This is a genomic window from Mycobacterium sp. 852002-51163_SCH5372311 (assembly GCF_001667115.1).
GTDB lineage: Bacteria > Actinomycetota > Actinomycetes > Mycobacteriales > Mycobacteriaceae > Mycobacterium.
Window position 1 is genome coordinate 57,403 of record NZ_LZIJ01000078.1, and the last position, 57,671, is coordinate 115,073.

The 57,671-nt window shown below is 64.3% G+C and carries 51 protein-coding genes, 1 tRNA gene, 3 rRNA genes and 1 pseudogene (2 of these 56 only partly in view); 20 read left to right on the forward strand and 36 right to left on the reverse strand.

The window, feature by feature from the left end; all coding sequences use genetic code 11:
• The 4 genes from A5791_RS09430 to A5791_RS25925 form a co-directional block, all read left to right on the forward strand.
• A protein-coding gene (locus A5791_RS09430) for a class I adenylate-forming enzyme family protein (RefSeq protein ID WP_067234420.1) crosses the window boundary here: on the forward strand, positions 1–1,490 show its 3' portion. The gene continues 76 nt to the left of window position 1, outside the view; the window shows 1,490 of its 1,566 coding nt (coding positions 77–1,566); its start codon lies beyond the left edge, outside the window; it ends in the stop codon at positions 1,488–1,490.
• Complete coding sequence (locus A5791_RS09435; RefSeq protein WP_067234424.1) at positions 1,483–3,000, forward strand: class I adenylate-forming enzyme family protein; 1,518 nt, start codon at positions 1,483–1,485, stop codon at positions 2,998–3,000. Before A5791_RS09430 ends, A5791_RS09435 begins: the two co-directional genes overlap by 8 nt.
• A 112-nt stretch (positions 3,001–3,112) precedes the next feature.
• Complete coding sequence (locus A5791_RS09440) at positions 3,113–3,397, forward strand: type II toxin-antitoxin system Phd/YefM family antitoxin (protein ID WP_067234427.1); 285 nt, start codon at positions 3,113–3,115, stop codon at positions 3,395–3,397.
• On the forward strand, positions 3,394–3,840 hold the full coding sequence (locus A5791_RS25925) for a type II toxin-antitoxin system VapC family toxin (RefSeq protein WP_082966839.1): 447 nt from the start codon (positions 3,394–3,396) through the stop codon (positions 3,838–3,840). Before A5791_RS09440 ends, A5791_RS25925 begins: the two co-directional genes overlap by 4 nt.
• A gap of 4 nt (positions 3,841–3,844) precedes the next feature.
• Here the strand turns inward: A5791_RS25925 and A5791_RS09450 are convergent, their stop codons facing one another.
• From A5791_RS09450 to fabG, 5 genes are all read right to left on the reverse strand, one after another.
• Positions 3,845–4,558: a GntR family transcriptional regulator gene (locus A5791_RS09450; RefSeq protein WP_067234431.1), complete on the reverse strand. Its 714-nt coding sequence runs from the start codon at positions 4,556–4,558 to the stop codon at positions 3,845–3,847.
• Positions 4,559–4,562: 4 nt separating this feature from the next.
• Positions 4,563–5,756, reverse strand: a complete 1,194-nt coding sequence (locus A5791_RS09455) for an acyl-CoA dehydrogenase family protein (RefSeq protein ID WP_067234435.1) — start codon at positions 5,754–5,756, stop codon at positions 4,563–4,565.
• Positions 5,757–5,774: 18 nt separating this feature from the next.
• Positions 5,775–6,965 (reverse strand): CoA transferase, encoded by a 1,191-nt coding sequence (locus A5791_RS09460; protein WP_067234439.1) that lies wholly within the window; start codon positions 6,963–6,965, stop codon positions 5,775–5,777.
• A 2-nt stretch (positions 6,966–6,967) separates the two neighbouring features.
• A complete protein-coding gene (locus A5791_RS09465; RefSeq protein WP_067234443.1) occupies positions 6,968–8,179 on the reverse strand; it encodes an acetyl-CoA C-acetyltransferase in 1,212 nt (403 codons plus the stop codon).
• Between the two features lie 80 nt (positions 8,180–8,259).
• Positions 8,260–9,009, reverse strand: a complete 750-nt coding sequence (gene fabG / locus A5791_RS09470; RefSeq protein ID WP_067234761.1) for a 3-oxoacyl-ACP reductase FabG — start codon at positions 9,007–9,009, stop codon at positions 8,260–8,262.
• A gap of 102 nt (positions 9,010–9,111) precedes the next feature.
• Here fabG and A5791_RS09475 point away from each other — a divergent pair, with 102 nt between their 5' ends.
• Positions 9,112–10,287 (forward strand): acyl-CoA dehydrogenase family protein, encoded by a 1,176-nt coding sequence (locus A5791_RS09475; RefSeq protein ID WP_067234447.1) that lies wholly within the window; start codon positions 9,112–9,114, stop codon positions 10,285–10,287.
• Positions 10,288–10,331: 44 nt separating this feature from the next.
• A complete protein-coding gene (locus tag A5791_RS09480; protein ID WP_197504641.1) occupies positions 10,332–13,652 on the forward strand; it encodes a LuxR C-terminal-related transcriptional regulator in 3,321 nt (1,106 codons plus the stop codon).
• 2 nt (positions 13,653–13,654) lie between these two features.
• On the opposite strand, the gene A5791_RS09485 is transcribed toward A5791_RS09480, so the two are convergent.
• Complete coding sequence (locus A5791_RS09485; RefSeq protein ID WP_067234452.1) at positions 13,655–14,704, reverse strand: phosphotransferase family protein; 1,050 nt, start codon at positions 14,702–14,704, stop codon at positions 13,655–13,657.
• Positions 14,705–14,791: 87 nt separating this feature from the next.
• The gene (locus tag A5791_RS09490; protein WP_067234455.1) at positions 14,792–15,133 is read right to left on the reverse strand and encodes a hypothetical protein; all 342 of its coding nucleotides are present in this window, start codon (positions 15,131–15,133) and stop codon (positions 14,792–14,794) included.
• 736 nt (positions 15,134–15,869) lie between these two features.
• On the opposite strand from A5791_RS09490, the gene A5791_RS09495 reads away from it, so the two are divergent.
• Complete coding sequence (locus A5791_RS09495) at positions 15,870–16,226, forward strand: helix-turn-helix domain-containing protein (RefSeq protein ID WP_067234459.1); 357 nt, start codon at positions 15,870–15,872, stop codon at positions 16,224–16,226.
• 34 nt (positions 16,227–16,260) lie between these two features.
• Here A5791_RS09495 and A5791_RS09500 read toward each other — a convergent pair.
• Positions 16,261–16,344: transfer RNA gene (locus A5791_RS09500), tRNA-Leu, on the reverse strand.
• Positions 16,345–16,407: 63 nt separating this feature from the next.
• Between A5791_RS09500 and A5791_RS09505 the strand changes: the two genes are divergently transcribed.
• Together A5791_RS09505 and A5791_RS09510 are read left to right on the forward strand one after the other, a co-directional pair.
• On the forward strand, positions 16,408–16,800 hold the full coding sequence (locus tag A5791_RS09505; RefSeq protein ID WP_067234463.1) for a hypothetical protein: 393 nt from the start codon (positions 16,408–16,410) through the stop codon (positions 16,798–16,800).
• Entirely contained in the window at positions 16,797–17,147 is a 351-nt protein-coding gene (locus A5791_RS09510) for a DUF3817 domain-containing protein (protein WP_067234467.1), read from the forward strand. The genes A5791_RS09505 and A5791_RS09510 overlap by 4 nt, the downstream gene beginning before the upstream one ends.
• Before the next feature lie 145 nt (positions 17,148–17,292).
• Here the strand turns inward: A5791_RS09510 and rdgB are convergent, their stop codons facing one another.
• From rdgB to clpS, 13 genes are all read right to left on the reverse strand, one after another.
• The gene (rdgB, locus tag A5791_RS09515; protein WP_067234470.1) at positions 17,293–17,907 is read right to left on the reverse strand and encodes an RdgB/HAM1 family non-canonical purine NTP pyrophosphatase; all 615 of its coding nucleotides are present in this window, start codon (positions 17,905–17,907) and stop codon (positions 17,293–17,295) included.
• Entirely contained in the window at positions 17,904–18,683 is a 780-nt protein-coding gene (gene rph, locus A5791_RS09520) for a ribonuclease PH (RefSeq protein ID WP_067234474.1), read from the reverse strand. Before rph ends, rdgB begins: the two co-directional genes overlap by 4 nt.
• Before the next feature lie 64 nt (positions 18,684–18,747).
• Entirely contained in the window at positions 18,748–19,158 is a 411-nt protein-coding gene (locus A5791_RS09525) for a VOC family protein (protein WP_067234479.1), read from the reverse strand.
• 4 nt (positions 19,159–19,162) lie between these two features.
• Positions 19,163–19,612, reverse strand: coding sequence for a helix-turn-helix transcriptional regulator (locus A5791_RS09530; RefSeq protein ID WP_067234483.1), 450 nt, complete (start codon positions 19,610–19,612; stop codon positions 19,163–19,165).
• A 47-nt stretch (positions 19,613–19,659) separates the two neighbouring features.
• Positions 19,660–20,436, reverse strand: coding sequence for a cyclic nucleotide-degrading phosphodiesterase (locus A5791_RS09535; protein WP_067234486.1), 777 nt, complete (start codon positions 20,434–20,436; stop codon positions 19,660–19,662).
• Positions 20,437–20,508: 72 nt separating this feature from the next.
• A complete protein-coding gene (gene murI, locus A5791_RS09540; protein ID WP_067234490.1) occupies positions 20,509–21,324 on the reverse strand; it encodes a glutamate racemase in 816 nt (271 codons plus the stop codon).
• A complete protein-coding gene (locus tag A5791_RS09545) occupies positions 21,321–21,983 on the reverse strand; it encodes a rhomboid family intramembrane serine protease (RefSeq protein WP_067234494.1) in 663 nt (220 codons plus the stop codon). The genes murI and A5791_RS09545 overlap by 4 nt, the downstream gene beginning before the upstream one ends.
• Complete coding sequence (locus A5791_RS09550) at positions 21,974–22,936, reverse strand: PLP-dependent cysteine synthase family protein (protein ID WP_067234498.1); 963 nt, start codon at positions 22,934–22,936, stop codon at positions 21,974–21,976. The genes A5791_RS09545 and A5791_RS09550 overlap by 10 nt, the downstream gene beginning before the upstream one ends.
• Positions 22,937–22,944: 8 nt before the next feature.
• Entirely contained in the window at positions 22,945–23,217 is a 273-nt protein-coding gene (locus tag A5791_RS09555; protein ID WP_067234502.1) for a MoaD/ThiS family protein, read from the reverse strand.
• Positions 23,218–23,227: 10 nt separating this feature from the next.
• Positions 23,228–23,641 carry a Mov34/MPN/PAD-1 family protein gene (locus tag A5791_RS09560; RefSeq protein ID WP_082966840.1) on the reverse strand — a complete coding sequence of 138 codons (414 nt, stop codon included), beginning with the start codon at positions 23,639–23,641 and terminating at the stop codon, positions 23,228–23,230.
• 24 nt (positions 23,642–23,665) lie between these two features.
• Positions 23,666–24,706, reverse strand: a complete 1,041-nt coding sequence (locus A5791_RS09565; protein WP_067234506.1) for a P1 family peptidase — start codon at positions 24,704–24,706, stop codon at positions 23,666–23,668.
• On the reverse strand, positions 24,703–25,293 hold the full coding sequence (locus tag A5791_RS09570) for a DUF2017 domain-containing protein (RefSeq protein WP_067234510.1): 591 nt from the start codon (positions 25,291–25,293) through the stop codon (positions 24,703–24,705). The genes A5791_RS09565 and A5791_RS09570 overlap by 4 nt, the downstream gene beginning before the upstream one ends.
• 25 nt (positions 25,294–25,318) lie before the next feature.
• On the reverse strand, positions 25,319–25,624 hold the full coding sequence (gene clpS, locus A5791_RS09575; protein WP_067234513.1) for an ATP-dependent Clp protease adapter ClpS: 306 nt from the start codon (positions 25,622–25,624) through the stop codon (positions 25,319–25,321).
• Positions 25,625–25,680: 56 nt separating this feature from the next.
• On the opposite strand from clpS, the gene A5791_RS09580 reads away from it, so the two are divergent.
• Complete coding sequence (locus tag A5791_RS09580; RefSeq protein ID WP_067234516.1) at positions 25,681–26,979, forward strand: nicotinate phosphoribosyltransferase; 1,299 nt, start codon at positions 25,681–25,683, stop codon at positions 26,977–26,979.
• 101 nt (positions 26,980–27,080) lie between these two features.
• Complete coding sequence (locus A5791_RS09585) at positions 27,081–29,090, forward strand: ATP-dependent DNA helicase (protein ID WP_369828039.1); 2,010 nt, start codon at positions 27,081–27,083, stop codon at positions 29,088–29,090.
• A 56-nt stretch (positions 29,091–29,146) separates the two neighbouring features.
• On the opposite strand, the gene glgP is transcribed toward A5791_RS09585, so the two are convergent.
• Positions 29,147–31,750: an alpha-glucan family phosphorylase gene (glgP, locus tag A5791_RS09590; RefSeq protein ID WP_067234522.1), complete on the reverse strand. Its 2,604-nt coding sequence runs from the start codon at positions 31,748–31,750 to the stop codon at positions 29,147–29,149.
• Positions 31,751–31,941: 191 nt separating this feature from the next.
• Between glgP and A5791_RS09595 the strand changes: the two genes are divergently transcribed.
• Together A5791_RS09595 and glgB are read left to right on the forward strand one after the other, a co-directional pair.
• Entirely contained in the window at positions 31,942–34,029 is a 2,088-nt protein-coding gene (locus tag A5791_RS09595) for an alpha-1,4-glucan--maltose-1-phosphate maltosyltransferase (protein WP_067234526.1), read from the forward strand.
• A 7-nt stretch (positions 34,030–34,036) separates the two neighbouring features.
• On the forward strand, positions 34,037–36,232 hold the full coding sequence (gene glgB / locus A5791_RS09600) for a 1,4-alpha-glucan branching protein GlgB (protein WP_067234529.1): 2,196 nt from the start codon (positions 34,037–34,039) through the stop codon (positions 36,230–36,232).
• A gap of 32 nt (positions 36,233–36,264) precedes the next feature.
• Here glgB and A5791_RS09605 read toward each other — a convergent pair whose 3' ends face one another.
• Complete coding sequence (locus A5791_RS09605; protein ID WP_197504645.1) at positions 36,265–36,894, reverse strand: TetR/AcrR family transcriptional regulator; 630 nt, start codon at positions 36,892–36,894, stop codon at positions 36,265–36,267.
• A 189-nt stretch (positions 36,895–37,083) separates the two neighbouring features.
• On the opposite strand from A5791_RS09605, the gene A5791_RS09610 reads away from it, so the two are divergent.
• Positions 37,084–37,638, forward strand: a complete 555-nt coding sequence (locus A5791_RS09610) for a pyridoxamine 5'-phosphate oxidase family protein (RefSeq protein WP_067234534.1) — start codon at positions 37,084–37,086, stop codon at positions 37,636–37,638.
• Positions 37,639–37,650: 12 nt separating this feature from the next.
• A complete protein-coding gene (locus tag A5791_RS09615) occupies positions 37,651–38,973 on the forward strand; it encodes an amidohydrolase family protein (protein WP_067234537.1) in 1,323 nt (440 codons plus the stop codon).
• Positions 38,974–39,036: 63 nt separating this feature from the next.
• Here the strand turns inward: A5791_RS09615 and A5791_RS09620 are convergent, their stop codons facing one another.
• Positions 39,037–39,951, reverse strand: a complete 915-nt coding sequence (locus A5791_RS09620; protein ID WP_067234767.1) for a co-chaperone YbbN — start codon at positions 39,949–39,951, stop codon at positions 39,037–39,039.
• Positions 39,952–40,133: 182 nt separating this feature from the next.
• A complete protein-coding gene (locus tag A5791_RS09625) occupies positions 40,134–41,315 on the reverse strand; it encodes an acetyl-CoA C-acetyltransferase (protein ID WP_067234541.1) in 1,182 nt (393 codons plus the stop codon).
• A gap of 89 nt (positions 41,316–41,404) precedes the next feature.
• Here A5791_RS09625 and mce point away from each other — a divergent pair, with 89 nt between their 5' ends.
• Positions 41,405–41,863, forward strand: coding sequence for a methylmalonyl-CoA epimerase (mce, locus tag A5791_RS09630; protein WP_082966841.1), 459 nt, complete (start codon positions 41,405–41,407; stop codon positions 41,861–41,863).
• Here the strand turns inward: mce and A5791_RS09635 are convergent.
• Together A5791_RS09635 and nucS are read right to left on the reverse strand one after the other, a co-directional pair.
• Positions 41,860–42,150: a hypothetical protein gene (locus A5791_RS09635; RefSeq protein ID WP_067234548.1), complete on the reverse strand. Its 291-nt coding sequence runs from the start codon at positions 42,148–42,150 to the stop codon at positions 41,860–41,862. The two genes, mce and A5791_RS09635, sit on opposite strands and share 4 nt — an antisense overlap.
• A gap of 23 nt (positions 42,151–42,173) precedes the next feature.
• Positions 42,174–42,845, reverse strand: coding sequence for an endonuclease NucS (nucS, locus tag A5791_RS09640; RefSeq protein WP_067234552.1), 672 nt, complete (start codon positions 42,843–42,845; stop codon positions 42,174–42,176).
• Positions 42,846–42,890: 45 nt separating this feature from the next.
• On the opposite strand from nucS, the gene A5791_RS09645 reads away from it, so the two are divergent.
• The 3 genes from A5791_RS09645 (at position 42,891) to A5791_RS09655 (ending at position 46,743) form a co-directional block, all read left to right on the forward strand.
• A complete protein-coding gene (locus tag A5791_RS09645; RefSeq protein ID WP_067234555.1) occupies positions 42,891–44,513 on the forward strand; it encodes an adenylate/guanylate cyclase domain-containing protein in 1,623 nt (540 codons plus the stop codon).
• Between the two features lie 245 nt (positions 44,514–44,758).
• Positions 44,759–46,249: a DNA-3-methyladenine glycosylase 2 family protein gene (locus A5791_RS09650; RefSeq protein WP_067234560.1), complete on the forward strand. Its 1,491-nt coding sequence runs from the start codon at positions 44,759–44,761 to the stop codon at positions 46,247–46,249.
• On the forward strand, positions 46,246–46,743 hold the full coding sequence (locus A5791_RS09655) for a methylated-DNA--[protein]-cysteine S-methyltransferase (protein ID WP_067234563.1): 498 nt from the start codon (positions 46,246–46,248) through the stop codon (positions 46,741–46,743). The genes A5791_RS09650 and A5791_RS09655 overlap by 4 nt, the downstream gene beginning before the upstream one ends.
• Positions 46,744–46,802: 59 nt before the next feature.
• Here the strand turns inward: A5791_RS09655 and rrf are convergent.
• The 4 genes from rrf to murA all read right to left on the reverse strand — a co-directional run bounded on the left by rrf (position 46,803) and on the right by murA (position 53,477).
• Positions 46,803–46,916 (reverse strand): 5S ribosomal RNA (rrf, locus tag A5791_RS09660).
• A 98-nt stretch (positions 46,917–47,014) separates the two neighbouring features.
• A 23S ribosomal RNA gene (locus tag A5791_RS09665) occupies positions 47,015–50,127 on the reverse strand.
• A gap of 274 nt (positions 50,128–50,401) precedes the next feature.
• Positions 50,402–51,920, reverse strand: a 16S ribosomal RNA gene (locus A5791_RS09670).
• The 16S, 23S and 5S rRNA genes sit together here, the layout of an rRNA operon.
• Before the next feature lie 303 nt (positions 51,921–52,223).
• Positions 52,224–53,477 carry a UDP-N-acetylglucosamine 1-carboxyvinyltransferase gene (gene murA / locus A5791_RS09675; protein ID WP_067234565.1) on the reverse strand — a complete coding sequence of 418 codons (1,254 nt, stop codon included), beginning with the start codon at positions 53,475–53,477 and terminating at the stop codon, positions 52,224–52,226.
• 71 nt (positions 53,478–53,548) lie between these two features.
• Here murA and A5791_RS09680 point away from each other — a divergent pair, with 71 nt between their 5' ends.
• Positions 53,549–54,127: a cob(I)yrinic acid a,c-diamide adenosyltransferase gene (locus A5791_RS09680; RefSeq protein WP_067234569.1), complete on the forward strand. Its 579-nt coding sequence runs from the start codon at positions 53,549–53,551 to the stop codon at positions 54,125–54,127.
• 21 nt (positions 54,128–54,148) lie between these two features.
• Here A5791_RS09680 and A5791_RS09685 read toward each other — a convergent pair whose 3' ends face one another.
• From A5791_RS09685 to atpA, 5 genes and pseudogenes are all read right to left on the reverse strand, one after another.
• Positions 54,149–54,592, reverse strand: coding sequence for a DUF2550 domain-containing protein (locus A5791_RS09685; protein WP_067234574.1), 444 nt, complete (start codon positions 54,590–54,592; stop codon positions 54,149–54,151).
• Positions 54,593–54,598: 6 nt separating this feature from the next.
• Positions 54,599–54,964 carry a F0F1 ATP synthase subunit epsilon gene (locus A5791_RS09690; RefSeq protein ID WP_067234577.1) on the reverse strand — a complete coding sequence of 122 codons (366 nt, stop codon included), beginning with the start codon at positions 54,962–54,964 and terminating at the stop codon, positions 54,599–54,601.
• Positions 54,965–54,994: 30 nt separating this feature from the next.
• The gene (gene atpD / locus A5791_RS09695; RefSeq protein ID WP_067234580.1) at positions 54,995–56,455 is read right to left on the reverse strand and encodes a F0F1 ATP synthase subunit beta; all 1,461 of its coding nucleotides are present in this window, start codon (positions 56,453–56,455) and stop codon (positions 54,995–54,997) included.
• A gap of 25 nt (positions 56,456–56,480) precedes the next feature.
• Positions 56,481–57,410, reverse strand: coding sequence for a F0F1 ATP synthase subunit gamma (locus tag A5791_RS09700; protein ID WP_067234584.1), 930 nt, complete (start codon positions 57,408–57,410; stop codon positions 56,481–56,483).
• A 120-nt stretch (positions 57,411–57,530) separates the two neighbouring features.
• Positions 57,531–57,671: pseudogene (gene atpA, locus A5791_RS09705) on the reverse strand (F0F1 ATP synthase subunit alpha) (its annotated part continues 1,506 nt past the right edge of the window); the annotation flags it as partial.

Below are 57,671 nucleotides of genomic sequence, written 5' to 3' on the forward strand. Positions count from 1 at the left end.
TTTGCGACGACGAGCGCATCACCTACGGCCAGGCCGAGCACCGGTCGGCGCAACTGGCCCGCGGGCTGATCGCCCTCGGTGCCGGTAAGGGCACGCATGTCGGATTGCTGTACCCGAACGGTGCGGACTTCGTAGTCGGGATGCTGGCGGCGGCGCGAATCGGCGCGGTGGTGGTCCCGTTCTCCACCTTCGCCACGGCGCGCGAGCTGAAAGAACAACTGGTCGACAGCGATGTCGGGATCCTGTTGAGCGCGGCGTCGTTCCGCTCGCACGATTACGTGCAACGACTGAAAGAGGTACTGTCGGACCCCGGCTTCGATTCTGAGCAGCCGTTGTTTACAACCGCCGCACCGCAATTGCGTCACGTCGCAAACATCGAACGTGTCTGTCGGCTAGTCGAAGCCGTCGACCCCGCGCTCGTGTCCGCGACGGAAGACGACGTCCACGGCTCTGACCAGTTGTGCATCATCTACACGTCCGGCTCTACCAGTACGCCCAAGGGAGTAGTGCACACGCACGCTGCCCTGTTGGATCACCAAAAGAACCTCAACGAGATCCGAGATTTGACGGCAGGCGACAAACTGTTCTGCAATTCGCCGTTCTTCTGGATCGGTGGATTCGCGTTCGGTTTGCTCGCCACATTGGTAGCCGGGTCGACGCTGGTGTGCTCCAACGCAGTCGACCCCGCTGCGACTCTCGACTTGCTCGAATACGAAAAACCCACCATCACAAATGGATTCGCTGCAGCAGTTGCCCAGCTGGCCGCCCATCCCAGCTTCCCCGCGCGAGACCTTTCGTCCCTGCGACGAGGCAACCTCTATCCGATCATGGCGCCCGATGCCAGGCCGGCCGATCCGGAGTTGCGGCACAGCATGCTGGGGATGACCGAAGGCGGCAGCGTCGTACTGATCTGCGGCGACGAATCCGACCAACCCGAAGAGCGGCGAGGTTCGTTCGGCAAACCCGCGCCCGGATTTGACACCATGGTCGTCGAGCCCGGCACTGGCCGGGTGTGCGCTGTCGGTGAGGTCGGCGAACTGTGCATCCGTGGACCCTACGTGATGCAGGGCTATTACAAACGCAGTCGCGAAGAAAGCTTCGACGCCGACGGCTGGTTCCACACCGGCGATTTGGTGCGCGCCGATGCCGACGGGTTCATGTATTTCGCCGGCCGGCTCAGCTCAATGATCAAAACGGCCGGCGCCAACGTTTCTGCGGCCGAGGTCGAGCAGGCGATCGCCAAATTCGGGCTGGTGGCACATGTCGTGGGAATTCCCGACTCCCGACGAGGGGAGGTCGTGGCGGCCGTCGTCGTCTTGCCCGATGCGGTCGACACGTTCGACGAAGGGGCGTTACATGCGCAACTCAAGGCGGAACTGTCGGCCTACAAGCTCCCACGACGCTACCTCGGCCTGCCGCGCGCGGAGGTACCCCTGATGTCCAGCGGCAAGGTGGATACTCGGCAGTTGAAGAAGCTGTTCGATGCCTGAGACCATCGACCGGTTGGTGCGACGGCAGGCCGACCGTCACGGCTCCAAGCCGATGGTGATCGATTCCGAGAGCCGGATCACCTATGCCGAACTGGACTCAACCACAGCCGATCTGGCGGCAGGATTCATCGAAGCCGGCGTGAGCAAAGGCACCCGGGTCGGACTGATCATGCCCAACAACGCTCGCTGGGTCCAGATCGCGATCGCGCTGACGCGTATCGGCGCCGTGCTCGTTCCGTTGAGCACCCTGCTGCGGGCCGGTGAACTGGTCGCGCAGCTACGCACGGCCGCCGTTCAATTCCTGGTGAGCGTCGAGGAATTCCGCGGGCATCATTACCTGGACGACCTTGCGCCGGTCGGGAAAACCGAACTGCCTGCCTTACGCCAAGTTTGGTCGCTCGGCCAGGTCGCGCGCCTCGGCGCCGACGGGCGCGCACGCGGGATTATTGACGCCATGACCCGGACGGTGACGCCCGCCGACCCGCTGGTCATCATGTTCACCTCGGGAAGTAGCGGGGCACCCAAAGGAGTGCTGCACTCGCACGGAAACGCTTTGGGCGCAGTGCAATCGGGCCTCGCAGCACGCTGCATCACACCGGATACCCGTCTCTACCTACCGATGCCGTTCTTCTGGGTGGGCGGCTTCGGCAGCGGGATACTGTCGACGCTGCTGGCCGGGGCCACCCTGGTGACTGAGGAGACGCCGCGACCCGAAACGACCTTGCGGCTGCTGGAAACCGAGCGGGTCACCCTCTTTCGCGGCTGGCCGGACCAGGCGGAGGCGCTCGCGCAGCATGCCGATGGTGTCGATCTGTCGGCACTGCGGCCGGGCAGTCTGGAAGCCCTGCTCCCGCCCGAGCTGCGCTCGCAACCCGGTGCGCGGGCCAAACTGTTCGGCATGACCGAGGCGTTCGGGCCGTACTGCGGCTATCCGGCCGACACGGACATGCCGCGCGCAGCGTGGGGTAGCTGCGGCAAACCGTTCCCGGGCATGGAAGTTCGCATCGTCGGCGCCGACAATGAACCCACGCCGACGGGAAGCGTTGGCATGATAAAGATTCGGGGGCCCCACACGTTGCGCGGCATCTGCCGACGCAGCCGGGAAGAGGTCTTCACCTCCGACGGCTTCTACCCCACCGGCGACCTCGGTCATCTCGACGAGCATGGGTTCCTGTTCTACCACGGCAGATCCGACGACATGTTCAAAGTCAGCGGTGCCACCGTCTATCCCGGCGAGGTCGAACGCGCGTTACGTGCCATCGACGGCGTCGACAACGCCTTCGTCACCAACGTACCGGGGGCCAAGGGCGAGCAGGTGGGCGCGGCTGTGGTGTGCAGCGGCGAGCTCACCGCCGCGCAGCTGCGAAGTTCTGTCCGAAAGCTGCTGAGCGCCTTCAAAGTTCCGACGATTTGGCTATTGCTAAAATCCGCCGATGACGTTCCGCGTGGCGCCACGGGCAAGGTCGACACCCAGCGGCTGCGTGACATGCTGACCAAGGCGGCTACCTGAGATCAGCGAAGGCGTTCCCGCACGGGCACTCTCCGCCGACGGATAAGGACTGGGTCATGCCGAAAGGCAATACCCGCCGGTCCTAATTGTGGCTATAATGTGCGTAAACTAAATGGCCACTTTGAGGGTAAGGCAGGTTCGCGTGGAGGTCGGCGTTCGGGAGCTGCGTGACCAGTTGAGTCGGCACTTGGCGGAGGTTCGCGAAGGGCGGACCGTGACTGTGACGGATCACGGGCGTCCGATCGCGCGCATCGTGCCGGTACAACGGCTGACGAAGCTCGAACAGCTTCGTCAGGATGGCCGCATCCAGCGTGCTCGAACCCGTAAACAACCCGCTCCGGCCCCGCTAACCGCCGGTGGCACGGTCAGCGATCTGGTCAGCGAGCAGCGTAGGTGATCGGCTATCTGGACACCTCGGCGTTCGTGCCGTTACTGATCGAGGAGCCTGCCAGCGAGGCGTGCCGGCGGTTCTGGGACGACGCCGATGCGATCGTATCGTCGAGGCTGCTTTATGTCGAAACTGCCGCAGCGCTGGCACAGGCGCGGCGGATGGGGCGCCTCACCAAAGACAAGCATCTCCAGAGCCGTCGTCGCCTTGACCAGATGTGGTCTGAAATGGACGTCATTGAGGTGGACGAGCAGATCGTGACACGTGCGGCTGACCTCGCGCATCGTCTTTCCTTGCGTGGGTACGACGCTGTGCATTGCGCATCGGCCCAGCAGCTCGACGACGACGATGTCGTAGCCGCGTCCGGAGACGAGCGGCTGTTGGCCGCGTGGTTAAAGCTCGGTATGGCAACCTACGACACCAACCGGAAGGCGACCGTGGGGCAGGAGTAACGGGTCATTTCCGCGAACCTGCGCGTCGGTGTGAATTCGGGTGGCGCGGTTCGTCGACCACGCCACGCTCAATAAGGTGGTCGATCAACGGCGCCGCGCCCGCCGCCAAATGCTCCGACATGGTTTTTCGGGCCAGCTTCTCGTCGTGTTTTTCCAGCGCTGACAACACCCGCCGATGGTCCTTGATCGACTGGTCCGGCCAGCCCTCGATCGCGGGGAACACCGATTCGGGTGCGTAGCGGGTGATTTGGGACATCAGCTGGGCAAGTTTGGGTGAACCCGCGGCAACGTTGATGGCTCGGTGAAACTCGTGGTTGAGCCGGACAGTGCGCTCGTCGTCGCCACCGGCATAGGCCTCTTCCAGTTGCGCCTGAATCTGTTTGAGTTCGAGCAGCTGTTCGTCGGTGATGTTGGCGGCGGCCCGCGCGGCGAGCTCACCGCCGACATGAGCCTGCACGTTGGCGACATCGGCGAGATCTTGCTCGGTGACCGGCAACACCACGAAACCCCGGTGCGGCTGCTGGGCGATCAAACCTTCGGCACGCAGCGCGAACAACGCTTCGCGTACCGGTGTGACGCTGATGCCAAGTTCCGCGGCCAGCTGGTCCAACCGGATGTACTGTCCGGAAGCGTAAGTGCCGTCGAAAATCCTGTTGCGGACAAAGCGCGCCACGTCCTCGGAAAGTTGAGGCCGCGCAGCGAAATCCGGAGCAGTCATCGCGTCACACCCGGTACTCGGCGAGCAGCCGCTTGCTGATGATGGACTTCTGGATCTCGCTGGTTCCTTCGCCGATAAGCAGGAACGGCGCGTCGCGCATCAGCCGCTCGATCTCGTACTCCTTGGAATAGCCATAACCCCCGTGAATCCGGAAGCTCTGCTGGGTGACCTCCGAACAGTACTCACTGGCAAGGTATTTGGCCATGCCGGCGGCCAGATCGTTGCGCTGCCCGGAGTCCTTCAAACGTGCCGCGTTGACCATCATCAGATGCGCCGCTTCGACTTTGGTGGCCATCTCGGCCAACTGGAACGCGATGGCCTGGTGCTCGGCGATCGGCTTGCCGAAAGTGTGACGCTGTTGGGCATAGCGCACCGCGAGCTCGAAAGCGCGAATGCCGATACCACAAGCCCTGGCCGACACGTTGACCCGCCCGACCTCGATGCCATCCATCATCTGAAAGAAGCCCTGACCCGGAGCGCCGCCCAGGATGTCGTCGGCGCTTGCCCGGAAGCCGTCGAAGATGAGTTCGGTGGTGTCGATGCCCTTGTAGCCCAGCTTGTCTATCTTGCCGGGGATCAGCAATCCCGGCGCCACCTCGCCGAACCCCGTCGGCTTCTCGATGAGGAACGCGGTGAGGTTGCGGTGCGGTTTGTCTGCGCCTTCGTCGGTGCGTACCAGGACGGCCACCAACGTCGAACTGCCGCCGTTGGTCAGCCACATCTTCTGGCCGTTGATGGTGTACGTGTCGTCGGAGTTGCGCTGTGCGCGGGTGCGGATCGCGGCGACGTCGGAACCCAGCTCCGGCTCCGACATCGAAAACGCCCCGCGACATTCGCCGGTCGCCATTCGCGGCAGCAACCGCTGCTTCTGGTCATCGGTGCCATGCTGGCGCACCATGTACGCCACGATGAAATGGGTATTGATCACTCCGGAGATGCTCATCCAGCCGCGGGCCAACTCTTCGACACATAGCGCGTAGGTCAGCAGCGACTCACCCAGCCCCCCGTACTCCTGCGGGATCATCAGTCCAAAAAGGCCCATGTCCCGCATCTGGTCCACGATGTCCTGCGGGTAGGTGTCGTGCCGTTCGAGTTCCGGGGCGTTGGGAATGATCTCCTTGTCGACGAATTGCCTTACCGTCGTGATGATCTCGGTCTGGAAGTCGGTCAGGCCGAGCGTCTGGGCAAGTCTGGTCATGTCCTGTCCTTTTCCGGCTCAACAGGCGATCGTTTTCGCGCTCGTCAAGCGCGCGATATCGGTATCCGTCAATCCCAGGCGTTCGGTGAGCACGTCGGCCGTGTCTTGGCCCAGGGCCGGTGCGGGCGTGCCGGCGGGGTGAACACCGTCGAAGGCGGTCGGCATACCGGGCGCCAGATACTCGCCGATGCCCGGTTGGTTCAGCCGGGAGAAGAGTGGATTCTCGGTTACCCGCGGGTCTTCCACGACCTGAGCGAAGGTGCGGTACCGCTCGAAGAGCACGGTGGTCTTTGCCAATGTCGCGCTGATCTCTTGCGCCGTGTGCTCGGCGAACCAGGTCGCGAACAACGCGGAGAGCACGTCGCGGTACCGGTAGCGGTCGCCTTCGGCGCCGAAGTCTACGCCCAGCGCCTCGGCGAGCGCCGCTACCGCTTCCCCGGTTCCGGTCGCGTCGACCAGGTCCCGAAAGTGCCTGCCGGTCAACGTGACGACCATAAATGCGATCCCGTCGCGACTGGTGAAGTCCTGGCCATACTGGCCGTAGATGGAGTTTCCCAGCCGTTCGCGTTGCGTGCCGTTTACTTGCGGCTCGGTCAACAGGCCCAGGTTTCCCGCCGTGGCAAGTGCGACGTCCTCGAGGGCCAGGCTGACGCGCGCACCTACCCCAGTCTGATCGCGGCGGCGGACCGCGGCGAGTAGGGCCAGCGCCGCATACAGGCCGCAACACACGTCCCACGCCGGGAGGACGTGGTTGATCGGACCGGCATGCGTCGCCGGTCCGGTGACCAAGGGGTATCCGATGCCCGCGTTGACGGTGTAATCGACACCGGTAGAACCGTCGCCGCGGCCCAGCAGCTGGACGTGGATGACGTCGGAACGCTTGACGGCCAGTGACTCATGGCTCAGCCACGACAGTCCGGCGGTGTTGGTGACGACGATTCCGTCGCCCTCGAGGATCAGCCGCTGCACCAGCTCCTGACCCTCGGGCGAGCGCAGATTGATGGTGGCCGAACGCTTTCCCTTGTTCAGGCCGGTCCAGTAGATCGATGTGCCGGTTGCCGACAGCGGCCATCGCTCTACATCGGAGGCACCCCCGATCGGGTCGATGCGGATCACGTGCGCGCCGAGTTGGCTGAGCGTCATTCCGCACAGTGGTGCGGCGACGAAGCTGGATACCTCGACAACGGTGATGCCGGCCAGCGGTTTCATTGCTATGCGACCCGTTCGAAAACCGCGGCGAGACCTTGCCCGCCGCCGATGCACATCGTTTCCAACCCGTACCGCGCCTGGCGGCGATCGAGTTCGCGGGCCAACGTCGCCAGCATTCTGCCGCCCGTCGCGCCCACCGGATGACCCAGCGATATCCCCGAGCCGTGGACGTTGGTCCGGTCGTGGTCGGCAGCGCCGAATTTCCATTCCCGCATCACCGCAAGCGCTTGAGCGGCAAAGGCTTCGTTGAGTTCGATGAGGTCGATGTCGCTCAGTTGCAGTCCGGCCTTGGCAAGCGCAACCTCGGTGGCGGGCACCGGGCCGATGCCCATGATGTCGGGTGCCACGCCCGCCGATCCCCAGGACACCAGCCGGACCAGCGGCGTCAACCCGTATTCGTCGGCCTTCTCCGGTGTGGTCACCACGCACATCGACGCCGCGTCGTTCTGCCCGCTGGCGTTGCCGGCGGTCACTGTCGCTTCCGGATCCTGTTCCAGCAGAACTGGTTTGAGCTTGCTTAGCGACTCCACTGACGTGTCTGCGCGTGGATGCTCGTCGGTGTCGACGAGTTCCTCACCATGCTTGGTACGCACCGCCACCGGAACAATCTCCTGTGCCAGGATGCCGTCCTTTTGGGCGGCCACCGCACGCTGGTGCGAGCGGACTGCGAGCTCGTCTTGCTCCTGTCGTGAAATGCCGTACTGGCGGCGCAAGTTCTCGGCCGTCTCCAGCATGCCGCCCGGCACCGGGTAATTGCGACCGCCGGCCGTGGTCCGTCCCCGCGCCAGCCCGTCGTGTATGCGGACGCCGGAACGAGCACCGCCCCAACGCATGTCGGTCGAGTAGAACGCGACATTGCTCATGCTTTCGCAACCGCCGGCGATCACCAGGTGGTTGTCGCCGTTGCCCACCTGCAGACACGCTTGGATCACCGACTGCAGACCCGATCCGCAGCGGCGGTCCACCTGCATACCGGGTACCGTCACCGGCAGACCTGCATCCAGCGCGACCACGCGTCCGATCGCCGGTGCCTCACTGCTCGGATAGCAGTGCCCGAGAATCACGTCCTGCACCGCATCCGGTGCCAGGCCGGTCCGTTCCAGGAGGCCACGCAGAGCGGCGACACCGAGGTCGACGGCGCTCTGCGACTTGAGCATTCCGCCGTACCGGCCGATCGGTGTGCGCACGGGTTCACATATCACGGCTTCACGCATAGGGGCTCCTGTTTATGGGCGAGCAGACGCAAAAGCACCCCAATTCGGGCGGAATTGGGTGCTTTTGCGTCTGCTCGCGCTTATATGTGACGACCACCGGTGACATCCATGACGGTGCCGGTCATGTAAGAAGACAGGTCCGACGCCAAAAATAAAGCGACACTGGCCACCTCGCTGGGCTCACCCGCCCGGCCCATCGGCACCTCGGCCACTTTGGAGTCCCAAATGCGTTGCGGCATGGCTTCTGTCATCGCAGAACGGATCAGACCGGGCGCAATCGCATTAACCCGCACACCCAGGTAGGCAAGCTCCTTGGCGGCGGCTTTTGTCATGCCGACAATTCCAGCTTTGGCCGCCGAATAGTTGGTCTGACCGACCATGCCGACCTTGCCCGACACCGAAGACATGTTCACGATCGCGCCGCGCTTCTGTTCTCGCATGATCGCGGCGGCCAGCCGGGTGCCGTTCCACGTCCCCTTCAGGTGCACGTCGATGACCTGGTCGAACTGCTCTTCGGTCATCTTGCGCATCGTCGCGTCGCGGGTGATCCCGGCGTTGTTGACCATGATGTCCAGGCCGCCGAAACGCTCGATCGCAGTCTTGATCAGAGCATCGACCTCGTCGGCTTTGGTGACATCGCAACGCACAGCGACCGCGACTTCGGCACCGCCCAATTGCTTGGCGGCGATCTCGGTCGCCTCGAGATTCACGTCTCCGAGCACCACGCGCGCGCCTTCGGCAATAAACCGTTCTGCGATGGCATAGCCCAGTCCTTGCGCCCCACCGGTGACCACCGCAGTCTGACCGCTCAACAGTGATTTCTGGGACATCTGGATACGTACCCTTCCTCGCGACAGCACCGTCAAATCGAAGATCATATTTCATATAGGATCCGTGGCGGCAACCGCCTGCCGAAGAGGAAGCTCCGCAAAATGACCACTGCCGAAACAGGCCCCGAAATCACTGATGAAGACTTCCAGCAGATCCTCGCCCAAACCCGTCACTTCGTCCGAGACGTCGTAGTCCCGCGCGAGCAGGAGATTCTGGCCGACGACCAGGTGCCCGACGACCTGCGCGACCACGCCAAGCAGATGGGCTTGTTCGGCTACGCAATTCCACAGCAGTGGGGCGGCCTCGGCCTGAACCTCATGCAGGACGTCGAGCTCGCGATGGAGCTGGGTTACACCTCGCTGGCGCTGCGATCGATGTTCGGCACCAACAACGGCATCGCCGGTCAGGTTCTCGTCGGGTTCGGCACCGACGAGCAGAAGGGTCGGTGGCTGGAACGCATCGCATCCGGCGACGTCGTCGCGTCCTTCGCGCTGACCGAGCCCGGCGCCGGGTCGAACCCAGCCGGCTTGCGCACCAAAGCCATTCGCGACGACCATGATTGGCTTATCTCCGGGCAGAAGCGCTTTATCACCAACGCGCCCGTCGCCGGCTTGTTCGTGGTCTTCGCCCGCACCCGGCCCGCCGACGACAAAGGCCCCGGCATCGCGGTCTTCCTGGTGCCTGCGGACGCCGCGGGCGTCGCGGTAGCCGCCAAGGACGCCAAGATGGGCCAGGAGGGCGCCTGGACCGCCGACGTCAGCTTCGACGACGTCCGGGTGGGCGACGACGCGCTCGTCGGAGGCAGCGAAGACATCGGTTACCGAGCGGCGATGACGGCGTTGGCGCGCGGCCGGATCCACATCGCCGCGATCGCGGTGGGCGCCGCCCAGCGCGCGCTCGACGAGTCGGTGTCCTATGCCGCCACCGCGACCCAGGGCGGAGCGCCGATCGGGAGCTTCCAGCTGGTGCAGGCCATGCTCGCTGACCAGCAAACCGGCGTATTGGCCGGGCGCGCGCTGGTCCGCGACGTCGCGCGGAAGTGGGTCAGCGGCGAAGATCGCCGAATCGCGCCGTCGGCGGCCAAGCTGTTCTGCACCGAGATGGCCGGCAAGGTGGCAGACCTCGCGGTGCAGATCCACGGCGGAAGCGGATACATGCGCGGGGTTCCCGTCGAGCGCATCTATCGCGACGTTCGCCTGCTGCGGCTGTACGAGGGCACCAGCGAGATACAGCGTCTGATCATCGGCTCGAACCTGATCAAAGCGGCGCAAAGGTGAGATATACGCGCAAGCGCCGATGTTTTGCGGCGTGTAAGCGCCGCATGCTGGCTAACATGAACGAAGTCGACCGACGGGCCTTGGACTGGAGCGACGCGGCGATGAACGAGCCCCTGCCAACCGGGACCGTGACGTTGCTGTTGGCCGACGTTCAAGGTTCGACGCAGCTGTGGAACTCGCAGCCCGCGGAGATGACCGCGGCGATCGCGACCCTGGATCGATCGTTGGTGGAGTTGGTCAGCGCGCACCATGGCGTCCGGCCGGTCGAGCAGGGTGAAGGCGACAGCTTCGTCATCGCGTTCAGCCGGGCCTCCGACGCGGTGGCGTGTGCTCTTGCGTTGCAGCGAGCGCCGTTGGCGCCGTTGCGCTTGCGGATTGGGCTGCACACCGGTGAAGTTCAGTTGCGCGATGAAAACAACTACATTGGACCGGCGATCAATCGAACCGCACGCCTACGCGAGCTCGCCCACGGCAGCCAGACGGTTCTTTCCGGCACTACCAGCGATCTGGTCGCGGACACGCTGCCCGATGAAGCATGGCTGACCGACCTCGGCACCCATCGCCTGCGGGATCTGCCCCGCCCGGAACGCGTTGTGCAGCTGTGCCATTCGGATCTGTGCAACGATTTCCCGCCCCTGCGGCTGCACGTAAACCCGGAAGCGTCTGCCGCCCAACATCTTCCGGCGCAGCTCACCAGCTTCGTGGGCCGCGACGCGGAGAAGGCGGAGGTGCGCGATCTGCTAGCTGACCACCGGCTGGTGACGCTGACCGGAGCGGGCGGCGTGGGCAAGACCCGCCTGGCGGTGCAGGTCGCGGCAGCGGTCGCCGAAAAGTACTCGGACGGAGCGTGGTACGTCGATCTGGCTCCGATCGTCGATCCCGAGCTGGTCGCGGTGACCATGGCCCGGTCGCTCGGTCTGCCGGATCAGCCGGGACGCTCTCCCGAGAAGGCCTTGCTGCAATTCGTCGGCGCGCGGCAGATGCTGGTGGTGCTGGACAACTGCGAGCATCTGCTGGACGCCAGCGCCGAGATGACCGCAGCGCTGTTGGGCGGCTGTCCCCGGTTGACGCTGCTGGCGACCAGCCGCGAACCGATTGGAGTGGCGGGCGAGGTTACATGGCGGGTGCCGTCGCTGTCGCTGGCCGGCGACGCGGTGCGTCTGTTCGGAGACCGTGCCGGTCACGCCCGGCCCGGCTTCACCATCGACGATGACAACGCGGCCGCGGTAGACGAGATCTGCCGGCGTCTCGACGGGATGCCGCTGGCCATCGAGCTGGCGGCGGCGCGGGTGCGGGCGTTGTCGCCGCAGGAGATTCTCGCGGGCCTGCAGGACCGGTTCCGATTGTTGACCGGTGGGTCACGGACCGCGGTGCGCCGTCAGCAGACACTGCAAGCTTCGGTGGACTGGTCGCATGCGTTGCTGACGGAACCCGAGCGTGTGCTGTTTCGGCGACTTGCCGTGTTCGCCGGCGGATTCGATCTGAAAGCCTGCCAAACGGTGGTCTGCGACGAGGACTTAGCGCGCCACCAGGTGCTGGACCTACTTGCCCTGCTCGTCGACAAATCGTTGGTCGTAGCTGAAACAACCGGCGGCTCAACACGATACCGTCTGCTGGAGACGATTCGACAGTATGCGCAGGAGAAACTCGGTGAGTCACCTGAGGCCGCGGCCCTGCGGAACCGGCACCGTGACTACTACACCGCGATGGCAGCAGCACTGGAAACGCCGGCGACCCGCGACATGGAGCGTCTGCTCGATCAGGCAGAGACCGAAATCGACAATCTGCGTGCTGCCTTTGCGTGGAGCCGAGAAAACCACGACACCGACAATGCATTGCGGCTCGCCGCTTCGCTGCGGCTGTGGCTGACGCGAGGCCTCCTCAAGGAAGGATCGGACTGGCTCGACCTCGCTCTGGCCGACGCCGAAAGCGGAGGCGCGTATGTGACGCCGGCAGCGCTGGCGCAGGCATTGGCCGACAAGGCATTCGTGGACAATATGCGCTCACCGGAAAGCTTGCCGCGAGCGCAACGTTCGTTGGCCATTGCCCGCGAACTGGACGATCCCGCACTGCTGGCGCGGACTCTCACTGCCTGCGGCCGGGCCGCCGCCTGGAACGCCGAACTGGCCCGACCCTACCTATCGGAAGCAGCCGACTTGGCCCGGTTGTCAGGCGACCGGTGGCGGCTGAGCCAGGTTCTCTACTGCCAGGCATACTCAGCCACGGTCGCCGCCGGCGACTTCGACACCACAGTGGCGGCTGGAACGCAGGGCCGCGACCTCGCCGAGCAGATCGGTGACCGGTTGTTCGAGTGGGGATGTCGGTGGTGTCTGAATCTAGTGCAGTGGGTATTCGGGGACCTCGCCAGAGCCGAGACCCTGCATCGTGAATTGATGACTGAAGTGGACGCCGCTCATTCTCTGATCTGGCACGTGAGCACACGAAACACCCTGTGCCTGGTGCTGGCCCACAGCGGGCAGGCAGACGCGGGACGCATGCTTGCCCTCGAGGCGCTCGGCGGTGCCGCTGAAATCGGCCAATACATGGAAGGCACGGTGTATGCGGCGTTGGCTTTCGCGGAGCTGGCAGGTGGCGACGTCGACGCGGCCTTCAATGCCAGCGAGACGGTGCGCGAACGGTTGGCCGACATCGGGCGCATGCTGTCCACCACCTCGACCAAGCCCGCGGCGCAAGTCGCCCTCGCCCGTGGTGATCTGACGTCAGCACGTCGCCTCGCGGATGAGGACGTGGCCGCCGCGACGGGCTGGTTCACGGTCCAGGCTCAGCTGACCCGGTCGCGAGTGGCTCTGGCGCAGAACGAGATCGGGCAAGCAGAACGCGACGCGCATGAAGCGCTGACACGCGCTGCCGAGATCGGGGCGCACCTCTTTGTCCCGGACCTACTGGAGATTCTCGGCGGTCTGGCCGGTGACGCAGGGAACCACTTGGAGGCGGCACGGTTATTCGGAGCCGCGCAGTCAGTTCGCGAGAGCACTGGCGTAGTCCGATTCAAGGTCTACGACGCCGACTATGAGGATTCAGTCGCCAGTGTTCGTAATACATTGGGAGAACTTGAATTTGAGACTGCATGGAACGCGGGCGTGGCCCTGTCCACCGACGAGGCAATCGCCTACGCGCAACGTGGCCGCGGTGAACGCAAACGGCCGCCCACCGGCTGGGACTCGTTGACGCCCACCGAACTCGACGTCGTCCACCTGGTCAGCGAGGGACTCAGCAACAAAGACATTGGCGGTCGGCTGTTCATCTCCCCGCGCACCGTGCAGACCCATCTCACCCACGTTTACGCAAAACTAGGTCTGACCTCGCGCATGCAGTTGGTGCACGAAGCGGCCCGCCACGTTTAACCTCAGCCGATCAGCTCCAGCGTGCCCAGATCGCGGATCGCCTGACAGCCTCGGCTCAGCATGGTCAGCACCATGTCGTCACCACGCTCGGTGGCGGCGGCGAAGGCGAACCCCAGCGCCGAGATGAGGACGGTCTGCGGCATTCCGAGTCGGTAATCGCGCCAACAAGTTTCACGATCGTATCCGGTAACGCCGTAGCCGATCAGCGCTTGATGATAGGCATCGACGAGGTCTTCTTCGATCGTCAGGCGCAGTTTCGAGTTCAGGCTGGTCGCGGTGAAGTAGGCCAGGTCCCGCGCAGGCAGGCCGGTACCAAGCGTCTGCCAGTCCACCACGGCGACGCGGGTGCGTTCGGGGTCGAACAGCAGGTTGTCCAGACGATAGTCACCATGCAGCAAGGCGAACCTGTCCGGCGCGGCAAGCAGCCATGGCGTCACCAAACCCATTGCTGTAGCGAAAGTCTCGCGGTCTTCCGCGCTCATTCGATCGCCGAGCTTCTCCAGCGTGATATCGGCGCTCATCTTCGCCACCTCCCCGAGACCGCCGGCCGCAGCCTCGTCCGGGCGGGGAAACGCGAGACCTGGCAGGTCCAGCCAGAAGGGGTCGCACCAGCTGGGACCGTGCAACCCGGCCAATGCCGTCACGGCCAGCCGCGCCTCCTGCTCGCCGCAGCCCGCGATCTGATCTCCCTGTACGGCGGGCGCCTGGTCGGCCAGCAGCAGTGCGAATTCGGATGCGTCCTCGCTGATCTGGCAGTAATAGCACTGCGGCGTCGGCACCTGGACGCGGTCCGCCGCTGTGCTGTAGAACGCGCATTCGCTGCGATACCCGATCACGACGCGGTCGCGCACCGTGTCGTCCTGAGCCGGCAGCTTGATCACGAAGGTCTGCGGCAGCTCACCCGGGTACCCGGCATATCTGGCTGACACGCGGTACGTCGCCCCGGTCTGCCCGGTACCGATGGCGACGACGTCGACCTCCGACACGTCGACCCCGAGTGCCGCCGACAGCCACCCAGGCGTGACATCGGTGGGGTGTCGGGGGATTGCCATCGTCGTGGACAACGTAGCCTCCCAGCCTCAATAAATCGGACAACCAGGTCCGACTGACTGGTCAACTGTAAGGCATACGGCAACCGCTTACTGCTTGGCGTCGCAGTTGAATCCCGCCGGGAAGTCACCACACAGCGGCCGGTTCACGTCGACCCAGCCCTGGTTCGTGCAAATCGTATAAGTTCCGTCGTCACGGGGGCCGATAGTCGCCAAGCGGGCGCATTCCCCATGCGGCTTCAGTGGCGCGTCGACGTGAACCCAGCCTGCTCCGGTACACAACGAATAGCCCGCGGCATCCGGGACGACCGTGCCCACTGAGCTTCTTTCGCAGGGTCCCGACGGCGTCGCACCTGCCAATGGCGGGACGGCGAAGGCCGCCGCGATGAACAACGGCGCGAGTGCGGCGGTTCTCAGCGCGATCCTCGGCATGCTTTTCCCTCTTCTGCAGCAAACAGTCATTTGCTGTTGAAAGTACTTCGTCAGCAGAGGTCGCGTCATTACATCGGTGCGGGCGGTAGTTGGTCGACGTCTCGGGCCGCATTTTGAGCCCTACGCCTTCAGACGTCATTGAGTCGGCCTGATGTGATGACATCGCCCGGACTAACTGGAGCTGAAATTGTCGCTCAACCGTTACGCAGATGTTGCGGCGACGACCGCGTGGGTACCGGTTGCGTCTGTTTGTGACTGTCATCATTGCACCCATGCTGTTTGAGATCGCGAGATTTCTTGTGGTTATGCGGAATCGAGCACGCGGAATTCGTCGGCGCCCGTAAGCATTCGAGCGCGCTGGCCTCGACCAATTGCACCGCACGACCTTTCGACACACCTGCGCCCCGCTACGGCGCGAGTGCAGGTTCGACCCACTTCAGCTCCCTGATGCTGGGGCTTACGCCTGCCTCTAGCTGAGTAAGCGATGATTTGGATTGCGCGGATCGCTTATGCCACTTCACATATGACGTTCATTTCTGTGGGCGAAATCTCGCCATAGCCGCAGGCTCGTCTGCAGAAATCTGGGCACCCGGTACCTCATAACCGACACCCCTCGGCGCGTCGCGTGGTGGGCACGATTCCGGCCTGATACGGTGCTGTGCGATGCGCTATTGTGCGGGCAATTTCAGCACCCGGTTGAAGTAATTTCCCGCGCACGGTTTCTGGGGGTGACGCCATGGATACGGCAGCCTTGTTTCTCGTCGTTGTATTTGTCGTTTCGATTCTCATTCTCGCGGGGATCGTGTTCGCGGTAAAGGCGGCCGAGTCGAGGGCCGCCGCAAAGGCCCGGGCTGCAGCAGCTGAAAAAGGGCTCAAGCAGTTCCTGTACACCAAGCAGCAGGCAGCAACAGCGCTGGGCATGTCGACAGGGCATCTCAAAGAGTTGACGCGCTACGGGAAGATCACGGCGGTAAAAGACGGGCGGAGGATGAAGTTCACGTCCGCGGACCTGGAAGCGTATGTGGCTACCCTGCCCTCTTGGGGTGCTCCCCCGGCGGCTGAGCCCCGCGCGCGGCGAGCTGAGGCTGCTTAACGCGCGACCCTGACCGCGGTCTCGGTGGCATCGGTGCGGGCGGAGGGACTCGAACCCTCAAGCTCTTACGAGCAATGGCACCTAAAGCCATCATGTTTGCCAATTTCATCACGCCCGCCAGCGTTGCCGATCGTACCGCTCGCCTCACCGGCCTAACTCCCCCAGGCGGTACCGTCGTGGGGTGTCCACTGAGGCTCACCCGAAACGCCGTCGCCGCCCCGCGCTGATCATTCTGGTGATCGTCGCGGCCTGCGGCTGCCTGGCCCTGGGCTGGTGGCAGTGGACCCGGTTCCAATCGGCCGGAGGCACCTTCCAGAACCTGGGTTACGCGCTGCAGTGGCCCCTGTTCGCGTGGTTCTGCGTCTACGCTTACCGCAAGTTTGTGCGCTACGAAGAGGTAGTTCCGGAGCCGCGGAAGCATGATGCGATAACCGAGATACCCGCCGGCCTGCTACCCGAACGTCCAAAACCGACGCAGCAGCCGATCGACGATCCCGCACTCCGGGAATACAACGCCTACTTGGCCGAGCTCGCCAAACACGACGCCGACAAACAGAACAGGACCACCGCATGACCACACCCGAGACACCCGATGCGCAGGCTTCCGCTTTCCCCGCCGAAAAGATCCGCACTGCGCTGCTCGGCTACCGGATCATGGCGTGGACGACGGGTATCTGGCTGATCGCGCTGTGCTACGAGATCGTCTCGCACCTGGTCTTCCACCACGAGATCCGGTGGATCGAGATCGTCCACGGCTGGGTGTATTTCGCCTATGTACTCGCCGCCTTCAACCTTGCGATCAAGGTCCGATGGCCGATTGGCAAGACGATCGGCGTGCTGCTGGCCGGCACCATCCCGCTGCTGGGCATCATCGTCGAGCACTTCCAAACCCGGAACGTCAAGGCGCGCTTCGGACTGTAAGTTCCTGACGGCTCCCACCGACGGCAACACGACTCGGAGCGATAACTTCAGTTGGGAGACAACGGTTTTGGCTACGGCATAGCTGTCGCGCGTAGCCGGACAAACCGACATCCACCTCTGCCAGGGGCCAGTGTGACGGATGTGATTACGGCCCGGAAGAGCCGGCCAACGCCCGCAGCGCCGGCACCAACTGCGCCAGTGCCCGACCCCGATGCGAGATAGCGTCCTTCTCCGACGGAGTCAGCTGCGCCGCCGTGCAGTCGTATCCGTCCGGGATGAACACCGGGTCATAACCGAACCCGCCGTCACCGCGAGCCTGCCGGGCAATCGTGCCCGGCCACTCTCCGCGCACAACTACTTCGCCGGACGCCCACACCAGCGCGCAGGCCGAGACAAACGCCGCACCGCGACGCGCGTCGGGCACATCGCGCAACTGCGCCAACAGCAGTGAAGTGTTGCCAGAGTCGTCACCGTGACGACCCGACCAGCGCGCCGACAGCACGCCCGGCATGCCGTTCAAAGCGGCCACCTCCAAACCGGAGTCGTCGGCCACCGTCGCCAAACCCGTCGCGGCAAATGCATCACGTGCCTTGGCCAGCGCGTTGTCCTCGAAGGTGGCACCCGTTTCCGGCGCCTCGTCGAACGGCGGCACGTCGCGCAGCGATACCAGCGTCAACCCCACCAATCCCGCGCCGTCGAGCACCCGCCGCAACTCGGCCAGTTTCTTGACGTTGCGGCTGGCGACCAGTAGCCGGGTCAGGTCCCGAACGCCTTCGGCGGTGGCGGTCCCTCCGGGAGCACGCCCGGGTAAGGCTGCTCCAGCGCCTCGCGCTGTGCGGCGAACAGCTTGTCGCAGGCGCCCAGCGCCATGTCGAGCATCTTGTCCAAAGTCGACCGCGGAAACGTCGCGCCTTCACCAGTCCCCTGGACCTCCACCAAGGTCCCGGTGTCGGTGGCGACGACGTTCATGTCGACCTCGGCGCGCGCGTCCTCCTCGTAGGGCAGGTCGACGCGAATCCGGCCGTCGACCACACCGACGCTGACTGCCGCGATGGCGCACGACAGCGGCCTGGGATCCGAGAGCTTGCCGAACGCCGAAAGGTAGGTCACCGCGTCGGCCAATGCCACGTAGGCGCCGGTAATCGCCGCGGTGCGGGTGCCACCGTCAGCCTGCAGCACGTCGCAGTCGACGGCGATGGTGTTCTCCCCCAGCGCCGCCAGGTCGATGCACGCCCGCAACGATCGCCCGACCAGTCGGCTGATCTCCTGGGTTCGCCCGCTGACCCGGCCTTTCACTGATTCCCGGTCAGAGCGGGTGTGCGTGGCCGACGGCAACATCGCATACTCCGCGGTTAGCCACCCCAACCCCGAGCCCTTGCGCCAGCGCGGCACGCCCTCGGTGACGCTGGCGGTGCACATGACCTTGGTGTGGCCAAACTCGATCAGTACTGAACCCGCCGGATGGTCGGTGAAGCCACGGGTGATGGCCACGGGACGAAGTTCGTCGTCAAGCCGCCCGTCTTCTCGTTTGGACACGACGACAACCCTAGCTCGCCGACGATGAGTGACGAAGGCAGAAGGGACAGTCGCATACGGTAAATCAGCGCAACTCCTGGATCCGAACCATGTTGCCGGCGGGATCGCGCAGTGCACAGTCACGAACGCCGTACGGCTGCTCGGTCGGTTCCTGAACCACGTCAGCCGATCCGGCCTGCAGTTGCTCGAAGGTCCCATCGAGATCTTTGGTCGCCAGGAGGAGCGTCCCGAAGGTGCCCTTGGCCATCATCTCGGCGATGGTGCGGCGCTCGTCGTCGGTGATACCGGGGGTGGCAGTGGGAGGGTACAGAACGATGGAGGTGTCGGGCTGATCGGGAGGGCCAATCGTGACCCAGCGCATCTTGCCTTGCCCGACGTCGAGCCGGACCTCAAAGCCCAAGACGTCGCGGTAGAACGTCAGGGACTCTTCCGGGTCTTCGTGCGGGAGGAAGCTCGAGTGAATGGTGATGTCCATGGCATCACGCTAAGTGCAGCTTGCCGCCCAACGCTTCTCGATTCCTGATCGGTCGGGTCACCTGCTTCTCCACGCAAGCCGGCAGCCCCGCCGCAACGCCGGCTGTCTGTTCTCGATACGTGCTGGGCGGCACGCCGACCAACTCGGTGAATCGGGTGCTGAAGGTCCCCAGCGATGAACAACCGACGGCGAAACATACTTCGGTGACGGACAGATCGCCGCGACGCAACAACGCCATCGCACGCTCGATCCGTCGGGTCATCAGGTATGAGTAAGGCGACTCGCCGTAGGCCAGTTTGAATTGCCGACTGAGGTGCCCTGCCGACATGTTCACGCCCCGCGCCAGCGCCTCGACATTCAGCGGTTGCGCGTAGTCCCGGTCCATCCGGTCGCGGACTCGGCGCAGCATCTTGAGGTCGCGCAGGCGCAGAGCCTCGTGGGGTGTGCTGCTCATTTACCCGATGGTGTCACGTCGCGCGGCGAAGTTACGTGACGCCTCGTTCAAATACGAGGGACGTCAAAAGTCTCGCCGCACACCACCGCATGCACCGGACCATCGAATTCGGCCTTGGCCTCGCTGATCACGTCCTCGCGCGAAGTCCACGGCGGGATGTGCGTCAACAGCAGCTCGCCGACACCTGCCTCCGCCGCGGCCCGGCCCGCTTCGGTACCCGACAGATGCAGCGCGGGCGGCCGCTCGCTCGGCGCATGCGTCCAGGAGGCTTCACAAAGGAAAACGTCTGCGCCACGCGCTAATTCGACGATCTGCTGGCAGGCGCCGGTGTCGCCGCTGTAGACCAGCGAGGCACCGCTGGGATCGGTGATCCGCAATCCGTACGACTCGGTCGGGTGAGCCACCACCCGCGGCATGACGGTCAGCGCGCCCAGCGTCACCGCTTCGCCGTCCACCCAGTGGTGAATCTCGAAGATGTCCGAGCAATCGTCGATCTCCCCGCCGTAGGGTGACGACGCCGCCCCCAGCCGCGACCAGGTGTCGCTCGGGCCGTACAACAGCGCCTTGCCGGCCGGCTTGGACGGGTGGTAGCGACGCCACACGAACAGACCCGGCATATCCAGGCAGTGGTCGGCGTGCAGGTGGGACAACAGCACGTGCACCGAACCGGGATCTATGTACCGCTGCAGCGCGCCGAGCACACCCCCGCCGAAGTCGAGGACAAAGGGCGGAGTGTCCGGTGCCCTAACCAGATAGCCCGACGCAGGCGAATCCGGACCGACAACGCTACCCGAGCAGCCCAGCACGGTTATTCGCACGGACACTACTGTGCCATGCCCGATACCGGGATGGAGAAAAGCTTGCCCATTCGGTGGTCAGAATCTCTTCGCTGAGGCTCAGCTGATGCGTGAGCGATGAACAGGTTGCACTCCCGTCACGGCGGGACCCAAGAATCGCGCCGCCAGCTTGGTAAACGCGTCGGGGTCGCCGGTGGCCTCGAACACCCGGGCGGCGGCAGGCGCGTCATGCGGACGCAGAAGGTCCCGCTCGGTGAGCACCCGCAGAACTTCCTTGGCGGTCTCCTCGGCGCTGGAGACAAGCGTGACGTTCTCACCCATGGCGAGTTGAATCAGCCCGGACAGCAGCGGGTAGTGCGTGCAACCCAGCACCAGAGTGTCGACTCCGGCACGTTGCAGCGGCTCCAGGTACCCCTCGGCCAGACCGAGCACCTGCCGGCCACTGGTCACGCCGCGCTCGACGAAGTCGACGAACCGCGGGCACGCCACCGCGGTGATCTCGGTGTCGCGGGCGGCGGCGAACGCGTCCTGGTATGCGTGCGAGGTGATGGTCGCACGGGTGCCTATCACGCCGATGCGCCCGTTGCGGGTGGCGGCGACGGCGCGGCGCACCGCGGGCAGGATCACCTCGACGACGGGCACGTCGTAGCGTTCACGAGCGTCGCGCAGGCAGGCCGCCGACGCCGAATTGCACGCGATCACCAGCACCTTGACCCCGCGGCTCACCAGATCGTCGCCGATGGCCAGCGCGTGCGCGCGGATCTCGGGTATGGACAGCGGACCGTAGGGACCGTTGCCGGTGTCGCCGACGTAGACGATGTCCTCGTCGGGCAGTTGGTCGATGATCGCCCGGGCGACCGTCAGTCCCCCCACGCCGGAGTCGAAGATTCCGACGGGCGCCAATGCTGAGTTCATGTCCTGGAACGACCGGCCTTCTTCACTTCGCGAGCCTTGCGCTCCGGAGCCGACAACAGATACGCCGCCACAACGCCGGCGATCGCTCCACACAGGTGGCCCTGCCAGGACACACCACCGCACTGCCCGAGCACGGGCATCGCGCCGAGCAGAACCCCGCCGTAGGCAACCAGCACCACCAGACCGACGACGATGTGTGACAACTTGCGTACGAACAGCCCGAACACCAGCAGGAAAGCCAGCCAACCGAAGATCAGGCCGGACGCCCCGATGTGATCGGTGGGACCACAGCTGCTGCCCACGTTGCCGATGAGCCAGGTCCCGAAACCCCCGAGGATCCACACGATCGCAGTGGCCCAGACGAACCGGGACAATCCGGCCAGTGTCATCAGAAAACCGAGGACCAGCATGGGGACCGTGTTAGCCATCAGATGCGCCCAGTTGGCGTGCAGCAGCGGCGCGAAGATGATGCCCCACAGGCCGTCTGTTGTTCCGGGCCTGATGCCGTTGACGTCCAGCGAGTGATGCATCAGATTGTCGATCAACTCGACGAGATACAGCAGCGCCACGAAGGTGACGACGGTGGCTCCACCGACCACCCATTGCGGACGCTTCTGCTGCTGTGTTGCGGGCAGACGGTCCCGGCGCGTTATGCCCATAGCTGCCCTTCCAGAGCGTTCTCGGCGTCATCCAGGCTACCGGTGTACGCACCGGTCGAGAGGTACTTCCAACCAGCATCGGCGACGACGAAGGCGATGTCGGCACGCGCGCCGGCCGTAACCGCGTTTGCTGCCACTCCCAGGGCGGCATGCAGCACCGCGCCGGTCGAGATCCCCGCGAAGATGCCTTCGGCGTCCACCAGCTCGCGGGTGCGGCGCACCGCGTCGGTCGCGCCAACCGAATACCGGGTGCTCAAAACCTCCGGGTCGTACAGCTCGGGCACAAATCCCTCGTCGATGTTGCGCAGGGCGTAGACACCTTCGCCGTAGCGGGGTTCGGCGGCCACGATCGCGACGTCGGGAACCCGCTCACGCAGGTACCGGCCGGCGCCCATCAGCGTGCCCGTCGTGCCTAATCCGGCGACGAAGTGGGTGATCTCGGGCAGGTCGGCGAGCAGTTCGGGGCCGGTGCCGCCGTAGTGCGAATCGGGGTTGGCCGGGTTGCCGTATTGATACAGCATCACCCACGACGGATTCGCGGCGGCGAGTTCTTTGGCCTTGGCCACCGCGGTGTTGGACCCGCCCTCTGCCGGTGAGAAGACGATCCGCGCGCCGTACAGCTCGAGCAGCTGACGCCTCTCCACCGAGGTGTTCTCCGGCATCACGCAGATCAGCCGATAACCCTTCAGCCGCGCTGCCATCGCCAGCGAAATGCCGGTGTTGCCGCTGGTGGGCTCGAGTATCGTGGTGCCCGGTGTCAGCAGTCCGTCCCGCTCGGCCTGCTCGATCATGCGCAACGCCGGCCGGTCTTTGATCGACCCGGTCGGGTTGCGGTCTTCCAGCTTGGCCCACAACCGCACATGCGGGTCGTCGGCCCAGCATGGGGACAGCTTCTGCAGCCCGACCAATGGCGTGTTGCCCAGGGCGGCCAACAGCGAGTCGTATCGTGTCATGCGCTCCGCTATCCGCCCGCGACGGCAGGCAGGATGGTGACCGAGTCGCCGTCGGCGACGGCGGTGTCCAGGCCGCCGGAGAATCGCACGTCCTCGTCGTTGACGTAGATGTTCACGAAGCGGTGCAGCTTGCCGTCATCGAGCAGGCGCTCGGAAATGCCGGAGTAGTTGGCCTCCAGGTCGCTGATGATCGCGCCCAGCGTGTCGCCGCTGGCCGAGACGCGCTTCTCGCCACCGGTATGGGGTCGCAGGATCGTCGGGATGGACACGGTGACGGTCATGTCGGCCTTTCTAGTACTGCTCGACGACATCGACGGCTTCTTCGGTGACCGCGCCGTCGACGATGCGATAGCTGCGCAGCTCGTGGCGGTCCGGGTCTCGGGTGGACACCAGCACGTAGTGCGCGTCCGGTTCGGCGGCCAGGTCGATGTCGGTACGGCTGGGGTAGGCCTCGGTCGCGGTATGCGAGTGATAGATGACCACGGGCGAGTCTCCCGCATCTTCCAGCGCCTTCCACACCTGGAACTGCTCGCCGGAGTCGAACCGGTAGAACGTCGGCGAACGCTCGGCATTGAGCATCGGAATGTGGCGCTCGGGCCGGTCGGAGCCCTCCGGGCCGGCCAATACCCCGCACGCCTCGTCCGGGTGGTCACGGCGCGCGTGCGCGATCATCGCGTCGACCAGGTCAGCGCGAACCACGAGCACCTGACGGCCCCTTCCCGGCTGTAGTCATTTCGAGGTTCCAAATGCTCCGGGTAACACACCGCGGTAAGTCGGTATTCCGGCCACCGACTCCGCCGCCAGCACGCTGGCCAGCACCGCGTGGGCCAGACAGTCGGCCGCGGCGGCGCCTACCGCGGTGACCAGCCCGGTCTCCGGAGACAGCGCGGCGGGAGTGTCCGCAGCCGGCGGCACCTCCACCGCGCCCGTCGCCAGCGCGAACACGGTGTCGCCGTCCAGCGGGGTGTGCGCCGGCCGGATGGTCCTGGCCAAGCCGTCATGGGCGGCGATCGCGACGCGCCGGCATGCAGCCGGGCTCAGTGCGGCGTCCGTGGCAACCACCGCGATGGTGGTGTTGAGGCTGCTCAACGGGGAAGGCAGTTCAGCGAAGGCAGCGATCTGCGCGGCCGGCGGCGCCGTCAGCCCGAACTCGTCGGCCAGGTCTGCCATCCAGGGCAGGCCGGTGGACCGATCGGCGACGTCACCCGCGGCATTCGCGACCACGATTGCGCCGACGGTCACACCCGAGCCCAGCGTCATCGAAGCCGTCCCCACGCCGCCCTTGAGCACACCGGCTCGCGCGCCCACCCCTGCACCAACGGTCCCGACGGCAAAATTCTCACCGGCTGCCTGCGCGGCGGCGTAACCGAACTCGGCCGTCGGACGACAGGCCCACCCGCCGACCGGCAGGTCGAAGATCACCGCACCCGGCACGATGGGCACGACACCCCCACCGGAGCCCCCACCCATCGCCACACCGCGCTGATGTTCTTCGAGCCAACGCATGACGCCGTCGGCCGCCGCCAGTCCGTAGGCACTGCCGCCCGCAAGCAGCACCGCGTCGACGAAGCGCACCGTGTTGGCCGGGTCCAGCAGATCGGTTTCCCGGGTCCCCGGCGCACCGCCCCGGCAATCGACGGCGCCGACGGTGCCCGGCGGTGTCAGCACGACGGTGGCGCCGCAGGCCCAGCCCGCGCCAAGCGTCGCATCTGGGTCGAGCTGCTGGTAGTGACCGACCCGGATACCTCCGACGTCGGTGATGGAATTCATCGCGGCCCCATCAGCGCCAGGACCAGGTATTCCTGCAAGACGGTCAGCCACTGGTAGACGTCCAGATGTGCGGCCAACGGATGGTCGGCCGGCAGACGCTCGGGCCCTTCCGGTCCGATGTCGAGCAAGACGCCCAGCGTCAGCCGCACGTCGTTCACCGCCGCGATCCAGGCGTTCGCGTCTTCCTCGGTCAGCTCCAGCCGGCCGCCATCGTCTGGAACTGTGTCTAGTAACTGTTGTGCCGCAACACGTTTGGCGTCGATGATCTCTGGCTCGTGCAAACTGCGCAACGCGGCGTTAAGGCTTTCGGAGGTATCGGCGGTAGCGGGTTCAACCGGGTCGCCGCCGTCCGGTTTGTGGAAATCCGGCAGCAGCCGGCGCAGCATCGGGTCCGGCGGGGGCTCCGCATTCCCGGTCTTGATGCCGGTGATCTCCTGCAGTTCGTCTGTCGGCGAAGACGATTCACGCTGATCGAGCAGCTCGATCATGGCGGTGACGAGGTTCTTGAGCAGCGCCGCTTCGTGTGCGGCCAGGGCGGACCGAAAACGGGGACCGTCGACGGTCTCGACGCGCTTCCATTTGCGCACAAGGAATCCCGGATGCCGTCGAAGCTCACCGGTCCTGCTGCATCGTCGCCCACAAACCAGCGGCATGCAGCTTGGACACGTCGACCTCCATGGACTCCCGACTACCCGCAGACACCACAGCCTTGCCTTCGTTGTGCACCTGCAGCATCAGCTTGGTGGCGTGCGGCTCGCTGTAGCCGAACAACTTCTGGAACACATACGTCACATAGGTCATCAGATTGACCGGGTCGTCCCACACGATGGTGACCCAAGGAGTGTCCGTGACGTCTACCGGTGCCGACTCGCGTTGCCCAGTAGTGCCCGGTTTGGTGGGCGCTGACATAGCAACCATGGCCCCCAGGATACCGAGGCGCCGCCTGCCACGACGCCAGCCGATACGGTTGCGAGGTGATCGAGCCGACCTTGGCTGGCCTGCTGACCGACAAGTACGAGCTGACGATGGTGGCCGCAGCGCTGCGCGACGGCACTGCCCATCGCCGGACCACGTTCGAAGTGTTCGCCCGCCGCCTGCCCGCGGGCCGCCGGTACGGGGTGGTCGCCGGGACCGGCCGCCTGCTGGAAGCGTTGCCGCAGTTCAGGTTCGACGACGCGGCGTGTGAGCTGCTGGCGCGATTCCTCGACGCGGACACCGTGGCCTACTTGCACGACTTCCGGTTCGGCGGCGATATCGACGGCTACGCCGAGGGCGAGTTGTACTTCCCCGGCTCGCCCGTACTGTCGGTGCGCGGCAGTTTCGCCGAGTGCGTGGTGCTCGAAACGCTGGTGCTGTCGATCTTCAATCACGACGCCGCGATCGCGTCCGCGGCGGCCCGCATGGTCAGTGCCGCAGGCCAACGCCCGCTGATCGAGATGGGATCCCGGCGAACCCACGAGCGCGCCGCCGTCGCGGCGGCCCGGGCAGCGTATATCGCCGGTTTCACCGCGTCGTCCAACCTGGAGGCCCAGCGGCGATACGGCATCCCCGCCGAAGGCACCGCCGCGCATGCGTTCACCATGGTGCACACCACGGGCGACGGCCCGGACGAGCTCGGTGCGTTTCGCGCCCAGGTCGAAGCGCTGGGCAACGACACCACGCTGCTGGTGGACACCTATGACGTGACCACCGGCGTCGCCAATGCCGTTGCCGCGGCCGGTCCAGCGCTCGGAGCGGTCCGCATCGATTCCGGCGAACTTGGCGTGCTGGCCCGGCAGGTACGTGAACAGCTCGACGGGCTGGGCGCCACCGGGACGCGCATCATGGTGTCCGGCGATCTCGACGAGTTCTCGATCGCGGCACTACAGGCAGCGCCGGTGGACAGCTACGGCGTCGGCACGTCGGTGGTCACCGGCTCCGGCGCCCCGGCCGCGAACATGGTCTACAAGCTGGTCGAGGTCGACGGCATTCCCGTGCAAAAGCGCAGCAGCCACAAGGAATCCCGTGGCGGCGGCAAGCAGGCGCTGCGGGTGTCCCGGCCGACCGGGACCGTCACCGAGGAGATCGTGTATCCGGCGGGGCGTCCGCCCACCACCGGCGGGCCTTGTCGGGTGTTGACGACACCGCTGGTGCGCGACGGACGAGTGGTGACCGACGATGACCTGACCGCGGCACGTGAGCTGGTGGCGTCGGGACTGCACAGCCTGCCGTGGGAGGGGCTGAAATTAGGGCCCGGCGAGCCGGCTGTTCCGACGACGACGATCAGCGTTTAGCTTGACGACGATGAACGCCGCCGCGCGGCGTGAGGTGGGGGCACCTCCCGCTTGCGGGGGAGAGTCGAGCAATTAGACCGAGCTGGACTACCGTCGACGACGTGTCTGGGTCCGTCTCCCCGTCCGTGGCCGAGCTGTTGGCCATTGCGGTGGCCTCGCTCGGTGGCAGCGAGCGGAGCGGTCAGCAGCAGATGGCCGCTGCGGTTGCCCAGGCCTTCGAGACCGGCGAGCATCTGGTCGTGCAGGCCGGCACCGGCACCGGCAAGTCGCTGGCGTATCTGGTTCCGGCGATCGTCCGCGCCGTCGACGACGGCACGCCGGTGGTGGTGTCGACGGCGACGATCGCGCTGCAGCGCCAGCTGGTGGATCGCGATCTGCCCCGGCTGGCCGATTCGCTGGCCGACGCGCTGCCGCGCCGCCCACAGTTCGCCTTACTCAAGGGGCGGCGAAACTACCTGTGCCTGAACAAGGTTCACGGCGGTGCGGCGGATACGGAAGACGGTCCGCAGGAGGATTTGTTCGACCCGGTGGCGATCTCCGCGTTGGGGCGCGACGTACAGCGGCTCACCGCGTGGGCGTCGACCACCGAGTCCGGTGACCGCGACGATCTCAAACCCGGTGTGAGCGAACGATCTTGGTCGCAGGTCAGCGTTTCCGCGCGCGAATGCATTGGCGTGGCCCGATGCCCGTTTGGCTCTGAGTGCTTTTCCGAACGGGCGCGTCAACGCGCCGGGCGGGTCGACGTCGTCGTCACCAACCACGCGCTGCTGGCCATCGACGCCGTTTCGGATTCGGCGGTGCTGCCCGAACATGCGCTGCTGGTGGTCGACGAAGCACACGAACTGGTAGACCGGGTGACGTCGGTGGCCACCGCGGAGCTGACGTCCGCGACCCTGGGTGCCACATCGCGACGAATCACCCGTTTGGTCGGACCGGAACTGGTGCAGCGAGTGGAGGCGGCGTCGGCCAATTTCGCCGCTGCGATCCATGACGCAACCCCGGGACGCATCGACTACCTCGATGAAGAGTTGGCGACATATTTGACCGCGCTGCGAGATGCGGCCAGTGCGGCGAGGTCGGCCATCGATAGCACCGGCGACGCGAAGGCGGCCTCGGCACGCGCGGAAGCCGTTGCGGCACTGAGCGATATCTCCGAGACCGCGTCGCGGATCCTGACGTCGTTCGCCCCCGCTATCCCCGATCGCACCGACGTGGTGTGGCTGGACCAGGAGGACAACCGGGGTGCGCCACGGGCCGTGCTGCGGGTGGCGCCGCTGGCGGTGGCCGACCTGCTGCGTAATCAGGTGTTCGCCCGTTCGACGACCGTGTTGACGTCGGCGACGCTGACGGTGGGCGGTTCCTTCGACGCGATGGCGACCGCGTGGGGGCTGACGGACGACCAGTTACCGTGGCGTGGCCTGGACGTCGGCTCGCCTTTCCACCACGCCAAGGCGGGAATCCTCTACATCGCCGCCCATCTCCCGCCGCCGGGCCGCGACGGCACCGGGTCGGCCGAGCAACTCACCGAAATCGCCGAACTCATCTCCGCGGCCGGCGGGCGCACGCTGGGATTGTTCTCGTCGATGCGAGCCGCGCGGGGCGCCGCCGAGGCCATGCGGGAGCGCCTGTCGACGCCGGTGCTGTGTCAGGGCGACGACGGCACCTCGGCGCTGGTCGAGCAGTTCACCGCCGATCCGGCGACGTCACTGTTCGGCACACTGTCGCTGTGGCAGGGCGTCGACGTGCCGGGTCCGTCGTTGTCGCTGGTGCTGATCGATCGCATCCCATTCCCGCGCCCGGACGATCCACTGTTGAGCGCCCGGCAGCGAGCAGTGGCGGCGCGTGGCGGAAATGGGTTCATGGCCGTCGCTGCCAGCCACGCCGCGCTGCTGCTGGCGCAGGGATCCGGCCGACTATTGCGCCGCGTCGACGACCGCGGTGTAGTCGCGGTGCTCGACTCGCGAATGGTCACCGCACGCTACGGGGACTACCTGCGAGCGTCGCTGCCGCCGTTCTGGCAAACGACCAACGCCACGCAGGTGCGCGCGGCACTCGAGCGGCTGTGCGCCCAGACCCGCGAGCAGACGCAGAATCGCACGATCGCGAGCTAAATCGTGCGATTCTGCGTCTGCTCGCCCGGCATCGCCAGGCATCGCCCGGCAGAGCCTCAGGCCAGCTTGACCAGGCCGAGCTCGTTGCTGTCGGCGAGCATCGGATGACGCGGCAGCACCCGCACGGTGTACCCGAGGGCCCCGGCCATCGGCAACGGTGTGGTCGTCGAGAAGACCTGGTTACCCCCCTCGGCGGTACCGGCATACGACATTTCGACGGTGATCGGATCTACCAGCACGTCACTGGCGTCGACCCTGCCCAGCACCGCCTGCACAGTCACTTCGTCGGGCGCCAGGCCGGCCAGTTGCACGGTCGCCGTCAGGGTCAGCTTCGACCCGAGCAAGGGAGTGTCGGGCAGGCCGGTGCTGTCGACGTCGGTGATGTTGACCTTTGGCCATGCCTCCGCCACCCGCCGGCGGTAAGCAGCGAGCTCGCGGGCCGCCGCGAACTCGGCTTCCCCTTTTTCGACACCATCCGGCCCGCTGATCGTGCGGCGCACAGACTGAGCCGCCGGCAGGTAGTAGTTCTCGACATAGTCGCGAACCATGCGGGACGCCAGCACTTTTGGACCTAGCGTCTGCAGTGTGTGCCGCACCATCTCGATCCACCGGGGCGGCACCCCCTGGTCGTCGCGTTCGTAGAACTTCGGCACCACGGCGTGTTCGAGTAGGTCGTAGAGCGCGCTGGATTCCAGGTCATCACGCCGGCTCTCGTCGGCCACGCCATCGGCAGACGGTATCTCCCAACCGTTTTCGCCGTCGTACCATTCGTCCCACCAGCCGTCGCGAATGGACAGGTTAAGCCCGCCGTTCAGCGCGCTTTTCATGCCCGAGGTACCGCAAGCTTCCAATGGCCGCAGCGGGTTGTTCAGCCACACGTCGCAACCCCAATACAGCAGCCGGGCCATCGACATGGCGTAGTTGGGCAGGAAGGCGATGCGATGACGCACCTGAGGCCGGTCGGCAAAGCGCACTATCTGCTGGATCAGCGCCTTGCCGCCGTCGTCGGCAGGGTGCGACTTCCCGGCCACGATCAGTTGGATCGGCCTTTCGTCGTTGAGCAGCAATCGTTCCAGGCGATCCGGGTCACGCAGCATCAGCGTCAGCCGCTTGTACGTCGGCACCCGCCGAGCGAACCCGACGGTAAGCACACCCGGGTCGAATGCGGTTGCGATCCAGCCCAATTCGGCCTCCGACGCCCCGCGTTCCAGCCAAGACTGGCGCAGCCGCACCCGCACGTCGTCGACCAATAGCGCACGCAGCTGCGAGCGGATCCACCACAGGTGAGCGGGGTCGACCTGTTGCAGCCGCAGCCACACGCCGGGCTCGGAAAACGAGTCTGACCCCGCCAGTTCGCGCCCCAGCTGCAACCACTGCGGGGCCGCCCACGTCCGGGCATGGACGCCGTTGGTGATCGATCCGATCGGTACCTCGCCGGGATCGAATCCCGCCCACAACTCGCTGAACATGACCCGGCTGACGCGGCCGTGCAGTAACGACACACCGTTGGCGCGCTGTGCCAGCCGCAGACCCATGTGGGCCATGTTGAATTTGGTCGGATCATCCTCGGATCCGAGCGCGATGATCCGGTCCGCCGGCACGCCCGGCAACAACGTGGCGACATCGTCACCGTCGTCGAAGTAGCGCTCCACCATCTCGAGTGGGAACCGGTCGATGCCGGCCGGAACCGGGGTGTGGGTGGTGAACACGGTGCTGGACCGCACGACCGTCAGCGCGGTGTCGAAGTCCAATCCCGAACCGGTCATCAGCTCGCGGATCCGCTCCGCTCCGAGGAATCCGGCGTGACCCTCGTTCATATGGAATACCTCGGGCGCGGGCAGCCCTTCCAGCGCGGTGAACGCCCGGATCGCCCGCACCCCGCCGATGCCGGCCAGGATCTCTTGCAGCATGCGGTGTTCCTGATCGCCGCCATACAGCCGATCGGTGACGCTACGCAGGTCATGCTCATTTTCCGGGACGTCCGAATCAAGCAGCAGCAGCGGCACGCGGCCCACCTGCGCAACCCAGATCCGCGCGCGCAGCTGCGCGTCGTCCGGCAGCGTCAGCTCGACCAGTACCGGATTACCGCCGGCGTCGGTGAGCAGCCGCAGCGGCAGCCCCTGCGGGTCCAGCGCCGGATATGTCTCCTGTTGCCAACCGTCCGCGGTCAGCGACTGCCGGAAATAGCCGGAGCGGTAGTAGAGGCCCACCGCGATCAGCGGAACCCCTAGGTCGGACGCGGACTTGAGGTGATCGCCGGCCAGGATCCCAAGTCCGCCAGAGTAGTTGGGCAAGACCTCGGCTACCCCGAACTCCATCGAGAAGTATGCGATACCGGTCGGCAGGGATGATCCGGCGTCGGCCTGCTGCTGATACCACAACGGACGGGTCAGGTAATCGTTCAAGTCCGCGGACAGCGAGTCGAGTCGTTCGAAAAAGCCTTCGTCGATCGCCAATTCGTCGAGCCGTACCGGCTTGACCGCGCCCAGCAGCGCCACCGGGTCGTTGCCGCATTTGGTCCACAGCTTCGAGTCGATCGTCGCGAACAGGTCCTGCGTCGGCTTGTCCCACGACCAGCGCAGGTTGGTGGACAACTGTTCGAGAGCAGCGAGCCGCTCGGGTAGGTGAGCACGGACCGTAAACCGCCGGAGGGCTTTCACCGTCAATAGCTTACTGAGAATTGACGCGCGCGCAGGACTACTAATCCACCGTTTACCTGGCGGTGTGTGACCGCCCACTAGGGTGGGTATCGGGTAAGTATTGGGGCGCAACGAAGCTTCCCGGTGAGTGCAGAGTCCCCGACGAGGGGAAATTCCCAGTGACGCCCAACGACAGGCGAACGGAGTGATGGGTGCCCGGTCGTGTCGAGATCGATAACGTCCAGCCCGTCGTCTCGTGTGGCGCATATCCCGCCAAGGCGGTGGTCGGCGAAGTGGTGCCGGTCAGCGCCGCCGTATGGCGGGAAGGTCATGAGGCGGTAGCGGCGACCCTGGTCGTGCGCTACCACGGGCCCCGCTATCCACAGGGGGCTGAAGTGCGCCGGATCAAGGCGGTGCAGGCCTCCACGGCAAGTGTCGAAGCCGCCGCCACCGAGACGCCACGGGTCAAGCCGCTGCTGATTCCCATGACGATGGGTCAGGAGCCCTACGTGTTTCACGGTCAGTTCACTCCCGACCGCGTCGGGTTGTGGACCTTCCGGGTCGACGGGTGGGGTGATCCGATTCACACCTGGCGCCACGGGTTGGTCGCCAAGTTGGAGGCCGGCCAAGGCGAAAAGGAACTGTCCAACGACCTGCTGGTCGGTGCAGCACTGTTCGAGCGCGCCGCGACCGGTGTGCCGCGCGCGCAGCGCTGGCCGTTGATGGAAGCCGCGGCGGCGCTGCGCAAGCCCGGGGATCCGTTGACGCGCTCCGCGCCGGCACTGGCCTCCGATGTCGAGGAGATTCTCACCGACTATCCGCTGCGTGACCTGGTCACCCGGGGCGAGCAGTTCGGGGTCTGGGTGGACCGGCCGCTGGCCCGGTTCGGCTCGTGGTACGAGATGTTCCCCCGTTCGACCGGGGGCCGGGACGCCGACGGCAAGCCGGTGCACGGCACCTTCGCGACCGCCACCGCGGCGCTGCCACGCATTGCCGAGATGGGGTTCGACGTGGTGTATCTGCCGCCGATCCATCCCATCGGGAAGGTGCACCGCAAGGGGCGCAACAACAACCCCACCGCCGAGCCGGGAGACGTGGGATCACCGTGGGCCATCGGTAGCGACGAGGGCGGCCACGACGCGGTCCATCCGGACCTGGGCACCATCGACGACTTCGACGACTTCGTCGCCGCGGCGCGTGACCTCGGCATGGAAGTGGCCCTCGACCTGGCGCTGCAATGCGCACCCGATCATCCGTGGGCCCGCGAACACCGGCATTGGTTCACCGAATTGCCGGACGGCACCATCGCCTACGCGGAGAACCCGCCGAAGAAGTACCAGGACATCTATCCGCTCAATTTCGACAACGACCCCGCGGGTCTCTACGACGAAGTTCTGCGCGTGGTTCGGCACTGGGTTGACCACGGCGTCAAGTTCTTTCGCGTCGACAATCCGCACACCAAACCGCCCGACTTCTGGGCCTGGCTGATCGGTCAGGTGAAATCCCAAGATCCCGACGTGCTCTTCTTGTCCGAAGCCTTCACACCGCCGGCGCGCCAGTACGGGCTGGCCAAGCTCGGTTTCACGCAGTCCTACAGCTACTTCACCTGGCGGACCGCCAAATGGGAGCTCACCGAGTTCGGCAACGACATCGGCGCACTGGCCGATTACCGGCGGCCGAACCTGTTCGTCAACACCCCCGACATCCTGCACGCCGTGCTACAGCACGGCGGCCCGGGCATGTTCGCCATCCGCGCGGTGCTGGCTGCGACCATGAGCCCGGCCTGGGGGATGTACTCCGGGTACGAACTCTTCGAGCATCGCGCGGTACGCGAGGGTAGCGAGGAATACCTGGACTCGGAGAAATACGAACTGCGCCCCCGCGACTTCGCCGGCGCGCTGGCCGAAGGCAGGTCGCTGGAGCCGTTCATCAGCAGGCTCAACGCAATTCGACGACTCCATCCCGCGCTGCAACAGTTGCGCACCATCCACTTCCACGGCGTGGACAACGATGCGTTGCTGGCCTACAGCAAGTTCGACCCGGCCACCGGCGACTGCGTGCTGGTGGTGGTGACGCTGAACGCATTCGGGCCTGAAGAAGCCACGCTGTGGTTAGACATGGCGGCGTTGGGTATGGAGCCCTACGACCGGTTCTGGGTGCGCGACGAGATCACCGGCGAGGAATACCAATGGGGACAGGCAAATTACGTTCGGATCGACCCTGGGCGCGCAGTCGCCCACATCATCAACATGCCGCTGATACCAGACGAATCCCGAATCACGCTGCTGCGCAGGAGGTGAGGGAACCATGAGCAAAACCGACCAACTTCCCGAAACGCATCTGGCACCCGACCCCGCCGACCTGGCGCGTCTGGTGACAGGTGCGCACCACAACCCGCATGGCATCCTGGGCGCCCACGAGTACGGCAACCACACCGTCATCCGGGCTTACCGGCCGCACGCGGTCGACGTGGTCGCCGTCGTCGGCAGCGACCGATTTCCGTTGCAGCACATCGAATCCGGTCTGTTCGCCGTGGCGCTGCCGTTCGTCGACCTGATCGACTACCGACTCGAAGTTCGCTACAGCGACACCGACGTCTTCACGATCGCCGACGCCTACCGCTTCCTGCCCACCCTGGGCGACATGGACCTGCACCTGTTCGCCGAGGGTCGCCATGAGCGACTCTGGGAAGTCCTTGGCGCCCACCCTCGCTCGTTCAAGACGGCCGATGGCGTGGTCGACGGTGTCTCGTTCGCGGTGTGGGCCCCCAATGCCAAGGGCGTCAGCCTGATCGGCGACTTCAACGGCTGGACCGGCAACGACGCACCCATGCGGGTGTTGGGCTCGTCCGGGGTGTGGGAACTGTTCTGGCCCGGCTTCCCCGTCGGTGGCCTCTACAAGTTCCGGGTCCACGGTGCTGACGGTGTCGTCACGGACCGGGCCGACCCGTTCGCGTTCGGCACCGAGGTGCCGCCGCAGACCGCGTCACGGGTTACCACGAGTGACTACACCTGGGCCGACGACGACTGGATGACAGAGCGGGCGCAACGCAATCCGGTGTTCGAGCCGATGAGCACCTACGAGGTCCACCTCGGCTCCTGGCGGCCCGGGCTCAGCTACCGCCAGCTTGCCCGCGAACTGACGGAATATGTTGTGACACATCGATTTACCCATGTCGAGCTGCTGCCCGTCGCCGAGCACCCGTTCGCCGGCTCCTGGGGATATCAGGTCACCTCGTATTACGCGCCGACCTCGCGGTTCGGCACACCGGACGACTTCCGCGCGCTTGTCGACGCCCTGCACCAGGCCGGCATCGGCGTCATCGTGGACTGGGTGCCGGCGCACTTCCCGAAGGATGCCTGGGCGCTGGGCCGCTTCGACGGCACCCCGCTCTACGAGCACTCCGATCCCAAGCGCGGCGAGCAATTGGACTGGGGCACTTACGTGTTCGACTTCGGCCGCCCGGAGGTACGCAACTTCCTGGTGGCCAACGCGTTGTATTGGCTGGAAGAGTTCCACATCGACGGGTTGCGGGTCGACGCGGTGGCCTCGATGCTCTACCTGGACTACTCGCGCCCCGAGGGCGGCTGGACCCCCAACATCTACGGCGGCCGGGAGAACCTGGAAGCGGTGCAATTCCTGCAGGAGATGAACGCCACCGCGCACAAGGCGGCGCCGGGCATCGTCACCATCGCCGAGGAGTCGACCTCTTGGCCAGGGGTAACGCGACCGACCAACCTTGGCGGCCTTGGCTTTTCGATGAAGTGGAACATGGGCTGGATGCACGACACGCTCAACTACATCAGTCACGATCCGGTGTACCGCAGCTACCACCATCACGAGATGACGTTCTCGATGCTCTACGCATTCAGCGAGAACTATGTGCTGCCGCTCAGTCACGACGAGGTGGTGCATGGCAAAGGCACGCTGTGGGGACGGATGCCGGGCAACAACCACGCCAAGGCCGCCGGGTTGCGCAGCCTGCTGGCCTACCAGTGGGCGCATCCCGGCAAGCAACTGCTCTTCATGGGACAGGAGTTCGGCCAGCGCGCCGAGTGGTCCGAGCAAGCTGGTCTGGACTGGTGGCAACTCGACGAGCAGGGATTCTCCAACGGAGTCCTGCGCCTGGTCCGCGACATCAACGACATCTACCGCCATCACCCCGCATTGTGGAGTCAAGACACCAAGCCTGAAGGCTATTCCTGGATCGATGCCAACGATTCCGCCAACAATGTCCTGAGCTTCCTCCGATACGGCAGTGACGGCTCGGTGATGGCTTGCGTGTTCAACTTTGCGGGTTCGGAGCACAGCGGCTACCGGCTCGGCCTCCCGGTTGCGGGCCGCTGGCGCGAAGTGCTCAACACCGACGCGACGCAGTACAACGGCTCGGGGATAGGCAATCTCGGCGGCGTCGAAGCCACCGAAGACCCATGGCACGGCCGCCCCGCGTCGGCGGTGCTGGTGCTACCGCCAACTTCGGCACTGTGGCTGGAACCTAGTTAGCCCGCGCGAGCAGACGCAAAAATTCCCTCAAATCAACAGTTTTGGGGTGATTTTGCGTCTGCTCGCCGCACTTTCGCGAGACCATCGATGATCAACTCGAGACCGAGTGCGAATTCCTCGTCCAGCGGGACGGGCAGATAGTCGGCCACGGCGTGGGTGGCCGGGAAGGTCTGCGGGTCCAGCCCGTGGAAGAGGCGGGAGAGCTCCGCATCGTCGGATCCGTGCTCATTGAGCTGGATAGCGAAGCCCAGCACATAGCGTGCCACCGTCGCATACGCGCGCGCGGCGTGCTGCGGGCTAAATCCGTTGTCGAGCATAATCGCTAACAATCGTTCGCGGTGCGCCATCGCGTTGGCGCCGACCGGCACCTGCTCGATGAGCAGGGGTGCCACGTTGCGGTGGCGCTGTAGTACTTCAAACATTGCTTGAGCGAACGACTCACACGCCTGCTGCCACCTGGTGGCTGCAAACTCTTCGGCGCTGAACTCCACCTCACTGAAAACGCGGTCCACCACATGGGCAATGACCTCGCTCCGGTTGGCGAAGTGGCGATATAGCGTGGCGGTTCCCGACTTCAGCCGCTGCGCAAGCGTCCTCATCGACAACGCGTCCGCGCCTTTCTCATCCACGATCTGTAGCGCCGTGTCAATGATCCGATCCACTGGGATCGGCGGGCGTCCGCGGGAGCGGCGAGCGAGGGCCTCTTCAGCGGCTACCGGTGCTGTGGTCACGCGCCCAGTATGACGAGTCTTGACAGGCGGCACAATAACGGCAACGATGTATCCACAATTATTGGGTGCGGACGCTGACTACCTCCGCTCGGCAGAAATTAGACAGAAGGACGGTTGTTCATGCTCTTACCGCTTGCTACAGAGCCACTTACGGTTCCCACCGACCGCGACATGCTCCCTTCGGAGCGGCGCGAATTCGTGCGGACTCATCGCACGTGTGTCTTCGGCTACCGCCGGAGAAACGACGGGCCGGGCATGTCGGTCGTCTACTACATCCCCACCGACAACGACGAGCTGCTGGTGTCGACGATGGCCGGACGCGGCAAGGCTCGGGTCATCGCTCGGGACGGCAAGGTCAGCCTGTGCGTGCTCGACGAGCGCTGGCCGTTTGCCTACTTGCAGGTCTATGCCGACGCGGTGATCGAAGAGGACCCGGAACTTGTGGTCGACGTCATGATGGCAGTCGCCGGACGGATGTCGGGCCAGGCGCTTCCCGACGAAGCCCGTCCGTATATCGAGGCCATGCGCATCCAAGAGAACCGTGTTGTGGTTCGCTGCCGCCCCTACGCGACATTCGGCCAGCCACCGCGGCATCTGCACCGTAATGATCAGGAAGAGCGGGTTACCCATTGGCTTTCGAGCACGGTGCCGTGGGACGCCCCGGACCCGGACTGACGTGGCTTACGTATGAGCCGCACACTGCTGCGTGACGCGCAGGTGGTCACCATGTCACCGCAGCGGCCTGACGCAGAACGCATCGACATCCTGATCGACGGCGATCGCATTGCTGAAATGAGCGATCGCATTGACCGACCCGGAGCCGAAACCGTCGATCTGGCCGGGCGCATCGTCATCCCCGGTTTGGTCAATGCGCACCTGCACACCTGGCAGAGCGGGTTGCGTTTTGCCGGCGGCGACTGGACGTTGCCCGAATATCTGCATCGCCTGCATGGCTGCCTCGCAAGGCACTACACACCGGGCGATATCTACATCGGCAATCTGGCCGGTGCCCTTAATCAAATCAACTGTGGCACAACTACGTTGGGAGACTGGTGTCATAACAATCCCACGCCCGAGCACACCGATGCCGCCATCGAAGCGCTGCAGAAGTCCGGCATTCGTGCCGTCTTTCTGCACGGCAGCCCGGACAGAGCACCCGATGTCGCCCATCCGCTTGCCGAGGTGGACCGGCTGCTTGACGGGCCGGCCAGAGCGCACGACTTGCTCACCGTCGGCATGGCGATCGGCGGGCCGCAGCACTCGATACCCGAGGTGGTCGTGGCCGATTTTCGTGCTGCCGCCACGCGCGACCTGGTGGTGTCGATGCATCAAAGCGGCGGTGAACCGGCGACCGCGTGGGAAGCCGTGCGCACAGCAGGGTTATTCGGGCCCCGCACCAACATCGTGCATGGCGCTGGTCTGACTGGGCAGTGGGTCGACACCCTGGTCGACGCCGGCGTCAGCTTTACCGCCACACCGGAAAACGAACTCAGCCAGGGCCATGGCGTCCCCATAACCGGACAACTGCTGCAACGCGGAGCGGCTCCGTCGCTGGGCACCGACACAGAAACCGTGGTGTCCGGCGAAATCCTCACCGCCGCAAGGATTGCGCTGGCGCACCAGCGGGCGCTCGACCACGAGGAGCACCGGAAAGCGACCGGCATGATGTGCACAACGCCGTCGGTCACCAGCAAGCAGGCGCTGTCATGGGTGACCGTCGAGGGAGCACGCGCCCTCGGGCTGGCCGGAGTGGTGGGCCGTATAGAGCCGGGCATGCAGGCCGACCTGGTCGTCATCGATACGCGAGCGCTGAACCTCTGGCCGGCGCACGACCCAATCGCCACCGCACTGAATGCCAGTCTGGCGAACATCGAAGCAGTGATGATCGCTGGCCGTTGGCGCAAACGAAACTACTGCCTGATGGACGCAGATCTCGATGAGGTAAGAAGTCGGCAGCTCGAATCAGGCGAACGGCTTATCCGCCAGTTGGACACCGACGTCAGTAGCTAGCGGGGAGCAGACGCAATATGCCCCGAAAACGAACGGTTTCGGGGCATATTGCGTCTGCTCAGCCTAATAGAGCGCGTTGGCGAGATTGCGCCGCCCGACGATCACCTCGGGATCGGCAGCGTCGAACAGCTCGAACAGCTCGATCAGCCGAGTCCGAACACGGGTGCGCTCATCTCCGGATGTGCTGCGCACCAAGGCAATCAAACGATCGAACGCCGCGGCCACGTCTTGATTGAGGATCTGGACGTCGGCCGCCGCGAACGCGGCTTCGATGTCGTCCGGCGCGGCATCGGCGATCGCGACCGCGTCCGGTCGTTGTGCGGTTGCGCGCGTGAGGAATTCGATTTGCCGTATCGCGGCCTTCGCTTCGACACTGGCCGGATTGGCATCCAGGATCGCCTGGTATGACTCCCGCGCGGCTTCGAAGTCACCCGCCTCGAGCTGCTGGCGGGCCTGCGCAACCTGTGGGTCGACTTCCGGCGGCTCCTCGGAACCACTTGGCCCCCTGAGCTTTCCGGCAGTCGCCGAAATCAGCGAATCCAGCCAGCGTCGTAACTGATCAGCAGGTTGCACACCCTGGAAACTGGAGACAGGCTGCCCGGCGGCCAAAGCCACCACGGTGGGCACCGCATCGATCCCGAAAATCCGCGCCACCCTGGGTGCCACATCCACGTTGACCGTCGCCAGGGACCACGTGCCATTGTCGTCAGCGGCTAGCGCGGACAGCGCATCGACCAGCTCCACACATGCGTCGCTGCGTGGTGACCACAGCACCACCACAACCGGTACTTCGTCCGAGCGGACCAGAACTTGCTCTTCGAAATTGGCTTCGGTGACCTCAGTGGTCTGCGGGCCGGCCGGCGCCGACGTTCCCGGGCCTGCGGCGCCGGGTGTTGAAGCCTGGGCGCGCTGCTTGAGGCCGGACAGATCGACCGCACCGGCCATGGCGGGCCCGATCGGAGGTCGGGGACGAGTCACGTCATCAAGTTTGTCACGCCGCTTCGGGCTCTGATCCATCCGGTGGTTTCGAGGATCGCGGGAGGTCAAACCGGGCGCGAGATCGCTGTTTAAACGGGTCGTGATCTGCCGCTATGACAAAAATCACACAAACTTCCCCGCACCCCGTCATGCAGCAAAGTTACTGGTCAGTTGGGGATTGTTCATCCAGCGCGCAGGATCAGTGCGTCGCCCTGGCCCCCGGCCCCGCACAGGGCGGCGACGCCGTAGCCCGATCCGCGCCGTGCCAACTCGAGTGCCACGTGCAGCGTGATTCTGGCGCCGGACATGCCGATTGGGTGACCCACGGCGATCGCGCCGCCATTGACATTGACCAGTTCGGCCTCCACGCCGAGTTCGCGCGTGGAGGCCAGTGCGACGGCCGCGAACGCCTCGTTGATCTCCACGACATCGAGTTGGTCAACCGAGATCCCCTCACGGTCGAGTGCCTTCTTGATCGCGTTCGCCGGCTGAGACTGAAGGGTTGAGTCCGGCCCGGCGACCACGCCATGTGCACCGATCTCGCACAGCCACGTCAGACCCATTTCCTGGGCCTTCTCCTTGTTCATCACCACCACCGCGGCGGCGCCGTCGGAGATCTGGGAGGCCGAGCCGGCAGTGATGGTGCCGTCCCTGCGGAACGCCGGCTTGAGGCCGGCCAACGACTCGGCGGTGGTGTTGGCGCGGATTCCCTCGTCCTCGGTGAACTGCAGCGGATCACCCTTGCGCTGCGGGATGTCGACCGGCACAACCTCGTCGTTGAAGACGCCGTCTTTCCATGCCGCAGCCGCCTTCTGGTGCGACCGGGCGGCGTACTCGTCCTGCTCCTGGCGGGTGAACTTGTCGACGTCGTTGCGCTGCTCGGTCAGCGCGCCCATCGGCTGATCCGTGAACACGTCGTGCAGCCCGTCGTACGCCATGTGATCCAGCACCGTGACGTCGCCGTACTTGTAGCCCGAGCGGCTGTCCATCAGCAGGTGCGGGGCCTTGGTCATGGATTCCTGACCACCCGCGACCACCACATCGAACTCTCCGGCGCGGATGAGCTGGTCAGCCAGGGCGATGGCGTCAATTCCGGACAGGCACATCTTGTTGATGGTCAGGGATGGCACGTCCCAGCCGATGCCGGCGGCGACCGCCGCTTGCCGGGCCGGCATTTGACCGGCCCCGGCGGTCAGCACCTGGCCCATGATCACGTACTCGACCAGTGCGGCCGGCACGTGAGCCTTTTCCAGCGCCCCGGCGATCGCGATGGCGCCCAGATCGCTAGCCGAGAAATCCTTGAGCGAACCCATCAATTTCCCTATCGGGGTGCGGGCTCCAGCAACGATCACCGACGTCGTCATGACTACCTCCTGGCCAGGCTGTGGGCGGTCTCTGATGGCCGATTCGACCTATCGGAGAAGCGCAATCTCAATCGTCAGGTTACCGTTGTGTGATGACGACCGATCAAGTTGACGCCCGTCACGTACTTGCTGCCTCGTTGGTGACAGGACTCGATCACGTCGGCATTGCGGTCGCCGACCTGGACGCTTCCATCGAGTGGTACCACGATCACCTCGGAATGATCCTGGTGCACGAGGAAGTCAACGACGACCAGGGCATTCGCGAGGCCATGCTGTCGGTGCCGGGGACCACGGCGCAAATCCAGTTGATGGCCCCGCTCGACGAGTCGTCGGTGATAGCAAAGTTCTTGGAGAAGCGCGGACCAGGCATTCAGCAGCTGGCCTGTCGGGTCAGCGATCTGGACGCCCTGTGCGCACGGCTGCGCTCGCAGGGGGTGCGGCTGGTCTACGAAACCCCCCGCCGCGGTACCGCGAACTCGCGAATCAACTTCATCCATCCCAAAGACGCCGGCGGCGTTCTCATCGAGTTGGTCGAGCCGGCGGCCTAAGACCACTTTCGGGTCGGCCCGCGATTGGCGCGGTTCTTCCAGCACGGTGTGTGCCAGTGCCGCCGATCGTCGGCTCCGGCCACCACTGAATCGGTCGGCCATACCACCACATGCGCAGTGCCGGAACGAATCTCATGATCACATCCCGGACAGCGGTACGTCTTGGCGGCACGAGCCGCGGAGATCGCTCGTACCTCGTACTCGTAGCCGTCCGTACCGGTTTCCAACCGGCGCAACCCCGCCGATGGCGGTTGCTGCCCGCGTGGCGGTTTGGGTCGACGGGCCATTCGGCCAGCTTAATGGTGCAGACTCAAAACAGCCGGTACTCGTCGCTGTCCATGCCTCGCATCTGATCGTAATCCAATGTCACGCAACGGATTCCACGGTCGACGGCCAGAGTGCGAGCCTGCGGCTTGATCTGCTGGGCGGCGAACACCCCCTGCACCGGCGCGAGGACTGTGTCGCGATTGAGCAGCTCGAGATAGCGAGTGAGTTGCTCGACGCCGTCAATTTCGCCGCGCCGCTTGACCTCCACGGCGACACAACCTCCGCGCTCATCGCGGCACAACAGGTCGACGGGTCCGATCGCGGTCATGTATTCGCGGCGGACCAGCGTGTATCCCTCGCCCAGCAGGTGCACGTGCTCGGCCAGCAGCGCCTGCAGGTGGGCCTCCACACCGTCTTTGACAAGTCCCGGGTCCACGCCCAGATCGTGGCTGGAATCGTGCTCGATCTGCTCGACGGTGATGCGCAGCTGCTCGCCGGCTTTGTTCTGCACCACCCACACCGGCGCCGGGTCGCCCGGCTCTTCGCTCAGCCAGCACGGCGGACTCATCCAGTTCAGCGGCTTGTAAGCACGGTCATCGGCATGCACGCTCACCGACCCGTCGGCCTTGAACAGCAGCAACCTGCGCGCCGATGGCAGGTGCGCGGTAAGCCGGCCGACGTAGTCCACGGTGCACTGGGCGATCACTAGGCGCACCCGACTCACCTTAGAGCGTGGCCGACGAACTAGGCTGGCGCCACCATGGCCGGCAGAAAGACGGTGGCGCAACGCTTGGGCCGAGTGCTCGAGAGGGTGACCCGTCAGAGCGGCCGGCCCGACACCCCCGCCTACGGCTCGTGGCTGCTGGGACGGGTGTCGGAGAGTCAACATCGCCGAAGGGTCCGCATCCAGGTCATTTTGACCACCCTCATTGTCGCGGCCAATCTCATCGGGATCGCCGTCAACGTGCTGTTAGTGACGGTCGCCATTCCCCAACCTAGCGTTTTCCACGACGCTCCCAAGTGGCTCACATTCGGGGTCGCACCCGGCTACATGGCGTTCGCCCTGGCGCTGGGCGCGTATTGGATCACCAGACGAACCGTGCTCGCGCTGCGCTGGTCAATCGAGGAACGCCCACCATCGCACGACGACGAGCGCAACACCTTCCTTGCCCCTTGGCGAGTGGCGCTCGGCGACCTCATCCTGTGGGGCATCGGGGCAGTGCTGCTGACCACGCTCTACGGCTCGATCAACCACCAGTTCATCCCGCGGTTCCTGATCACGGTCGCGTTTGCCGGGCTGCTGGTCTCCACCGGCAGCTATTTGCTCACCGAGTTCGCGCTGCGTCCGGTGGCCGCTCAGGCGCTGCAAGCGGGCCCACCACCGCGTCGGCTCGCGCCGGGCATCATGGGCCGAACGATGATGGTGTGGCTGATGGGCTCGGGTGTGCCCGTCGTCGGCATTGCACTGCTCGCCGTCTTCCAGATCGCGATGCGGAACCTGACCGAAACCGAGTTCGCGGTGGGAGTGCTGATCGTCGCGGCCGCAACATTGGTATTCGGGTTCACCCTGATGTGGATCATGGCTTGGCTGATCGCGACACCGGTGCGGGTGGTACGCGCGGCGCTCAAGCGGGTAGAGCAGGGGGACCTGCGCGGTGACCTGGTGGTGTTCGACGGGACCGAACTCGGAGAGTTGCAACGCGGTTTCAACACCATGGTCGACGGCCTGCGCGAACGCGAACGGGTGCGCGATCTGTTCGGCCGGCACGTCGGGCGCGAGGTAGCCGCTGCCGCCGAACGGGAGCGACCGAAGCTGGGCGGCGAAGAACGCCACGTCGCCGTGGTGTTCATCGACATCATCAGCTCCACGAAGTTGGTCACCAGCCAACCGCCGGCCGACATCGTCAAACTACTTAATCGGTTCTTCACGATCATTGTCGAAGAGGTGGACCGCCACTGCGGCCTGGTCAACAAGTTCGAGGGCGACGCCTCATTGGCGATCTTCGGTGCGCCGAATCACCTCGATTGCCCAGAAGACGCGGCGTTGGCCGCCGCACGGGTCATTGCCAAACGATTGTGCGACGAGATGCCGGAGTGCCAGGCCGGCATCGGTGTGGCCGCCGGACCGGTCGTCGCCGGGAACGTCGGCGCGCGAGAACGGTTCGAATACACCGTGATCGGCGAGCCGGTCAACGAGGCCGCCCGGCTGTGCGAACTGGCGAAATCACGCCCCGGCAAGTTGCTGGCTTCGGCGCAGACGCTGGAGGGCGCGAGCGAAAGTGAGCGCGAGCATTGGTCTTTGGGACGGCACGTGAAATTGCGCGGCCACGACCAACGTATCCAGTTGGCGTCGCCGGTCGAGCCGGCCAAAGCACGCAAGTGAGGCCGCATTTCGTCGTGGCGCGAACCGCGGTATCAGGTCGGGCATAGGATCCGCGATGTCGCTGTGCCCGCCGCCAACCGGGTGCAGTGTCCGGCGCGGTGTTGCTGGCGGCGTGCACCGAGAACCGCCCCTTTTGATTGAGCCGGTCGCCCTGCGACCACTGCGGCAGCGGGGCTCGCCACCGGCCTGACATTGATGTCGTTTTTCCGCCAGTGTTGTCGGTGGGTAGGTGTAACTGTGGAACCGTGCACGAAGATTTCGAACGCTGCTATCGGGCCGTCCAGTCCAAGGACGCCCGGTTCGACGGCTGGTTCGTCATCGCCGTGCTGACGACCCGGATCTACTGCCGCCCCAGTTGCCCGGTGCGGCCTCCGTTCGCCCGCAACGTCCGCTTCCTACCCACCGCGGCGGCCGCTCAACGGGAGGGCTTCCGGGCCTGCAAGAGGTGCCGTCCCGACGCCTCGCCGGGGTCGCCGGAGTGGAACGTACGCGGCGACGTAGTCGCACGGGCGATGCGGCTCATCGCCGACGGCACCGTGGACCGCGAGGGCGTCGGCGGCCTGGCCGCCCACGTCGGCTACACGACGCGTCAGCTGGAACGACTGTTGCAGGCCGAGGTCGGTGCCGGACCGCTCGCGCTGGCCCGTGCACAACGGACGCAGACCGCCCGGGTGCTCATCGAGACGACCGACTTGCCGTTCGGCGACGTCGCTTTCGCCGCCGGGTTCTCCAGCATCCGTCAGTTCAACGACACCGTACGTCTGGTCTTTGAAACCACGCCGACTGCGTTACGTGAGCGCGCGGCAATTCATTTCGGCTCTGGCACGACGTCGCGGGGAACTCTGTCGCTTCGGCTGCCGGTGCGCACCCCGTTCGCCTTTGAGGGCGTGTTCGGACACCTGGCCGCTTGCGCCGTGCCTGGTTGCGAAGAGGTGCGTGACGGCGCGTACCGGCGCAGCCTGCGGCTTCCATCCGGGAGCGCTGTCGTCACCCTCACTCCGGCCGTCGATCATGTCGGCTGCCAACTCGTGCTCGACGACTTCCGCGATCTCACCACCGCGATCGCGCGCTGCCGTCGGCTGCTGGACCTCGATGCCGACCCCGAAGCCGTCGTCGAAGCGCTGTCCGCTGATGCGGACCTGGCCCCGGTGGTGGCAAAAGCGCCTGGACAACGCATCCCCCGCACCGTCGACGAGGCAGAACTTGCCGTGCGCGCAGTGTTGGGGCAGCAGGTGTCGACCAAGGCTGCCCGAACCCACACGCGCAGGCTCGTCGCTGCCTACGGCCAGCCGATCCACGATCCGGCCGGTGCGTTGACCCACACGTTCCCGTCGGTTGAGCAGCTGGCTGACATCGATCCGGTCCACCTGGCCGTCCCCAAAAGCCGGCAACGAACAATCAACGCCCTCGTGGCCAGCCTGGCCGACGGCAGCATCACCCTGGACGCGGGGTGCGACTGGGAACGCGCTCGCAGGCAATTGCTGGATCTGCCGGGGGTGGGGCCGTGGACGGCAGAGGTGATCGCCATGCGGGGCCTGGGCGACCCGGACGCTTTTCCCGCCAGCGATCTCGGCCTTAAGCTGGCCGCCAAGCATCTGGGTCTGCCCGCCCGGCAACGAACCCTCGTCGAACACAGCGTCCGCTGGCGGCCCTGGCGCTCCTACGCCGTCCAGCACTTGTGGGCCACGCTCGAGCATCCGGTAAACCAATGGCCACCACCACAGGAGGTTGCATGATCCACTACCGCACCATCGAGAGCCCGATCGGACCGTTGACTCTGGCCGGACGTGGATCGGTATTGACCAACCTCAGAATGGTCGACCAGACCTACGAACCGAACCGCGCCGGCTGGACCCAGGACCACGAGGCGTTCAACGACGCCGTCAAACAACTGGAAGCTTATTTCGCCGGTGAGATAACGGAGTTCGACGTCGAATTGGATATGCACGGCACGGCATTTCAACGGCGGGTTTGGCAGGCGCTGCTGACAATCCCATACGGCCAGACCCGCTCCTACGGAGAGATCGCCGCACAAGTCGGCGCACCTGGTGCGGCACGGGCGGTGGGATTGGCGAACGGCCACAATCCGATCGCCATCATCGTCCCGTGCCATCGGGTAATCGGCGCCAGCGGAAGTCTTACCGGCTACGGTGGCGGGCTCGACCGGAAAAAGAGGTTACTCGACCTGGAGAAAAGCCGGGCGCCGGCAGAATTGACGTTATTCGACTAGGCGCACGGCGATAACCGGCAAGCAAAAACACCCCCTTTGCAGGGGGTGTTTTTGTATATGTTCGGCGGTGTCCTACTTTTCCACCCGGATTGGGCAGTATCATCGGCGCTGACAGGCTTAGCTTCCGGGTTCGGGATGGGACCGGGCGTTTCCCTGTCGCTGTGGCCGCCGTAACTCTATTAATTTACCGCTATTTTGTTTGGTTGTTCTGGTGGGGGGTGCGGTGCCGCACGACAAACGTCGTGAGTACCGAATAGTGGTTGCGATTTGTGTTGGTAAGTTTTCGGCCGGTTAGTGCCAGTTCCCTTCACTCATTGCTGAGCGTCCAGGTCTGGCCTATCGATCCCGTGTTCTGCGGGGGGCCTTATCCCACCAAGTGGGTGAGAAGCCTGATCTTGGAGAAGGTTTCCCGCTTAGATGCTTTCAGCGGTTATCCTGTCCGAACGTAGCTATCCAGCGGTGCCCCTGGTGGGACAACTGGTGCACTAGAGGTTCGTCCGTCCCGGTCCTCTCGTACTAGGGACAGGTTTCCTCAAGCTTCTGACGCGCGCGGCGGATAGAGACCGAACTGTCTCACGACGTTCTAAACCCAGCTCGCGTGCCGCTTTAATGGGCGAACAGCCCAACCCTTGGGACCTGCTCCAGCCCCAGGATGCGACGAGCCGACATCGAGGTGCCAAACCATCCCGTCGATATGGACTCTTGGGGAAGATCAGCCTGTTATCCCCGGGGTACCTTTTATCCGTTGAGCGACACCCCTTCCACTCGGGGGTGCCGGATCACTAATCCCGACTTTCGTCCCTGCTTGACGTGTAGGTCTCGCAGTCAAGCTCCCTTGTGCATTTACACTCGCCACCTGATTGCCGTCCAGGTTGAGGGAACCTTTGGGCGCCTCCGTTACATTTTAGGAGGCAACCGCCCCAGTTAAACTACCCGCCAGGCACTGTCCGTGAACCGGATATACGGTTCGACGTTAGGTATCCAATACGATCAGAGTGGTATTTCAACAACGACTCCACCTCAACTGGCGTCGAGGCTTCACAGTCTCCCACCTATCCTACACAAACCGTACCGAACACCAATACCAAGTTGTAGTGAAGGTCCCGGGGTCTTTTCGTCCTGCCGCGCGTAACGAGCATCTTTACTCGTAGTGCAATTTCGCCGAGTCTATGGTTGAGACAGTTGAGAAGTCGTTACGCCATTCGTGCAGGTCGGAACTTACCCGACAAGGAATTTCGCTACCTTAGGATGGTTATAGTTACCACCGCCGTTTACTGGGGCTTAAATTCTCCGCTTCACCCTTACGAGTTAACGGGTCCTCTTAACCTTCCAGCACCGGGCAGGCGTCAGTCCGTATACATCGTCTTGCGACTTCGCACGGACCTGTGTTTTTAGTAAACAGTCGCTTCTCACTGGTTTCTGCGACCGAATCCCGCTTCCACCGCAAGGGTGTTCACGGTATTCCGGTCCCCCTTCTCCCGAAGTTACGGGGGCATTTTGCCGAGTTCCTTAACCATAGTTATCTCGTACGCCTTGGTATGCTCTACCTGACCACCTGTGTCGGTTTGGGGTACGGGCCGTGTATGTGCTCGCTAGAGGCTTTTCTTGGCAGCAGAGGATCACCGAATTCGCCTCAACCGGCTATGCATCACCTCTCAGGATTAATGAGCGACGGATTTGCCTATCGCTCTCCCTACAGGCTTACCCCAGTATTACCACTAACTGGTACGGCTACCTTCCTGCGTCACCCCGTCGCTTGACTACTACCAGCGAAGTTCCCACGCAGCCCCGAATCTCCACGCCCCCGAAGGGGAATGATCGATTCGGTTTTGGGTGGTTAGTACCGCTGATTCATCACGGGCGCTCATACACGGGTACGGGAATATCAACCCGTTGTCCATCGACTACGCCTGTCGGCCTCGCCTTAGGTCCCGACTCACCCTGGGCGGACTGGCCTGGCCCAGGAACCCTTGGTCTTACGGCGGGCAAGGTTCTCACTTGCCTTATCGCTACTCATGCCTGCATTCTCACTCCCTCATCCTCCACCACCGGTCACCCGGTGGCTTCCCTGAATGAGGGACGCTCCCCTACCCACATTCACAAATGTGAATGTGCCGCGGCTTCGGCGGTGTGCTTGAGCCCCGCTACATTATCGGCGCACAATCACTTGACCAGTGAGCTATTACGCACTCTTTCAAGGGTGGCTGCTTCTAAGCCAACCTCCTGGTTGTCTTTGCGACTGCACATCCTTTTCCACTTAGCACACGCTTAGGGGCCTTAGCCGGCGATCTGGGCTGTTTCCCTTTCGACGCACGGAGCTTATCCCCCGCCGTCTCACTGCCACGCTGTACACCACGGCATTCGGAGTTTGGCTGACGTCAGTAACCTAGTAGGGCCCATCGGCCATCCAGTAGCTCTACCTCCGTGGTGAATCACGCAACGCTGCACCTAAATGCATTTCGGGGAGAACCAGCTATCACGGAGTTTGATTGGCCTTTCACCCCTACCCACAACTCATCCCCTCAGTCTTCAACCTAAGTGGGTTCGGGCCTCCACGCGGTCTTACCCGCGCTTCACCCTGGCCATGGGTAGATCACTCCGCTTCGGGTCCAGAACACGCCACTACACCCCAAAAGGGGATACGCCCTATTCAGACTCGCTTTCGCTGCGGCTACCCCACACGGGTTAACCTCGCGACATGTCCCTGACTCGCAGGCTCATTCTTCAAAAGGCACGCCATCACCCCAGGAAGAGGCTCTGACGGATTGTAGGCACACGGTTTCAGGTACTCTTTCACTCCCCTCCCGGGGTACTTTTCACCATTCCCTCACGGTACTAATCCGCTATCGGTCATCGAGTAGTATTTAGGCTTACCGGGTGGTCCCGGCAGATTCACAGCAGATTCCACGGGCCCGCTGCTACTCGGGAGTTGATACAAGGTAGGTGCCGGGTTTTCGCGTACCGGGCTCTCACCGTCTACGGCAGACCATCCCAGGCCATTTCCGCTAACCACGACACTTTCTGACTACCCCTCAGCCAGGTAGAGCTGAGACATATCAATCCCACAACCCCGCACACACAACCCCTACCCGGTTACCCATGCGTGCGGTTTAGCCATGTTCCGCGTTCGCTCGCCACTACTAGCGGAATCACAATTGTTTTCTTCTCCTACGGGTACTGAGATGTTTCACTTCCCCGCGTTCCCTCTCGCACCCTATATATTCAGATGCGAGTAACACGACATAACTCGTGCTGGGTTTCCCCATTCGGAAATCCTCGGATCAAAGCTCGGTTGACAGCTCCCCGAGGCATATCGCAGCCTCCCACGTCCTTCGTCGGCTCTCGATGCCAAGGCATCCACCATGCGCCCTTAGTCACTTACAAACACAAAAACCAAAGAAGAAATTACATTCATGAACACGCCACCACTAGGGCAGCGCATTCATTAGATGCTCGCAACCACTATCCAGTTCTCAAACACCACACCCCACCACCAAGATGGCGGGACAACACCGTTCAACAGCCTGGGTGTTGCCTCAGGACCCAATAGTGTGTCTGGCTTGCTTGTTGTTGCGCACCCGGCCCTCGTCCACTACAGACGAGAACCCCTCACGGCTCACACTCCACCAATTGGAGTGCTTTTCGTGGTGCTCCTTAGAAAGGAGGTGATCCAGCCGCACCTTCCGGTACGGCTACCTTGTTACGACTTCGTCCCAATCGCCGATCCCACCTTCGACAGCTCCCTCCCGAGGGTTAGGCCACTGGCTTCGGGTGTTACCGACTTTCATGACGTGACGGGCGGTGTGTACAAGGCCCGGGAACGTATTCACCGCAGCGTTGCTGATCTGCGATTACTAGCGACTCCGACTTCACGGGGTCGAGTTGCAGACCCCGATCCGAACTGAGACCGGCTTTAAAAGGATTCGCTTAACCTTGCGGTATCGCAGCCCTTTGTACCGGCCATTGTAGCATGTGTGAAGCCCTGGACATAAGGGGCATGATGACTTGACGTCATCCCCACCTTCCTCCGAGTTGACCCCGGCAGTCTCTCACGAGTCCCCGGCATTACCCGCTGGCAACATGAGACAAGGGTTGCGCTCGTTGCGGGACTTAACCCAACATCTCACGACACGAGCTGACGACAGCCATGCACCACCTGCACACAGGCCACAAGGGAACGCCTATCTCTAGGCGCGTCCTGTGCATGTCAAACCCAGGTAAGGTTCTTCGCGTTGCATCGAATTAATCCACATGCTCCGCCGCTTGTGCGGGCCCCCGTCAATTCCTTTGAGTTTTAGCCTTGCGGCCGTACTCCCCAGGCGGGGTACTTAATGCGTTAGCTACGGCACGGATCCCAAGGAAGGAAACCCACACCTAGTACCCACCGTTTACGGCGTGGACTACCAGGGTATCTAATCCTGTTCGCTCCCCACGCTTTCGCTCCTCAGCGTCAGTTACTGCCCAGAGACCCGCCTTCGCCACCGGTGTTCCTCCTGATATCTGCGCATTCCACCGCTACACCAGGAATTCCAGTCTCCCCTGCAGTACTCCAGTCTGCCCGTATCGCCCGCACGCTCACAGTTAAGCCGTGAGATTTCACGAACAACGCGACAAACCACCTACGAGCTCTTTACGCCCAGTAATTCCGGACAACGCTCGCACCCTACGTATTACCGCGGCTGCTGGCACGTAGTTGGCCGGTGCTTCTTCTGCAGGTACCGTCACTTGCGCTTCGTCCCTGCTGAAAGAGGTTTACAACCCGAAGGCCGTCATCCCCCACGCGGCGTCGCTGCATCAGGCTTGCGCCCATTGTGCAATATTCCCCACTGCTGCCTCCCGTAGGAGTCTGGGCCGTATCTCAGTCCCAGTGTGGCCGGACACCCTCTCAGGCCGGCTACCCGTCGTCGCCTTGGTAGGCCATCACCCCACCAACAAGCTGATAGGCCGCGGGCCCATCCCACACCGCAAAAGCTTTCCACCACAGGACATGCGTCCCGAGGTCATATTCGGTATTAGACCCAGTTTCCCAGGCTTATCCCGATGTGCAGGGCAGATTACCCACGTGTTACTCACCCGTTCGCCACTCGAGTATCTCCGAAGAGACCTTTCCGTTCGACTTGCATGTGTTAAGCACGCCGCCAGCGTTCGTCCTGAGCCAGGATCAAACTCTCCAAACAAAAACTCCTCGACATGCGAGGTGAATTTACAATCAGAGAAAATCTGACCTAACAAAAAGACACCATATTAACTGGCATCAAAAAACGACCATACCCACACACGGGGGGTGCACGATATGGTCAAAAAACAACAACAAACAAAAACACCAAACACACTATTGAGTTCTCAAACAACACGCTCATGCTTGTTTTCGCCCGCTTCGGGGCAACCCTGCCAGCTTAATACAGGTCCGGCAGAGTGGTCAACCCTCAGTTTCAGTCATCTTGTGCTGGTGACCGCGCTGTCGGGCACTAACCTGCCCGCTACTCTACCCTCTCGATCTCCGCACCCAAACTCGCCAGGTTCTCCACGAACAACGGGTAGCCGCGATCGATGTGGAAAACGTCGTGGACCTCGGTGTCTCCGTCGGCGACCAGGCCTGCCAACACCAATCCGGCGCCGGCCCTGATGTCCGAGCACCAAACCGGCGCGCTCGAGAGTTGCGGAAGACCCCGAACGACGGCGTGGTGGCCGTCAGTGCGGGCATCGGCGCCGAGCCGAATCATCTCCTCGACGAACCGGAACCGTGCCTCGAACACGTTCTCCGTGATCATCGACGTGCCGTCGGCTATCGACGCCAGCGCGATCGCCATCGGCTGCAGGTCGGTCGGAAAGCCAGGGAACGGCAACGTCGCGACGTTGACGGCCTTGGGGCGTTCGTACTGGGCCACCCGGAAACTGTCATCGGTCTGAGTGACCGTCGCCCCCGCGTCGTGCAGCTTGTGCAACACCACCTGCAGGTGGGCCGGATCGACGCCGCTCACGGTGATGTCCCCGCGGGTCATGGCCGCCGCGATGCCCCAGGTGGCGGCAACGATTCGGTCACCGATCACGCGGTGCTCGGTCGGATACAGCCGCGGGACACCGGTGATCGTCATGATTGGCGAACCCGCGCCTTCCACCTGTGCGCCCATCTGGTTGAGCATCGTGCACAGATCGACCACGTCGGGCTCTCGCGCGGCGTTGTGGATCGTGGTGACACCCTCGGCCAGGACGGCGGCCATCAGGATGTTCTCGGTAGCTCCCACCGAGGGAAACTCCAGCTGAATTTCCGCGCCGCGCAAGGTTTCTGCCTGCGCAACCACGCAGCCGTGCTCGATGTTGCAGCGCGCGCCCAGCTGCCGCAGACCGGCCTGGTGCATATCCAGCGGGCGCGATCCAATCGCATCACCGCCCGGGAGCGCAACCCTGGCCCGCTTGCACCGGCCGACCAACGGGCCGAGTACACAGACCGAGGCCCGGAACTGCCGGACCGCGGCAAAGTCGGCGTCGTACTTGGGTTCGTCGGGCGAGGTGATCCGGGCGACGTCACCGTCGAGCTCGACCGTGGCACCCAGACCCCGCAGCACCTCCGCCATCAGCGGGACGTCGAGAATGTCGGGACAGTTGGTGATGGTGCTGGTGCCTTCGGCCAGCAACGTCGCGGCCATGAGCTTGAGCACGCTGTTCTTGGCGCCCCCGACGGTGACTCGGCCGGACAACCGGTTGCCGCCGGTCACCACGAAACGCTCAGCCACCCGGGTCAGTCTAGTAAAGCGGTATCGGGTTGTCAGTCAGCTAAGACGGTCGGCCCGGTACCGTTTTGCTCATGGCAGTACATCTGACCCGCATCTATACGCGCACGGGCGACGACGGCACGACGGGGCTGAGTGATTTTTCGCGAGTCTCGAAGAACGACGCGCGTCTGGTGGCGTATGCGGATTGCGATGAGGCCAACTCCGCGATCGGCGCCGCCATCGCGCTGGGAGAGCCCGAACCGGAAATCGCGGACCTGCTGCGTCAGATTCAAAACGACTTGTTCGATGCGGGAGCGGATCTGTCCACCCCGGTGGTGGATAACCCGGAGCATCCGCCGCTACGCGTCAGCCAACCGTATATCGACCGGCTCGAAAGTTGGTGCGACGGCTACAACGAAGCCCTACCCGCGTTGAATTCGTTTGTGCTGCCGGGTGGTTCGCCGTTGTCTGCGCTATTGCACATGGCGCGCACTGTGGTACGCCGAGCCGAGCGGTCGGCATGGGCCGCGGTCGACGCGTACCCCGATGGCGTCAGCGAGCTGCCGGCGAAATACCTGAACCGGTTGTCGGATCTGCTCTTCATCCTGTCGCGGGTCGCCAACGCGGGCGACGACGTGCTGTGGCGACCGGGCGGCGGCGCCGCAAGTTAGCGCGTCCGCTCGCAAGGGGATTCACACGCTGCGACGGCGGGCGCGCGGTGAAGGACGGGACTCCAGCCAGGACAGGAACGCGGTCAACGCACCTTGATCCAGCGCGAGTTCGTAGCCCGAACGGCGATCCTGTGTGGTGTCCCGCAGTTCCAGCACGACGATCTCGTCGGTCATGATGTCGTACTCGTCGCCGCGCGGCCCGCGCCGGGCAACGATCTCGACCCCGCGCCGGCTGAGCCGGCGATCCGGCCACAGCCGCAGGCTGGACAACCGATAGAACCCGGCTTCGCCACCGCGATAGCGGATCACCCCGTGCCGCCAGCCGTGGCCGCCGACAGCGGGGATATCGCGCATGATTCCCGCTGTCCCGCCCTGACGTAGCTTCCACAGCCGGTAACTCAGCGCCAGGACGGCAACGCCCAAGACCACGACGAGCACGGCCATGCCCACCATGGGCGCGCTCATCGACGGCTAGTCGATCGCGCCGAGGGCGCGCAATCTGGCGCGACCCCTGGCGGCGGTCTTCGGATCGTCCGACTCGGAATCCTGCTTGGCGGCGCTTTCGTCGATGTCCTTGTCGAACTCGGCTGATTCGGCCAAGACGGTGACGCCCTCTTCGGTCACCGTCAAAAAGCCGCCGTCCACCGCTATCCGCAGGTCGTCGCCGTCGTCCCGTTCGACCCGCACCATGGCGTCGTCGACAAGTTGGGCCACCAGAGGGATGTGGTGGGGCAGGATGCCGATCTCGCCGACGGTGGTGCGGGTGAACAGGAACGTTGCCTCGCCCGACCAGATCTCCTGGTCGACGGCGACGATTTGAACGTTCAATTCAGCCATGCTACAACGCCTTTCGACTGAGCCGGATGTCTATAGCTTGACGTCGTAGGTCTCGGCCTTCTTGGCCAAGTCGTCCAGACCGCCGATCAGGAAGAAGGCCTGCTCGGGAACATGGTCGAAGTCGCCCTTTGTCAGCTTGTCGAATGCCTCGATCGTCTCCTTTACCGGCACAGTCGAGCCGGGCTGACCGGTGAACTGTTCGGCAGCCATCATGTTCTGCGACAGGAACCGCTCAATGCGCCGCGCCCGGTTGACCAACTGCTTGTCCTCCTCGGACAGCTCGTCGATACCGAGGATGGCGATGATGTCCTGAAGGTCCTTGTAGCGCTGCAGGATTCGGATGACTTCCTGTGCCACGCGGTAGTGTTCGTCGCCGACGACGCTGGGGTCCAGGATCGTCGAGCTCGACGCCAGCGGGTCCACGGCGGGGAAGATGCCCTTGGAGAACACCGAACGCGAGAGCTCGGTAGTGGCGTCAAGGTGCGCGAACGTCGTCGCCGGCGCCGGGTCGGTGTAGTCGTCGGCCGGCACGTAGACCGCTTGCATCGAGGTAATCGAACGGCCGCGGGTCGAGGTGATGCGCTCCTGCAATTCGCCCATCTCGTCGGCCAGGGTGGGCTGGTAGCCCACGGCGGACGGCATCCGGCCGAGCAGCGTCGACACCTCCGAACCGGCCTGGGTGAACCGGAAGATGTTGTCAATGAACAACAACACGTCCTGGCCCGCCTCGTCGCGGAACCATTCGGCCATCGTCAGCGCCGACAGCGCCACTCGCATACGGGTGCCGGGTGGCTCGTCCATCTGGCCGAACACCAGCGCGGTGTCCTTGAGCACGTCGGCTTCCTTGAGCTCGACCCACAGGTCGTTGCCCTCGCGGGTGCGCTCGCCCACACCGGCGAACACCGAAGTGCCACCGAAGTTTCGGGCAATACGGTTGATCATCTCCTGGATGAGCACCGTCTTGCCCACACCGGCACCACCGAACAGCGCAATCTTGCCGCCGCGCACATACGGTGTCAGCAGATCGACGACCTTCAGGCCGGTCTCGAGCATCTCGGTCCGTGGCTCCAGGTCTTCGAACGCGGGCGGCTTGCGGTGAATTGACCAGTGGTCGAAGTCTTCTCCGTAGCCCGGCTCGTCCAGGCAGTACCCCAGCGCGTTGAAGACGTGGCCCTTGACCTCCTCGCCGACCGGCACGGAGATGGAGTTGCCGGTGTCGGTCACCTCGACGCCACGCACCAGGCCGTCGGTGGGCTGCAACGAGATGGCACGTACCAAGTTGTCGCCCAGGTGTTGGGCGACCTCCAACGTGAGGGTCTTGGCCAGCGCCTCGAAAGTGATCTCGGCGTGCAGGGCATTGAACAACTCGGGCACCGAACCCCGCGGGAACTCGACGTCGACGACAGGCCCGGTCACGCGTACCACGCGGCCGCTGGTGTCGGAGTTCCCTGACTTTCCGGACTTGTCGGTCTTCTCGGCAGTAGGACTCATACTTCTTCTTCGCTTCCTTGTGGGGCTAGTTGGCGGCGGCGTCGGCGAGCGCGTTTGCGCCACCGACGATTTCGCTGATTTCCTGGGTGATCTCGGCCTGTCGCTGGCGATTCGCCTCGAGAGTGAGCTCTTTGATGAGCTCGTCGGCGTTGTCGGTCGCCGACTTCATTGCCCGCTGACGCGACGCCAGTTCCGATGCCGCCGATTCCAGCAGCGCCGCGTACACACGGGTGGTCAGGTACCGCGGCAGCAGCGCACCGAACAGGGTCGTGGCATCCGGCTCGAAGGAGTACAGGGTGTGTAGCCCCTCTTCTTCTTCCTCGACGTATTCCACCACCAGCGGGGCAATGCGGTGGGCTACCGCTTTTTGCGACATCATCGACTTGAACTCCGAGTAGACGATGTGCAGTTCGTCGACGCTCTGCACGTCTTCGGACTGCTGATCCTCGTCTTGCTCCTCCGTGCCCTTCATGAACGCATCGACCAACGTCGAACCGATCTCGGCGGCGTTCTCGTACTGGGGTTGCTCGGAGAAGCCCGTCCACGATTCGGTGATGTCCCAGTTGCGGAACTTGAAGTAGTTCAGCGCTTTACGGCCAACCGTGTAAACAATCGGCTGCTTGCCTTCCTCTCTCAGCAGCGAGAAGAGCTCCTCGGAGCGACGGAAGATGCTGGAGTTGTACGCGCCGCACAAACCACGGTCGGAAGACACCACCAGGACACCTGCCCGCTTCGGCTGCGGTCGCTCGACGAGCAGCGGATGGTCCAGAGCGGCTTCGGCGGACAGGGTGAGGAGCATTGACGTGATCTGGAATGCGTAGGGCCGCGCGGATTGCAGCCGGGCCTGTGCCTTACCGATGCGCGAGGTGGCGATCAGCTCCTGGGCCTTGGTGATCTTCTTGATCGACCCTGCCGAGCGGATGCGGCCGCGCAGTTCGCGAAGTGTGGCAGCCATGGTTAGCTACTTCTTGTCCTTGCCCGAGTCCTGCTTGGATTCCTGCTTAGAGTCCTTGCCGGAGTCTTGCTTGGATTCCTTTTTAACGTCCGTGGATTCCTTCTTGGTTTCCTTGGATTCCTTTTGGTCCTTGCCCTTCTCCTTTTTGACCTGAACCTTTTCCTTTTCGAGTTCCTCTTCGTCCATGGCCTCGACGTGCTCGTCGGGCACCACCGATTCGCCACCGGTGGCCGCGAAACCCTTCTTGAAGTGGTTGATGAT

Bases quoted from the DNA above. Each gene is read 5' to 3' on its own strand.
- A5791_RS09435 (WP_067234424.1), top strand. From the start codon at position 1,483: ATGCCTGAGACCATCGACCGGTTGGTGCGACGGCAGGCCGACCGTCAC.
- A5791_RS09440 (WP_067234427.1), top strand. From the start codon at position 3,113: ATGGCCACTTTGAGGGTAAGGCAGGTTCGCGTGGAGGTCGGCGTTCGG.
- A5791_RS09450 (WP_067234431.1), bottom strand. From the start codon at position 4,558: ATGACTGCTCCGGATTTCGCTGCGCGGCCTCAACTTTCCGAGGACGTG.
- A5791_RS09455 (WP_067234435.1), bottom strand. From the start codon at position 5,756: ATGACCAGACTTGCCCAGACGCTCGGCCTGACCGACTTCCAGACCGAG.
- A5791_RS09460 (WP_067234439.1), bottom strand. From the start codon at position 6,965: ATGAAACCGCTGGCCGGCATCACCGTTGTCGAGGTATCCAGCTTCGTC.
- A5791_RS09465 (WP_067234443.1), bottom strand. From the start codon at position 8,179: ATGCGTGAAGCCGTGATATGTGAACCCGTGCGCACACCGATCGGCCGG.
- fabG (WP_067234761.1), bottom strand. From the start codon at position 9,009: ATGTCCCAGAAATCACTGTTGAGCGGTCAGACTGCGGTGGTCACCGGT.
- A5791_RS09475 (WP_067234447.1), top strand. From the start codon at position 9,112: ATGACCACTGCCGAAACAGGCCCCGAAATCACTGATGAAGACTTCCAG.
- A5791_RS09480 (WP_197504641.1), top strand. From the start codon at position 10,332: ATGCTGGCTAACATGAACGAAGTCGACCGACGGGCCTTGGACTGGAGC.
- A5791_RS09485 (WP_067234452.1), bottom strand. From the start codon at position 14,704: ATGGCAATCCCCCGACACCCCACCGATGTCACGCCTGGGTGGCTGTCG.
- A5791_RS09490 (WP_067234455.1), bottom strand. From the start codon at position 15,133: ATGCCGAGGATCGCGCTGAGAACCGCCGCACTCGCGCCGTTGTTCATC.
- A5791_RS09495 (WP_067234459.1), top strand. From the start codon at position 15,870: ATGGATACGGCAGCCTTGTTTCTCGTCGTTGTATTTGTCGTTTCGATT.
- A5791_RS09510 (WP_067234467.1), top strand. From the start codon at position 16,797: ATGACCACACCCGAGACACCCGATGCGCAGGCTTCCGCTTTCCCCGCC.
- A5791_RS09525 (WP_067234479.1), bottom strand. From the start codon at position 19,158: ATGGACATCACCATTCACTCGAGCTTCCTCCCGCACGAAGACCCGGAA.
- A5791_RS09530 (WP_067234483.1), bottom strand. From the start codon at position 19,612: ATGAGCAGCACACCCCACGAGGCTCTGCGCCTGCGCGACCTCAAGATG.
- murI (WP_067234490.1), bottom strand. From the start codon at position 21,324: ATGAACTCAGCATTGGCGCCCGTCGGAATCTTCGACTCCGGCGTGGGG.
- A5791_RS09545 (WP_067234494.1), bottom strand. From the start codon at position 21,983: ATGGGCATAACGCGCCGGGACCGTCTGCCCGCAACACAGCAGCAGAAG.
- A5791_RS09550 (WP_067234498.1), bottom strand. From the start codon at position 22,936: ATGACACGATACGACTCGCTGTTGGCCGCCCTGGGCAACACGCCATTG.
- A5791_RS09555 (WP_067234502.1), bottom strand. From the start codon at position 23,217: ATGACCGTCACCGTGTCCATCCCGACGATCCTGCGACCCCATACCGGT.
- A5791_RS09565 (WP_067234506.1), bottom strand. From the start codon at position 24,706: ATGAATTCCATCACCGACGTCGGAGGTATCCGGGTCGGTCACTACCAG.
- clpS (WP_067234513.1), bottom strand. From the start codon at position 25,624: ATGGTTGCTATGTCAGCGCCCACCAAACCGGGCACTACTGGGCAACGC.
- glgB (WP_067234529.1), top strand. From the start codon at position 34,037: ATGAGCAAAACCGACCAACTTCCCGAAACGCATCTGGCACCCGACCCC.
- A5791_RS09610 (WP_067234534.1), top strand. From the start codon at position 37,084: ATGCTCTTACCGCTTGCTACAGAGCCACTTACGGTTCCCACCGACCGC.
- A5791_RS09615 (WP_067234537.1), top strand. From the start codon at position 37,651: ATGAGCCGCACACTGCTGCGTGACGCGCAGGTGGTCACCATGTCACCG.
- A5791_RS09625 (WP_067234541.1), bottom strand. From the start codon at position 41,315: ATGACGACGTCGGTGATCGTTGCTGGAGCCCGCACCCCGATAGGGAAA.
- A5791_RS09635 (WP_067234548.1), bottom strand. From the start codon at position 42,150: ATGGCCCGTCGACCCAAACCGCCACGCGGGCAGCAACCGCCATCGGCG.
- A5791_RS09645 (WP_067234555.1), top strand. From the start codon at position 42,891: ATGGCCGGCAGAAAGACGGTGGCGCAACGCTTGGGCCGAGTGCTCGAG.
- A5791_RS09655 (WP_067234563.1), top strand. From the start codon at position 46,246: ATGATCCACTACCGCACCATCGAGAGCCCGATCGGACCGTTGACTCTG.
- A5791_RS09680 (WP_067234569.1), top strand. From the start codon at position 53,549: ATGGCAGTACATCTGACCCGCATCTATACGCGCACGGGCGACGACGGC.
- A5791_RS09685 (WP_067234574.1), bottom strand. From the start codon at position 54,592: ATGAGCGCGCCCATGGTGGGCATGGCCGTGCTCGTCGTGGTCTTGGGC.
- A5791_RS09690 (WP_067234577.1), bottom strand. From the start codon at position 54,964: ATGGCTGAATTGAACGTTCAAATCGTCGCCGTCGACCAGGAGATCTGG.
- atpD (WP_067234580.1), bottom strand. From the start codon at position 56,455: ATGAGTCCTACTGCCGAGAAGACCGACAAGTCCGGAAAGTCAGGGAAC.
- A5791_RS09700 (WP_067234584.1), bottom strand. From the start codon at position 57,410: ATGGCTGCCACACTTCGCGAACTGCGCGGCCGCATCCGCTCGGCAGGG.